This window comes from Streptomyces sp. NBC_01525, from assembly GCF_045040405.1.
Lineage (GTDB): Bacteria > Actinomycetota > Actinomycetes > Streptomycetales > Streptomycetaceae > Streptomyces > Streptomyces benahoarensis.
Genome location: NZ_CP109397.1, coordinates 3,162,672 through 3,220,342, shown reverse-complemented (window position 1 = coordinate 3,220,342; position 57,671 = coordinate 3,162,672). Strand labels below are relative to the sequence as shown.

At 73.0% G+C, this 57,671-nt stretch carries 45 protein-coding genes and 3 pseudogenes (1 of these 48 only partly in view); 35 read left to right on the top strand and 13 right to left on the bottom strand.

The annotated features are described in order from the left end of the window. A protein-coding gene (locus OG422_RS14305) for a gas vesicle protein (RefSeq protein WP_405743163.1) crosses the window boundary here: on the bottom strand, nucleotides 1-318 show its 5' portion. It extends 6 nt beyond the left edge of the window; the window shows 318 of its 324 coding nt (coding positions 1-318); it begins with the start codon at nucleotides 316-318; its stop codon lies off the left edge, out of view. Nucleotides 319-542: 224 nt separating this feature from the next. Between OG422_RS14305 and OG422_RS14300 the strand changes: the two genes are divergently transcribed. From OG422_RS14300 to OG422_RS14280, 5 genes and pseudogenes are all read left to right on the top strand, one after another. Continuing rightward, on the top strand, nucleotides 543-1,001 hold the full coding sequence (locus tag OG422_RS14300; RefSeq protein ID WP_405743161.1) for an Asp23/Gls24 family envelope stress response protein: 459 nt from the start codon (nucleotides 543-545) through the stop codon (nucleotides 999-1,001). Between the two features lie 349 nt (nucleotides 1,002-1,350). Continuing rightward, entirely contained in the window at nucleotides 1,351-1,968 is a 618-nt protein-coding gene (locus OG422_RS14295; RefSeq protein ID WP_405743159.1) for a hypothetical protein, read from the top strand. A 5-nt stretch (nucleotides 1,969-1,973) separates the two neighbouring features. Beyond that, nucleotides 1,974-2,927 (top strand): SRPBCC family protein, encoded by a 954-nt coding sequence (locus OG422_RS14290; RefSeq protein ID WP_405743157.1) that lies wholly within the window; start codon nucleotides 1,974-1,976, stop codon nucleotides 2,925-2,927. Between the two features lie 14 nt (nucleotides 2,928-2,941). Beyond that, a pseudogene (locus OG422_RS14285) lies at nucleotides 2,942-3,218 on the top strand (transposase family protein); the annotation flags it as partial. Then, a pseudogene (locus OG422_RS14280) lies at nucleotides 3,172-4,167 on the top strand (ricin-type beta-trefoil lectin domain protein); the annotation flags it as partial. The pseudogenes OG422_RS14285 and OG422_RS14280, both read left to right, overlap by 47 nt. Nucleotides 4,168-4,358: 191 nt before the next feature. On the opposite strand, the gene OG422_RS14275 reads toward OG422_RS14280, so the two are convergent. The 3 genes from OG422_RS14275 to OG422_RS14265 form a co-directional block, all read right to left on the bottom strand. After that, nucleotides 4,359-5,267, bottom strand: coding sequence for a Yip1 family protein (locus tag OG422_RS14275; RefSeq protein WP_143940866.1), 909 nt, complete (start codon nucleotides 5,265-5,267; stop codon nucleotides 4,359-4,361). A 167-nt stretch (nucleotides 5,268-5,434) separates the two neighbouring features. Further along, nucleotides 5,435-5,959, bottom strand: a complete 525-nt coding sequence (locus OG422_RS14270; RefSeq protein ID WP_405743155.1) for a GNAT family N-acetyltransferase — start codon at nucleotides 5,957-5,959, stop codon at nucleotides 5,435-5,437. A 312-nt stretch (nucleotides 5,960-6,271) separates the two neighbouring features. Further along, the gene (locus tag OG422_RS14265) at nucleotides 6,272-8,539 is read right to left on the bottom strand and encodes a heterodisulfide reductase-related iron-sulfur binding cluster (RefSeq protein ID WP_405743153.1); all 2,268 of its coding nucleotides are present in this window, start codon (nucleotides 8,537-8,539) and stop codon (nucleotides 6,272-6,274) included. Nucleotides 8,540-8,859: 320 nt separating this feature from the next. On the opposite strand from OG422_RS14265, the gene dnaK reads away from it, so the two are divergent. Genes dnaK through OG422_RS14245 form a run of 4 tightly spaced genes read left to right on the top strand, consistent with a single transcriptional unit; the run spans nucleotide 8,860 to nucleotide 13,074 of the window. Next, the gene (gene dnaK, locus OG422_RS14260) at nucleotides 8,860-10,728 is read left to right on the top strand and encodes a molecular chaperone DnaK (RefSeq protein ID WP_143942519.1); all 1,869 of its coding nucleotides are present in this window, start codon (nucleotides 8,860-8,862) and stop codon (nucleotides 10,726-10,728) included. Further along, nucleotides 10,725-11,396 carry a nucleotide exchange factor GrpE gene (gene grpE, locus OG422_RS14255; RefSeq protein ID WP_143942520.1) on the top strand — a complete coding sequence of 224 codons (672 nt, stop codon included), beginning with the start codon at nucleotides 10,725-10,727 and terminating at the stop codon, nucleotides 11,394-11,396. The genes dnaK and grpE overlap by 4 nt, the downstream gene beginning before the upstream one ends. Before the next feature lie 45 nt (nucleotides 11,397-11,441). After that, nucleotides 11,442-12,620: a molecular chaperone DnaJ gene (gene dnaJ / locus OG422_RS14250; RefSeq protein WP_143942521.1), complete on the top strand. Its 1,179-nt coding sequence runs from the start codon at nucleotides 11,442-11,444 to the stop codon at nucleotides 12,618-12,620. Nucleotide 12,621: 1 nt separating this feature from the next. Then, nucleotides 12,622-13,074, top strand: coding sequence for a heat shock protein transcriptional repressor HspR (locus tag OG422_RS14245; RefSeq protein WP_143942522.1), 453 nt, complete (start codon nucleotides 12,622-12,624; stop codon nucleotides 13,072-13,074). A gap of 141 nt (nucleotides 13,075-13,215) precedes the next feature. Here OG422_RS14245 and OG422_RS14240 read toward each other — a convergent pair whose 3' ends face one another. The 3 genes from OG422_RS14240 to OG422_RS14230 all read right to left on the bottom strand — a co-directional run bounded on the left by OG422_RS14240 (nucleotide 13,216) and on the right by OG422_RS14230 (nucleotide 14,790). Beyond that, entirely contained in the window at nucleotides 13,216-13,620 is a 405-nt protein-coding gene (locus OG422_RS14240; protein WP_405743150.1) for a hypothetical protein, read from the bottom strand. 99 nt (nucleotides 13,621-13,719) lie between these two features. Continuing rightward, nucleotides 13,720-14,124 carry a TIGR03618 family F420-dependent PPOX class oxidoreductase gene (locus OG422_RS14235; protein ID WP_405743148.1) on the bottom strand — a complete coding sequence of 135 codons (405 nt, stop codon included), beginning with the start codon at nucleotides 14,122-14,124 and terminating at the stop codon, nucleotides 13,720-13,722. A gap of 96 nt (nucleotides 14,125-14,220) precedes the next feature. Then, complete coding sequence (locus OG422_RS14230) at nucleotides 14,221-14,790, bottom strand: Uma2 family endonuclease (protein WP_405747785.1); 570 nt, start codon at nucleotides 14,788-14,790, stop codon at nucleotides 14,221-14,223. A gap of 373 nt (nucleotides 14,791-15,163) precedes the next feature. Between OG422_RS14230 and clpB the strand changes: the two genes are divergently transcribed. From clpB to OG422_RS14205, 5 genes and pseudogenes are all read left to right on the top strand, one after another. Further along, nucleotides 15,164-17,797: an ATP-dependent chaperone ClpB gene (gene clpB / locus OG422_RS14225; RefSeq protein ID WP_143942525.1), complete on the top strand. Its 2,634-nt coding sequence runs from the start codon at nucleotides 15,164-15,166 to the stop codon at nucleotides 17,795-17,797. Between the two features lie 86 nt (nucleotides 17,798-17,883). Beyond that, entirely contained in the window at nucleotides 17,884-18,417 is a 534-nt protein-coding gene (locus tag OG422_RS14220) for a YbjN domain-containing protein (protein ID WP_143942526.1), read from the top strand. A gap of 137 nt (nucleotides 18,418-18,554) precedes the next feature. Beyond that, nucleotides 18,555-20,050: pseudogene (locus OG422_RS14215) on the top strand (transposase). Nucleotides 20,051-20,341: 291 nt separating this feature from the next. After that, entirely contained in the window at nucleotides 20,342-22,477 is a 2,136-nt protein-coding gene (locus OG422_RS14210; protein ID WP_405743145.1) for a glycosyltransferase, read from the top strand. Beyond that, nucleotides 22,474-24,105, top strand: a complete 1,632-nt coding sequence (locus tag OG422_RS14205) for an LCP family protein (protein WP_405743143.1) — start codon at nucleotides 22,474-22,476, stop codon at nucleotides 24,103-24,105. The genes OG422_RS14210 and OG422_RS14205 overlap by 4 nt, the downstream gene beginning before the upstream one ends. Nucleotides 24,106-24,143: 38 nt before the next feature. On the opposite strand, the gene OG422_RS14200 is transcribed toward OG422_RS14205, so the two are convergent. Beyond that, the gene (locus tag OG422_RS14200; RefSeq protein ID WP_405743141.1) at nucleotides 24,144-25,328 is read right to left on the bottom strand and encodes a pyridoxal phosphate-dependent aminotransferase; all 1,185 of its coding nucleotides are present in this window, start codon (nucleotides 25,326-25,328) and stop codon (nucleotides 24,144-24,146) included. Between the two features lie 151 nt (nucleotides 25,329-25,479). Here OG422_RS14200 and OG422_RS14195 point away from each other — a divergent pair, with 151 nt between their 5' ends. The 14 genes from OG422_RS14195 to OG422_RS14130 all read left to right on the top strand — a co-directional run bounded on the left by OG422_RS14195 (nucleotide 25,480) and on the right by OG422_RS14130 (nucleotide 40,346). Continuing rightward, nucleotides 25,480-25,731 carry a hypothetical protein gene (locus tag OG422_RS14195; RefSeq protein ID WP_405743139.1) on the top strand — a complete coding sequence of 84 codons (252 nt, stop codon included), beginning with the start codon at nucleotides 25,480-25,482 and terminating at the stop codon, nucleotides 25,729-25,731. Nucleotides 25,732-26,215: 484 nt separating this feature from the next. Beyond that, nucleotides 26,216-26,734 (top strand): DUF2617 family protein, encoded by a 519-nt coding sequence (locus OG422_RS14190; RefSeq protein WP_405743137.1) that lies wholly within the window; start codon nucleotides 26,216-26,218, stop codon nucleotides 26,732-26,734. 236 nt (nucleotides 26,735-26,970) lie between these two features. Next, complete coding sequence (locus OG422_RS14185; protein ID WP_405743135.1) at nucleotides 26,971-28,653, top strand: polyamine aminopropyltransferase; 1,683 nt, start codon at nucleotides 26,971-26,973, stop codon at nucleotides 28,651-28,653. Nucleotides 28,654-28,798: 145 nt separating this feature from the next. Then, nucleotides 28,799-29,788, top strand: coding sequence for a carbon monoxide dehydrogenase subunit G (locus OG422_RS14180; protein WP_405743133.1), 990 nt, complete (start codon nucleotides 28,799-28,801; stop codon nucleotides 29,786-29,788). A gap of 70 nt (nucleotides 29,789-29,858) precedes the next feature. Then, nucleotides 29,859-30,695: an aldose 1-epimerase gene (locus tag OG422_RS14175; protein ID WP_405743131.1), complete on the top strand. Its 837-nt coding sequence runs from the start codon at nucleotides 29,859-29,861 to the stop codon at nucleotides 30,693-30,695. Between the two features lie 53 nt (nucleotides 30,696-30,748). Then, entirely contained in the window at nucleotides 30,749-31,291 is a 543-nt protein-coding gene (gene pyrE, locus OG422_RS14170) for an orotate phosphoribosyltransferase (protein WP_143944537.1), read from the top strand. 255 nt (nucleotides 31,292-31,546) lie between these two features. Beyond that, a complete protein-coding gene (gene fbaA, locus OG422_RS14165) occupies nucleotides 31,547-32,572 on the top strand; it encodes a class II fructose-bisphosphate aldolase (protein WP_143944536.1) in 1,026 nt (341 codons plus the stop codon). Between the two features lie 110 nt (nucleotides 32,573-32,682). Further along, entirely contained in the window at nucleotides 32,683-34,383 is a 1,701-nt protein-coding gene (locus OG422_RS14160; protein ID WP_405743128.1) for an MFS transporter, read from the top strand. A gap of 224 nt (nucleotides 34,384-34,607) precedes the next feature. After that, nucleotides 34,608-35,021, top strand: a complete 414-nt coding sequence (locus OG422_RS14155) for a DUF3151 domain-containing protein (protein WP_143944156.1) — start codon at nucleotides 34,608-34,610, stop codon at nucleotides 35,019-35,021. 214 nt (nucleotides 35,022-35,235) lie between these two features. Beyond that, entirely contained in the window at nucleotides 35,236-36,105 is an 870-nt protein-coding gene (locus OG422_RS14150; protein ID WP_405743126.1) for a tryptophan 2,3-dioxygenase family protein, read from the top strand. Beyond that, on the top strand, nucleotides 36,098-37,459 hold the full coding sequence (gene kynU, locus OG422_RS14145) for a kynureninase (protein WP_405743124.1): 1,362 nt from the start codon (nucleotides 36,098-36,100) through the stop codon (nucleotides 37,457-37,459). The genes OG422_RS14150 and kynU overlap by 8 nt, the downstream gene beginning before the upstream one ends. Further along, nucleotides 37,456-38,235 carry an alpha/beta hydrolase gene (locus tag OG422_RS14140; protein ID WP_405743122.1) on the top strand — a complete coding sequence of 260 codons (780 nt, stop codon included), beginning with the start codon at nucleotides 37,456-37,458 and terminating at the stop codon, nucleotides 38,233-38,235. The genes kynU and OG422_RS14140 overlap by 4 nt, the downstream gene beginning before the upstream one ends. A 96-nt stretch (nucleotides 38,236-38,331) precedes the next feature. Further along, on the top strand, nucleotides 38,332-39,693 hold the full coding sequence (locus OG422_RS14135; RefSeq protein WP_405743120.1) for a sensor histidine kinase: 1,362 nt from the start codon (nucleotides 38,332-38,334) through the stop codon (nucleotides 39,691-39,693). Then, nucleotides 39,690-40,346 (top strand): response regulator transcription factor, encoded by a 657-nt coding sequence (locus OG422_RS14130; RefSeq protein WP_143944160.1) that lies wholly within the window; start codon nucleotides 39,690-39,692, stop codon nucleotides 40,344-40,346. Before OG422_RS14135 ends, OG422_RS14130 begins: the two co-directional genes overlap by 4 nt. Nucleotides 40,347-40,528: 182 nt before the next feature. Here OG422_RS14130 and OG422_RS14125 read toward each other — a convergent pair whose 3' ends face one another. Next, a complete protein-coding gene (locus OG422_RS14125; RefSeq protein WP_405743118.1) occupies nucleotides 40,529-41,440 on the bottom strand; it encodes a hypothetical protein in 912 nt (303 codons plus the stop codon). A 236-nt stretch (nucleotides 41,441-41,676) separates the two neighbouring features. On the opposite strand from OG422_RS14125, the gene OG422_RS14120 reads away from it, so the two are divergent. Beyond that, a complete protein-coding gene (locus tag OG422_RS14120) occupies nucleotides 41,677-42,963 on the top strand; it encodes an adenylosuccinate synthase (protein ID WP_405743116.1) in 1,287 nt (428 codons plus the stop codon). A 157-nt stretch (nucleotides 42,964-43,120) separates the two neighbouring features. On the opposite strand, the gene OG422_RS14115 is transcribed toward OG422_RS14120, so the two are convergent. Both OG422_RS14115 and OG422_RS14110 read right to left on the bottom strand, forming a co-directional pair. Further along, nucleotides 43,121-45,043: a protein kinase domain-containing protein gene (locus tag OG422_RS14115; RefSeq protein WP_405743114.1), complete on the bottom strand. Its 1,923-nt coding sequence runs from the start codon at nucleotides 45,041-45,043 to the stop codon at nucleotides 43,121-43,123. Nucleotides 45,044-45,253: 210 nt separating this feature from the next. Beyond that, nucleotides 45,254-46,708, bottom strand: a complete 1,455-nt coding sequence (locus OG422_RS14110; RefSeq protein WP_405743112.1) for a serine/threonine-protein kinase — start codon at nucleotides 46,706-46,708, stop codon at nucleotides 45,254-45,256. Nucleotides 46,709-47,397: 689 nt separating this feature from the next. Between OG422_RS14110 and OG422_RS14105 the strand changes: the two genes are divergently transcribed. Then, the gene (locus OG422_RS14105) at nucleotides 47,398-48,192 is read left to right on the top strand and encodes a polyphosphate polymerase domain-containing protein (protein WP_405743110.1); all 795 of its coding nucleotides are present in this window, start codon (nucleotides 47,398-47,400) and stop codon (nucleotides 48,190-48,192) included. Between the two features lie 66 nt (nucleotides 48,193-48,258). Here the strand turns inward: OG422_RS14105 and OG422_RS14100 are convergent, their stop codons facing one another. Further along, complete coding sequence (locus OG422_RS14100) at nucleotides 48,259-48,645, bottom strand: ATP-binding protein (protein WP_405743108.1); 387 nt, start codon at nucleotides 48,643-48,645, stop codon at nucleotides 48,259-48,261. Nucleotides 48,646-48,840: 195 nt separating this feature from the next. Here OG422_RS14100 and OG422_RS14095 point away from each other — a divergent pair, with 195 nt between their 5' ends. From OG422_RS14095 to OG422_RS14085, 3 genes are all read left to right on the top strand, one after another. After that, nucleotides 48,841-50,205, top strand: a complete 1,365-nt coding sequence (locus OG422_RS14095) for an aspartate aminotransferase family protein (RefSeq protein WP_405743106.1) — start codon at nucleotides 48,841-48,843, stop codon at nucleotides 50,203-50,205. 274 nt (nucleotides 50,206-50,479) lie between these two features. Beyond that, nucleotides 50,480-51,154 carry a GntR family transcriptional regulator gene (locus OG422_RS14090; protein ID WP_405743104.1) on the top strand — a complete coding sequence of 225 codons (675 nt, stop codon included), beginning with the start codon at nucleotides 50,480-50,482 and terminating at the stop codon, nucleotides 51,152-51,154. Nucleotides 51,155-51,303: 149 nt separating this feature from the next. After that, nucleotides 51,304-51,954 (top strand): hypothetical protein, encoded by a 651-nt coding sequence (locus OG422_RS14085; protein ID WP_405743102.1) that lies wholly within the window; start codon nucleotides 51,304-51,306, stop codon nucleotides 51,952-51,954. A gap of 73 nt (nucleotides 51,955-52,027) precedes the next feature. Here the strand turns inward: OG422_RS14085 and OG422_RS14080 are convergent, their stop codons facing one another. Further along, nucleotides 52,028-52,831, bottom strand: a complete 804-nt coding sequence (locus tag OG422_RS14080; RefSeq protein ID WP_405743100.1) for an SLATT domain-containing protein — start codon at nucleotides 52,829-52,831, stop codon at nucleotides 52,028-52,030. A 323-nt stretch (nucleotides 52,832-53,154) separates the two neighbouring features. Here OG422_RS14080 and purD point away from each other — a divergent pair, with 323 nt between their 5' ends. Then, nucleotides 53,155-54,474 (top strand): phosphoribosylamine--glycine ligase, encoded by a 1,320-nt coding sequence (purD, locus tag OG422_RS14075; RefSeq protein WP_405743098.1) that lies wholly within the window; start codon nucleotides 53,155-53,157, stop codon nucleotides 54,472-54,474. Between the two features lie 611 nt (nucleotides 54,475-55,085). Then, complete coding sequence (locus tag OG422_RS14070) at nucleotides 55,086-57,230, top strand: hypothetical protein (protein WP_405743096.1); 2,145 nt, start codon at nucleotides 55,086-55,088, stop codon at nucleotides 57,228-57,230. Nucleotides 57,231-57,671: the final 441 nt, after the last annotated feature.

Below are 57,671 nucleotides of genomic sequence, written 5' to 3'. Positions count from 1 at the left end.
GTCAGCCTGGCCGCGCCGGTAGCGACGGACCCTGCGGTATTGCAGCAGTGAGCCGCCCTCGTCGAGGTCCACTTCGTAGATGGCCAGCAGGCTGGTGGTGTCAGGAATGCGAGCGAGTTCCAGCACTTCCACGTCGACGTGCCAGCCGTCGTCGTTCCGTATGACAGCGCAAACGCCTTCAGTCCTGTGAATGATCAGCTTGTTCAGGCTCCGGCATGCGCGTTCGGCCGCTTCCTCCGCTCCCTTTACGTGCTGTCCGCCCGCCGAGGAGCGGGTGGATCGAGAGGTCCGGGCCGGCCGGGCGCGTTGCTCTGACATGTTCGTAAGTCTGTTGACTGTCCGGCTGCCACGCATGCGGTGATGGACCGAATGATTGGTGACAGTCACCGCGGGTGGTTCTCGGAAACCACGCGAATGGCGGCTTGCCGAAGGCCGGAGGACATTGGATGGAGAGGCGCACGCCGCGATGCAGTTCAGCGCTCGTTGAAGCGTCCCGGCGCCCCCCCGCAGACACACTCTTCTCCACGACGGAGGGAACTCCAATGGCCGGCAACGACAGCGCCGACAGCGGCATTCCGGGCACGAGCCGCGGTGGCGGCGGGACGCGCGGCACGACCACCATCGCCGACACGGTCGTCGCAACCATCGCGGGCATCGCGGTACGTGAGACCGATGGAATTTACGCAGTGGGCGGCAGTGGCTCCCGGGCCTTGGGATCCGTCCGGGACAGGGTGTCGAAGTCGCCCGCACCCAGTAGGGGGATCAAGGTCGAAGTCGGTGAAACTCAGGCCGCGATCGATCTGGAAGTCATCGTGGAGTACGGCGAGCCCATCGCGGATACAGCGAAAGAGATACGCAACCGTGTGACGGACGCGGTGGAGACGATGACGGGCCTGGAAGTCGTCGAGATCAACATCAGGGTGCTCGATGTCCACCTGCCCGGATCGGGCGACGACAGCAATGACGAGGAAACCGGCGGCCGGAGCGACCGGGTCAGGTAGATAACTCCGGAATCGCTACCACCCAAGCCCTTCCCGCTCACGTGCGGCGACGAGAACACGCCTTGTTTCCACGAGGATGCGGACATGGCCTCGTTGGCGGAATGCCAAGTAGCTTGAAATCGCTTGCATTTCAGATATTTCTTGCCACCTGGAGGAGGTCCGGAACGGGTGGGCGGGCAAGGATGCGCAGGGGCGGCATTCGGGGGACAGTGGGGTAGTGGGGGCATCGCGGCCTCGCTCCGCGCCCTCCCGAACGGGAGGTGTGCCGAGGCTCAAGCGGTGAAGGAGGCACGCGCCCGCTTCACCGGGGTGTGCTTGGACCGTTTCTCTCCACCCCTGAGAGGCACTCATGGAAAACAGTACGAAGGTCTCTCTCGCCGCCGCTGTAGCGGCCGGCTATATCCTTGGCCGGACCAAGAAGGGGAAGCTGGCCATCGGCCTCGCATCCCTGGTGGCGGGCCAGCAACTGCCGCTGAACCCACGGGAACTCGTGAGCCTGGGCGCCCGCAAGCTGGCAGAGAACCCGCAGATAGCACCACTCATAGAGCAAGCGCGGGGCGAGATGCTGGAGGCCGGACGCACAGCCCTGTCGGCTACCGCGAACCGTCGCCTCGAAGCCGTCGCCGAGGCACTCCAGCAGCGCACCAACGCACTGCTGGAACCTCCGGACGAAAATGACGAAGACGAGGAAATTGACGAAGCGGAAGACGTCGAAGAGGAGGGCGAAGAAGAGCCCGACGCAGAGGAAGAGCCGGAAGAAGAGGAAGAGGAGGAAGAAGAGGAACCTCCTCGTCGTCGGCCGAAGAAGCGACCGGCCGGAGCGGCGAAGAAGGCTCCCGCGACGAAGGAACCGGCGACAAAGAAGCCCGCCAAGAAGGCAACGGCCAAGAAGGCAACGGCCAAGAAGCCGCCCCCGAAGAAGGCTGCCGCGAAGAAGTCTTCGAACCGCAACAGCCGTAGGAGGTAGCTCGCATGGCCAAGCAGGAGCCCAATCCCACGGACAAGAGCCCGTCCGGCCTGGACCAGGTCAAGGAGCAGCTGTCCGCCTATCTCGGGGCCCAGGGACAGCGGCTGGTGGAGTCGGCCACCGGAAAGCTCACCGACCTCGCGCAGGGACTTGGAGACACAGCTGGAGACGGCGGGGGCGGTCTCCTCGACGTCGGAAAGCGGGTACTCGGCGGCGAGAATCCAGTCAAGGCATTCGTGGGCGAGAAGGCCGGCGCGATGAAGGACAAGGTCGTGGATTCGGTCAAGAGTGCCTTCGGGGGCGGCAGCGGGAAATCCGGAAGCGCCAAGGTGACCAATATCGTCGAGGTCGTCGACATCGGCATGCCCTTGCGCACGGTGTATGACCGGTGGACCGAGATCGAGGAGTTCAGCTCCTTCACCAAGGGCGTCACCAGCGTCTCCCAGTCGGATGAGATCGAGAGCGACTGGAAGCTCAAAATCGCCTTCTCCAACCGTAGTTGGAAAGCAACCGTTCTGGAGCAAGTGCCCGATGACCGCATTGTGTGGACGTCCGAGGGGGCCAAAGGGACGACCCACGGTGCCGTCAGCTTCCACGAACTGGCGCCGAGCCTGACGCGCATCGTTGCTGTCGTCGAGTACACCCCTTCCGGATTCTTCGAGAAAACCGGCAACATCTGGCGTGCACAGGGGCGTCGACTGCGCCTGGATCTCAAGCACTTCCAGCGATACGTCACCCTTACCGATGACGAAGAAGTCGAAGGCTGGCGCGGCGAGATCCGTGACGGAGAAGTCGTCCGCAGCCATGAAGAGGGCCTCGAAGACGACGAGGACGAATCCGGTGGCGAAGAGGAAGGAGAAGAGGACGAAGAGCTGCCCGCCGAAAAAGACAACCACGAAGGTGAAGACGAGGACGAGCCGGAAGAGGACGAGGAGCCTGAGGACGAAGAGGAGGAGTGAGGCCGACAACCGCGGTGCACGCTCTCGCCGAGGCGGGCATCGCCTGCTGGGCCGACAAGGGCTGCCAGGGCACTGGCGGCACGATCCGTGTCCCCTACCGTGGCCGGTGGCAAAGGCTCGCCGCAGGCCAGCAGGCCAGCAGGCCAGCAGGCCGTCAACCGGTCCCACGCGAAGATTCGAGCCCTCGGCGAACAAGCCGTTGCCACGCTCAAGTCTTGGCGACTCCTGCGCCGGCTGCGGTGCGATGACGGACTGCGTGACGCGGTGGTTCACGCTCCAGGGGACCTGTGAGCCGAAGTGCCAGCCGGGCTGGCAGGCGCGGGTCGACGGGCTGGTGCCGAAGGTCGAGCGGACCGTCGGGGACCTGCGGACCGTGATGCGCGGCGCCGGGTACGGCGACGGCGACTACCGTCTCGTGCTCATGTCGTACCCGAGCCCGATCGGGCCGGACGTCACCGACAACCCGGACTTCCCCGGCAAGATCCCGGGCGGCTGCACCGGCTACACCTCCGACTCCGCGTGGGGGCGGAACACCGCGGTCCCGGCGTTCGAGCGCGGGGTGCGGAAGGCGGCGAACGGCGCGGGCGCGGCGTACCTCGACACCTCGCGGCTCTTCCACGGCCACGAGGTCTGCATGGAGGACGCCTGGGCGCGCGGCCTGTACGTGGACGTGTCGAACCCGTTCCCGCCGGACGCCAACTCGGTGCGGCAGTCCTTTCACCCGAACGCGAAGGGCCACGCCGCCTTCGCCGCCTGCCTGACGCAGTTCTACGACAGCGGGCTGCGCGAGGCGTCCTGCGCCGATCCGGCGAGCACCGGGAAGCCGCAGCTCTACCCGGGCGCCTGGGACGACGCGTTCCGGCCGCTGCGCAACGCGGCCACCGGCACCTGCGCGGACGTCACCGGCGGCGCCTCCGCCAACGGCACCGCGGTCGGCGGCTGGGACTGCCTCGGGCAGCGCAACCAGGGCTGGTGGTACGACTTCGGGGAGCGCTCGCTGCACACCGAACTGACCCATCACCGCTGCCTGGACGTGCCCGGCGGCCGCTACGAGCCGGGCACCGCGCTCGTGGTCCGGAACTGCTCCGGGGCGGAGAACCAGCGCTTCACCGAGGGCGACGGCGGCACCTACCGCCCGGCGTCCGCCGCGTCGCTCTGTCTGACGCTGCAGGCGGCCAAGGACCCGCTGCGGCTGGAGACCTGCGACGGGTCGGCGGCGCAGCGGTTCACCCGCGGCTGAGCGACGGGCCCGTACGGCGAAGGGCCCCGCCTCCGGGAGAAATCCGGAGCGGGGCCCTTCGGTCCGTTGCGGGGCGGGGCCGCGGCGCCTGTTTCACGTGAAACAGGCACGGGGCCGCCATACGGTCAGCGCGTGCGGCATTCCAAAATTTTGGAATGAACGGCACCGGCATGCACGGGCCCGCCGTACGGTCAGAGCGTGCCGAGCTTGACCAGGGCGAGCAGGGCGACCAGCTGGATCGCGGAGGCGCCCAGTGCCTTGGGCCACGGCAGGTCGTGCGACTTGCTGACCATCTGCGTCAGCAGGAAACCGGAGGCCAGCCAGGTCAGCCAGCCCAGGACCGTCACGAGCGGGCTGTCGCCGCCGAGGAACATCGCGAACAACAGCCGGGGCGCGTCCGTGAGGGCCGTGATCAGCATCGACAGGCCGATGGTGGGCGCCCAGGCGCCGTCGCCGCCGAGCTGGCGGGCGAGGGTGTGGGTGACCGCGCCGAGGATCAGCCCGCCGACGATGAACATCACGGCGGTGATCAGCACCCACGGGATGCTCTGCGACAGCGTGGCGTTGAGGACGTCCTCGCGCGCCTTGTCGAAGCCGAAGACGGCGAGCAGCCCGTAGAGGAACGAGACGATCAGCGCGGGCGCCCAGACCTGGTGGTCGCGCATCTGCCAGAACGTCGGCACCGGCCGCAGCACGATCCCGGGCAGCAGCTGCTTCCAGTGCAGCCGGGGACCGGACGGCGCGGTGTTCTGCCCGGCCCGGTAGACGCCGTCGTCGTACTGCCCGTCGTCACCGTAGGGCTGCTGCCCGTACGCGTCCGGGGCGTCGCCGAGGCTGAACTGCTGGGTGTGGCCGGGGGCGTCGGCGGTGGAGTAGGGGGCGTGCCCCTGCTGGTAGCCGCCGTCGCCGAAGTACTCCGGCTCGCCGGGGCGGTCCGGCTGCGTGGCGCCCGGCCCGCCTCCGTACTGCCCGGGCTGCGGCTGCTGCCACTGGCCGTGCGGGGGCGGGGGCTGCTGCCCGTAGGGGCCCTGCCCGTACGGCGCCTGCTGCCCCTGCTGCTGCCTGTCCTGCGCGGCGCGGGGATCTTGTCCGCTACCCATCCTGAATCCAGCCACGTCCTCGAACGTACCTGCTCCGCACCGGCCCCGTTGCGGCCCGGGGACGGCGGGGGGCGTTTGCTGCCGAGCTGTGACATCCCCTAGGGGGAACCGGACACCGCTACCTGCGCAAACCGGCCATGGCTCCTAGGGGATGCGGGGCCTCGCCCCTACGGGGCCGGGGCCGGTCCCCGGTGGAGGGTCAGCTCGGGCAGGCCCTCCATGTTGTCGGAGCCGCTGGCGACGGTGGTGAAGCCGTGGCGGGCGTAGAAGGCGCGGGCGCCGGTGTTGGCCTCGAAGACGTGCAGGGTGAGGCCGTCCGGACGGTGGGCGAGGGCCGCTGCGAGGAGCCGGGTGCCGAGGCCGCGGCGCAGCTCGTCCGGGTGGAGGTAGAGGTCTTCGAGCACGTCGTCGCGGACGGCGGCGTAGCCGATGACGTCGGTGCCGCGTTCGGCCACCCAGGTGGTGCAGCCGGGCAGCAGATGGTCGCGGATCCAGGTGATGACGCCGTCGAGGTCGTGCCGCTGCGGCGGGAGGTAGGGCATGGTGACCCGCCGGGACTCGCGGTGGACACGGGCGATGGCGGGGGCGTCCGCCGTGGTGGCGCGGCGGATGCGGACGCCGTCGGCGGCGTCGGTGTCCGCGGGGGCGGCGCCGCCGCCGGGGCGCGCGTCGGGTGCCGGGGCTGAGGTCATGGCCGTCATCGTGCCGGACGGCGGGGCGGACGTCGCGTGGATTTCTGCCCGGGGCCGCGGCGGACGGGCGCCGTAGGGGGAGCCCGGAGACGGCGGCGCGCGACATCCGGGGCGCGCCGCCCCGCCCCGGACGCGCCGCCCGGCCCCGGCCCCGGACGCCGCGCGCCCCCCCCCGGACGCGGCGCGCCGCCCGGCCCCGGAGACGGCGACGGCCGGTCCGCGTCGACATCGTCATCGCGACATCGATACGGACCGGCCGTCGGCGGCGGATCCTGCCCCTACGGGGCCGTCCGGAGCACCCGGGTCACGGAATCACTTGGCCGGTTCCGGCTCCGGCGCGTCCTCCGCCGGGGCGTCGTCGGCCGGGTCGGCGGGCGTCCTGACGGAGTCGAGGAGCAGCTGCGCCACGTCCACGACCTGGATCGACTCCTTCGCCTTGCCGTCGTTCTTCTTGCCGTTGACCGAGTCGGTCAGCATGACGAGGCAGAACGGGCAGGCGGTCGAGACGATGTCGGGGTTGAGGGACAGCGCCTCGTCGACGCGCTCGTTGTTGATGCGCTTGCCGATGCGCTCCTCCATCCACATGCGGGCGCCGCCGGCGCCGCAGCAGAAGCCGCGCTCCTTGTGGCGGTGCATCTCCTCGTTCCGCAGGCCCGGCACCTTGGCGATGATCTCGCGCGGCGGTGTGTAGACCTTGTTGTGACGGCCGAGGTAGCAGGGGTCGTGGTACGTGATCAGGCCCTCGACGGGCGTGACCGGCACCAGTTTGCCCTCGTCGACGAGGTGCTGGAGCAGCTGGGTGTGGTGGATGACCTCGTACTCGCCGCCGAGCTGCGGGTACTCGTTGGCGATCGTGTTGAAGCAGTGCGGGCAGGTCGCGACGATCTTCTTCGAGGACTTCGGCTTCTTGGTCTCCGGGTCCTCGTCATCCTCGCCGAACGCGGCGTTCAGCGTCGCGACGTTCTCCGCGCCGAGCTGCTGGAAGAGGAATTCGTTGCCCAGGCGGCGCGGGGAGTCACCGGTGCACTTCTCGTCGCCACCCATGATCGCGAAGTTCACGCCCGCGATGTGCAGCAGCTCGGCGAACGCCTTGGTGGTCTTCTTCGCGCGGTCCTCCAGGGCACCGGCGCAGCCGACCCAGTAGAGGTAGTCGACCTCGGTCAGGTCCTCGACGTCCTTGCCGACGACCGGGACCTCGAAGTCGACCTCCTTCGTCCACGCGAGGCGCTGCTTCTTGGCCAGGCCCCAGGGGTTGCCCTTCTTCTCCAGGTTCTTGAGCATCGTGCCCGCCTCGCTGGGGAAGCTGGACTCGATCATGACCTGGTAGCGGCGCATGTCGACGATGTGGTCGATGTGCTCGATGTCGACCGGGCACTGTTCGACGCAGGCGCCGCAGGTGGTGCAGGACCACAGGACGTCCGGGTCGATGACGCCGCCCTCTTCGAGGGTGCCGATCAGCGGGCGCTCGGCCTCGGCCAGCGCCGCCGCCGGGACGTCCGCCAGCTGCTCGGCGGTCGCCTTCTCCGCGCCCTCGGCGTCCTTACCGCCCCCGGCGAGCAGATACGGCGCCTTGGCGTGCGCATGGTCGCGCAGCGCCATGATCAGCAGCTTCGGGGAGAGCGGCTTACCGGTGTTCCAGGCGGGGCACTGCGACTGGCAGCGACCGCACTCGGTGCAGGTGGAGAAGTCGAGCAGGCCCTTCCAGGAGAAGTGCTCGATCTGCGAGACGCCGAACTGGTCGTCCTCGCCCGGGTCCTCGAAGTCGATCTCCTTGCCCTCGCTGGTCATCGGCTGGAGCGCGCCGAGCGTGACATCGCCGTCCGCCTCGCGCTTGAACCAGATGTTGGGGAAGGCGAGGAAGCGGTGCCAGGCGACGCCCATGTCGGTCTTGAGCGCGACGGTGATCATCCAGATGAAGGACGTCGCGATCTTCAGCCCGGCGAAGAAGTAGGTGAGGTTCTGGAGCGTCGCGACGTCCATCCCCTCCAGCCAGCTGGCGACCGGGTACGAGAGCAAGAACGACGCCTCGTAGCCGTCGACGTGGTGCTGGGCGCCCTCCAGCGCGTGCAGCATGAAGATGCAGACGCCGACGATGAGGATGACCGCCTCGACGAAGTACGCCTGGCCGAAGTTGGAGCCCGCGAAGCGGGACTTACGCCCCGGCTTCCCCGGCTTGCTCAGCTGACGGATCACGATCAGCACGAGGATGCCGAGCACCGTCATCGTGCCGATGAACTCGACGAAGACGTTGTACGGGGCCCAGTCGCCGATGACCGGCAGGAGCCAGTCGGCCTTGAAGAGCTGGCCGATGGCGTTGACGATCGTCAGCAGCAGCGAGAAGAAGCCCACCGCCACGAACCAGTGGGCCACGCCGACGACGCCCCAGCGGTTCATGCGGGTGTGGCCGAGGAACTCCTTGACCACGGTGAGGGTGCGCTGCTTCGGGTCGTCGGTCCGGGAGCCGGCGGGGACGTTCTGGCCGAGCCGTACGAAGCGGTAGATCTGTGCGATGGCACGGCCGAACAGCGCGACGCCGACCGCGATTAGGACCAGCGACACGATGATCGCGGCGAGTTGCATTGATGGCTCCTCGGGCCTGCGAGAGCGGGGACTACTGCGACTACTAAGCAGTAACTTTTCGGGTCTGCGCTGAGGTTACCCAGTATCCCGGGCCCCATGAAGCCGCCCGGCCGGTGATCTGCGTCGCGCGGGCACCCCCGCGCGAGGGCGGCGTACGCGTACCGGACGGGGGCGGCGCCCCGGCGCGCCCCTCTTGATCACGGCGCTGAGGATAAGGCCGGTATAAAACTTGAGCGGTCACGACTCAACTCTGTTGACAGGTTTCCGGGGCGTCATGCATGCTTGAGTCCGTTCCACTCAAGTCAGCTGGAGGAATCGACATGGCACGTGCGGTCGGCATCGACCTGGGCACGACGAACTCCGTCGTCAGTGTTCTCGAAGGCGGTGAGCCCACCGTCATCACCAACGCCGAGGGCGCCAGGACCACGCCGTCCGTCGTCGCCTTCGCCAAGAACGGCGAGGTGCTGGTCGGCGAGGTCGCGAAGCGTCAGGCGGTCACCAACGTCGACAGGACCATCCGGTCGGTCAAGCGCCACATGGGCACTGACTGGAAGGTCGACATCGACGGCAAGGGCTTCAACTCGCAGCAGATGAGCGCCTTCATCCTGCAGAAGCTCAAGCGTGACGCCGAGGCGTACCTGGGCGAGAAGGTGGTGGACGCGGTCATCACCGTCCCCGCCTACTTCAACGACTCCGAGCGTCAGGCCACCAAGGAGGCCGGTGAGATCGCGGGTCTGAACGTCCTGCGCATCGTCAACGAGCCCACCGCGGCCGCCCTCGCCTACGGCCTGGAGAAGGACGACCAGACCATTCTGGTCTTCGACCTCGGTGGCGGCACCTTCGACGTCTCGCTGCTGGAGATCGGCGACGGCGTCGTCGAGGTGAAGGCCACCAACGGTGACAACCACCTCGGTGGTGACGACTGGGACCAGCGCGTCGTCGACCACCTGGTCAAGCAGTTCCAGAACGGCCACGGCGTCGACCTGTCCAAGGACAAGATGGCGCTCCAGCGTCTGCGCGAGGCCGCCGAGAAGGCGAAGATCGAGCTGTCGTCCTCCACCGAGACGACGATCAACCTTCCCTACATCACCGCCTCCGCCGAGGGCCCGCTGCACCTGGACGAGAAGCTCACGCGCTCGCAGTTCCAGCAGCTGACCGCGGACCTCCTCGACCGCTGCAAGACCCCGTTCCACAACGTGATCAAGGACGCCGGCATCTCGCTGTCCGAGATCGACCACGTGGTCCTGGTCGGCGGTTCGACCCGTATGCCGGCCGTCGCCGAGCTCGTCAAGGAGCTGACCGGCGGCAAGGACGCCAACAAGGGCGTCAACCCGGACGAGGTCGTCGCCATGGGCGCCACCCTCCAGGCCGGTGTCCTCAAGGGCGAGGTCAAGGACGTTCTGCTCCTCGACGTCACCCCGCTGTCCCTCGGTATCGAGACCAAGGGCGGCATCATGACCAAGCTCATCGAGCGGAACACCACGATTCCGACGAAGCGCTCCGAGATCTTCACGACGGCCGAGGACAACCAGCCGTCCGTGCAGATCCAGGTCTACCAGGGCGAGCGCGAGATCGCGGCGTACAACAAGAAGCTCGGGATGTTCGAGCTGACGGGTCTGCCGCCGGCCCCGCGCGGTGTCCCGCAGATCGAGGTCTCCTTCGACATCGACGCCAACGGCATCATGCACGTGACCGCCAAGGACCTGGGCACGGGCAAGGAGCAGAAGATGACCGTCACCGGCGGCTCCTCGCTGCCGAAGGACGAGGTCGACCGCATGCGTGAGGAGGCCGAGCGCTACGCGGACGAGGACCACAAGCGCCGCGAGGCCGCCGAGACCCGTAACCAGGGCGAGCAGCTCGTCTACCAGACGGAGAAGTTCCTCAAGGACAACGAGGAGAAGGTCCCCGCCGAGGTGAAGACCGAGGTTGAGGCCGCCGTCGGTGAGCTGAAGGAGAAGCTCAAGGGCGAGTCCGCCGAGGGCGACAACACGGCCGAGATCCGTACCGCCACCGAGAAGGTCGCCGCCGTCTCGCAGAAGCTGGGCCAGGCCATGTACGCCGACGCCCAGGCCGCGGGCGCCGACGCCGGTGCCGCGGGTGCCGGTGCGGGCCAGGCCAAGGCCGAGGACGACGTCGTGGACGCCGAGATCGTCGACGACGAGAAGCCCAAGAAGGACGGTGCGGCGTGACGGAGGAGACCCCGGGCTTCGAGGAGAAGCCCGACGTCTCCGGCGCCGAGTCCGCAGGCAACGCTGACGACGCGGCGCGAGCCGAGTCCGCCGACAAGGCGGGCTCGGCCCCGGCCGGGGACGACAAGCAGGGCGCGCAGGACGTCGCGCTCACCGCGCAGCTGGACCAGGCCCGTTCGGCGCTCACCGAGCGCACCGCGGACCTCCAGCGGCTTCAGGCGGAGTACCAGAACTACCGGCGCCGGGTCGAGCGGGACCGCGTCGCGGTCAAGGAGATCGCCGCGGCGAACCTCCTGTCCGAGCTGCTTCCGGTCCTCGACGACGTGGGCCGCGCCCGCGATCACGGCGAGCTGGTCGGCGGCTTCAAGTCGGTGGCCGAATCGCTGGAGACCGTGGTCGCCAAGCTGGGCCTCCAGCAGTTCGGCAAGGAGGGCGAGCCCTTCGACCCGACGATCCACGAAGCCCTGATGCACTCGTACGCACCGGACGTCACGGAGACCACGTGCGTGGCCGTCCTGCAGCCCGGGTATCGCATCGGTGAGCGAACGATCCGCCCCGCGCGGGTCGCCGTCGCCGAGCCGCAGCCGGGCGCCCAGGGCGGCAAGTCCGCATCCGAGGACGGTGCCAAGGCTTCGGACGAGGAAAACGGTGGCCCGGACGAGGGCTGACGTGCGGACGGCAGAGAAGAAGACGCGGAAGGAGGGACGTCGGGGATGAGCACGAAGGACTTCGTCGAGAAGGACTACTACAAGGTCCTCGGCGTCCCGAAGGACGCCACCGACGCCGAGATCAAGAAGGCGTACCGCAAGCTCGCCCGGGAGAACCACCCGGACGCCAACACCGGTGACTCCGGCGCCGAGGCGCGCTTCAAGGAGATCTCCGAGGCGAACGACATCCTCGGCGACCCCAAGCGCCGCAAGGAGTACGACGAGGCGCGGGCGCTGTTCGGCAACGGCGGCTTCCGCCCCGGCCCCGGCGGGGGCGGCGGCAGCTTCAACTTCGACCTCGGTGACCTCTTCGGGGGCACGCAGGGGCAGCAGGGGAGCGGCGGCGGCTTCGGCGGGGGCCTCGGGGACGTCTTCGGCGGCCTGTTCAACCGCGGCGGCGCGACGGGTACCCGTACCCAGCCGCGGCGGGGGCACGACATCGAGTCCGAGGTGACGCTCAGCTTCACCGAGGCGGTGGACGGGGCCACGGTCCCGCTGCGGATGTCCAGCAAGGAGCCGTGCAAGGCGTGCTCGGGCACCGGCGACACGAACGGCACCCCGCGGGTCTGCCCGACCTGCGTGGGCACCGGCCAGGTCAGCCGGGGCGCGGGCGGCGGCTTCTCGCTCACCGATCCGTGCGCCGACTGCAAGGGCCGCGGCCTGATCGCGGAGAACCCCTGCGAGGTCTGCAAGGGCAGCGGCCGGGCGACCAGCGCCCGGACGATGCAGGTCCGCATCCCGGCGGGCGTCTCCGACGGGCAGCGCATCCGGCTGCGCGGCAAGGGCACGCCCGGCGAGCACGGCGGTCCGGCGGGCGATCTCTACGTCGTGGTGCACGTCCAGCCGCACCCGGTCTTCGGCCGCAAGGGCGACAACCTCACCGTCACGGTGCCGGTCACCTTCCCGGAGGCGGCGCTCGGCGGCGAGGTGCGGGTGCCGACGCTGGGCGGCCCGCCGGTCACGCTCAAGATCGCGCCGGGAACGCCCAACGGCCGCACCATGCGGGCGCGGGGCAAGGGCTCGACGCGTAAGGACGGCACCCGGGGTGACCTGCTGGTCACCGTCGAGGTGATCGTTCCCAAGGGCCTCGGCGACAAGGCGAAGGAGTCGCTGGAGTCCTATCGCGAGGCGACCGCGGATCAGGATCCGCGAGCGGAGCTGTTCCAGGCCGCGAAGGGAGCATGAGATGGACAGCCGGGGCGGACATCGTCGGAACCCGTACGAACTGACCGAAGATTCTCCGGTGTACGTCATCTCCGTCGCGGCTCAGCTCTCCGGCCTGCATCCGCAGACCCTGCGTCAGTACGACCGGCTTGGCCTGGTCTCGCCCGACCGCACGGCCGGGCGGGGCCGCCGGTACTCCGCCCGGGACATCGAACTGCTCCGCACGGTGCAGCAGTTGTCCCAGGACGAGGGCATCAACCTCGCCGGTATCAAGCGCATCATCGAGCTGGAGAACCAGGTCACGGCCCTCCAGCAGCGGGTCGCCGAACTCCAGGGCGCCCTGGAGGGCGCGGCCAGCGCGATGCAGCAGCGGGAGGCCGCGGTGCACGCGTCCTACCGCCGCGATCTGGTGCCGTATCAGGATGTCCAGCAGACCAGCGCGCTGGTGGTGTGGCGCCCCAAGCGGGGCGAGTGACCGCCGGAGAGCGTCGGTAACAGCGGAGAGGGCCGGGGCGACCCGGCCCTTTCGCATGTCCGGGGCGGTGCGGTGCAAGGCGGGTGCGGGGACCGGCCTCGGCGCGTCCTCGTGGGGTGCGGTCGCCCGGCCTCCGGCGGCTCAATGCCCGCTGTACCCCGCCGTCGGCATCGACAGGCGGCGGTGGACGTCCGAGGTCAGTGCGCGGTCGTAGACCGGTTCGGCGAGGTCGGCGGTGGCCAGGCGGACCCCGGCGGCGGCGCAGCGCGCGGCGAACGCGTCGGCGTCGTCCACGGCGTGCTCCAGCGCCCGGCGGTGCGGCGCCACGAAGACATCGACCAGGCCGCGTTCCACCTCGCGCCAGAGCGTGGGGTGCCCGGCGGGCAGCCGGTGCAGGCTCAGCCGGCAGGTGAGGTCGTAGCCGCGGTCCGCCGCCCACCGCTCGCACATGGCGTGCTGACCGCGGTCGTCGACGAGGAAGGGCTCGTCGCCCAGCTCGGACAGCGGCATCAGACAGGCGAGGGCGGTGGCGCGGACCGGGTTCATCGTGCCCTCCGGGCGTGGTCGGTGTGCGGGCGACGATACCGGCGGACGGCGCCCGCGGTATCGGTGCGTTCACCCGCCGCGCACCCGTGCTCCGGGGGCTCAGGCCCGGCCGAGCGCCCGGGTCACGGCGATCTCGATCGCCACCCGCTCCGGGTTGGGCGTCGGCGTCCGGCCGTAGCGCGCGGCGTACCGGCGTTCGGCGTCCGCGACCGCCGCCGCGTCCGTCCGCACCCGGGCGATCCCCTCCAGCGTCGCCCAGCGCCGCCCCGCGACCTGGCAGACCGCGGCCCGCGCACCGTCCGCCCCGGCGGCCAGCACGTTCCGCGCCTTGGTGCTGCCGCCGCGCGTGATGATCCGCGCGATCCGCTGCTCCGCGTCGTACGTCACGCCGACCGGCACGACGTGCGGGGAGCCGTCGGCCCGCAGCGTGGTCAGCGTCGACATGACGTGCTCGTCCCAGAAGGCGAGGTAGGTGGGGCTGAGGGCGGCGAGATCGTGAGCCATGGGGGAAGCGTAACGACGGGGCGCCGGGCCGCCTGTTCCGCGTACGGCGAGGGGCCGGGCCCCGTACGGGCGGCCCGGCCCCTGGTGGCAGCCGGCTCAGAGGAAGTCGCCGGTCTCCAGCGTGAACGAGAACGGCGCGGGCAGCGGCAGCGGCTTGCCGAAGGCGACGGAGTGGGACTCGCGGTAGTCGTCCCCCTCGGGCTCGCTGAACAGCGTGACCATGGAGGTCTCGCGGTCGACGAGGAGGTAAAGGGGGAGGGCGCCGCGGGCGTAGCAGTGGCGTTCGGCGATGCGGTTTTTCGGCTTCGTGCCCGTCACCTCGGCGACCAGGGCGATGCCGTCCGGTGGCATCCAGGGTTCGGCGCCCCGGAAGCGGCGGAGGCGGCGCGGTGCAACCGTGGCGTCGGGGATGACGTGATTCCTGGTGCACCGCCCTCCGCTCGGCAGGACCAGGCCCTTGTTCCCTGATACGTCCATCTCGGTCGCCGAGGACCGGATGAGCTGCCGGACCAGCGTGCTCAGGTAGTCCTCGTGATCCCCGTCGGTCGGCGGTGACACAACAATCTCCCCCTCGATGAACTCGGCCCGGAACCCGTGGGGGTTGTCCATGCCGAGGAAGAAGTCCAGGAGGGTCTGCTGGTCGGTCGCCGTCGGCTCGTATGCCATAGCCGTCACGCTGCACCTCCATTGCGTTCCAGGCCAGTGTTGACCGTGGGCGGCGAGTGGCGTTGGCATATGCCCGCCGTTCACCCGCAGGTGTGGCGGCGTGCGCGCCCGCCGGAGCGGCCGCCCCGGTCACGCGGCAGGCTCGGCATCAAGGGCGACGGCGGCAGGCTCGGCACCGAGTTGCCGCGCCCCCGATCCGCCCCCGCCCTTTCCCCAATCTTGAGCCGACTCCACTCAACTCCCCCCTTGAGTGAAGTAGACTCAATTTACTGGACGTCGACCAGAGCATGTACGGAAGTGCCGTACGCGCCCGCCGTCGGGCGGACCGGCAGTACAGGACGAGAACGCCGAGCATGAGGAGGACCCCGCGACCGTGGACGCCGAGCTGACCAACAAGAGCCGGGAGGCGCTGAGCGCCGCCAACGAGCGGGCGATCACCGCCGGGCACGCGGACATGACGTCCGCCCATCTGCTGCTCGCGCTGCTGGCCGGACCGGCCGACAGCAACGCGAACATCATCGACCTGCTGGCCGCCGTCGGCGCGGACGCCGCCGTGCTGCGGGGCGGCGCCGAGCGGCGCCTCGCCGCGCTGCCCAGCGTGCAGGGGTCGACGGTCGCACCGCCGCAGCCCGACCGCGAGCTGCTGGCCGTCCTCGCGGACGCCGCCCGGCGTGCCAAGGAGCTGGGCGATGCCTATGTCTCCACCGAGCATCTGCTCATCGGCATCGCGGCCAAGGGCGGCGCCACCGGCGCGCTGCTCGACGAACAGGGCGCGTCCGCCAAGAAGCTGCTCGCCGCGTTCGAGGAGTCCCGGGGCGATCGCCGGGTCACCAACGCCGACCCGGAGGGCACGTACAAGGCGCTGGAGAAGTTCGGTACGGACTTCACCGCGGCGGCGCGTGAGGGCAAGCTCGACCCGGTCATCGGCCGGGACCACGAGATCCGCCGCGTGGTGCAGGTCCTCTCCCGCCGGACGAAGAACAACCCGGTGCTGATCGGCGAGCCCGGCGTCGGCAAGACCGCCGTCGTCGAGGGGCTGGCCCAGCGCATCGTCAAGGGCGATGTGCCCGAGTCGCTGCGGAACAAGCGGCTGGTCGCGCTCGACCTGGGGGCGATGGTCGCGGGCGCGAAGTACCGCGGCGAGTTCGAGGAGCGGCTGAAGACCGTCCTCGCGGAGATCAAGTCCAGCGACGGCCAGATCATCACCTTCATCGACGAGCTGCACACCGTCGTCGGCGCGGGCGCGGGCGGCGACTCCGCCATGGACGCGGGCAACATGCTCAAGCCGATGCTGGCCCGCGGCGAACTGCGGATGGTCGGCGCGACCACCCTCGACGAGTACCGTGAGCGGATCGAGAAGGACCCGGCGCTGGAGCGCCGCTTCCAGCAGGTGCTGGTCGCCGAGCCGACCGTCGAGGACACCGTCGCGATCCTGCGCGGTCTCAAGGGACGCTACGAGGCGCACCACAAGGTCGCCATCGCCGACTCCGCGCTGGTCGCCGCCGCCACCCTCTCCGACCGCTACATCACCTCCCGCTTCCTGCCCGACAAGGCCATCGACCTCGTCGACGAGGCCGCGTCCCGGCTCCGGATGGAGATCGACTCCTCGCCCGTCGAGATCGACGAACTCCAGCGGTCCGTGGACCGGCTGAAGATGGAGGAGCTGGCGCTGCGGAACGAGACCGACGCCGGTTCCGTGGCGCGGCTGGAGAAGCTGCGCCGCGACCTCGCCGACAAGGAGGAGGAGCTGCGCGGGCTGACCGCCCGCTGGGAGAAGGAGAAGCAGAGTCTCAACCGCGTCGGCGAGCTGAAGGAACGCCTCGACGACCTGCGCGGACAGGCCGAGCGCGCCCAGCGCGACGGCGACTTCGACACCGCCTCCAAGCTGCTCTACGGCGAGATCCCGAAGCTGGAGCAGGAGCTGGAGGCGGCCGCGGCCGCCGAGGCGGAGCAGGAGGCGTCCGCCGAGTCGATGGTGAAGGAGGAGGTCGGCCCGGACGACATCGCCGATGTCGTCGGCGCCTGGACCGGCATCCCCGCCGGCCGCCTCCTCGAAGGCGAGACGCAGAAGCTGCTGCGCATGGAGGACGAGCTGGGCAAGCGGCTGATCGGCCAGGGCGAGGCGGTGCGCGCCGTCTCCGACGCGGTGCGCCGCACCCGCGCCGGGATCGCCGACCCGGACCGGCCCACCGGCTCGTTCCTCTTCCTCGGCCCCACCGGCGTCGGCAAGACCGAGCTGGCGAAGGCGCTCGCCGACTTCCTCTTCGACGACGAGCGGGCCATGGTCCGCATCGACATGTCGGAGTACGGCGAGAAGCACTCCGTCGCCCGCCTCGTCGGCGCGCCCCCCGGCTACGTCGGCTACGAGGAGGGCGGCCAGCTGACCGAGGCGATCCGCCGCCGCCCGTACAGCGTCGTCCTGCTGGACGAGGTGGAGAAGGCCCACCACGAGGTCTTCGACGTGCTGCTCCAGGTCCTCGACGACGGCCGCCTCACCGACGGCCAGGGCCGCACCGTCGACTTCCGCAACACCATCCTCATCCTCACCTCCAACCTCGGCTCGAACTTCCTCATGGACCCGCTGCTCAAGGAGGAACAGAAGAAGGAGAAGGTGCTGGAGACCGTCCGGGCGTCCTTCCGGCCGGAGTTCCTCAACCGCCTCGACGACCTCGTCGTCTTCCACCCGCTGGGCACCGACCAGCTCCAGCGGATCGCCCGGATCCAGATCGACCACCTCCAGAAGCGCCTCGCCGACCGCCGCCTTACCCTCGACATCAGTGACGCGGCCCTGACCTGGCTCGCCTGGCTCGGCCAGGAGCCGGTGGTGGACGCCCCGGCGCCGGACCTCTCGTACGGTGCCCGGCCGCTGCGCCGCCTGGTGCAGACCGCCATCGGCGATCAGCTGGCGCGTGCCATCCTGGCGGGCGACGTACTGGACGGCGACACCGTCCGCGTGGACGTCGACGGCGATCACCTCGCCGTGACGTCCGCCCGCGCCGCCGCCTGACGCGCCACGCTCCGCCCCGTCCGGGGTTGCCAGGACGGGGCGGGCATGGTGGAGGATGGCGCAGACCATACGAAGGGAATTCCACGGTGAGCATCGACCCGTCCTCGATTCCGAATTTCGGGGGCCAGCCCGAACAGCAGCCGACCGGGCCTGAGGGTCCCGTCGTGCCTGACCAGGATCTGGTCAAGCAGCTCCTCGACCAGATGGAGCTGAAGTACGTCATCGACGAGGAAGGCGACCTCGCCGCCCCGTGGGAGCAGTTCCGTACGTACTTCATGTTCCGCGGCGAGGAGGAGCAGCAGATCTTCTCCGTCCGCACCTTCTACGACCGCCCGCACGGCCTGGACGACAAGGCCAAGCTGCTGGAGGCGATCGACGACTGGAACCGCCGCACCCTGTGGCCCAAGGCGTACACCCACACCCACGACGACGGCACCGTCCGGCTGATCGGTGAGGCGTCGATGCTGGTCGGCACGGGTGTCGCGCTTGAGCACTTCGTGTCGAGCACGGTCAGCTGGGTCCGTGCCTCCATCGAGTTCGACAAGTGGATCGTCGAGCAGCTCGGCCTGGAGTCCGAGATCGACGAGTCCGGCGACGACAAGCCGGACGACGAGGGCTGACCCTCCCGCGGACGTCCGCCGCGGGCCCCCGGAACGCTTCCGGACGCTGTTGGTTAATTCGGGGGCTCGCGTGACGTCGGCCTTCAAGACCCGGTTGTGGTCTTGAAGGCCGACGTTGTCGTGTGGGGTGGGTGCGGGTGTCGATGCAGCCGAGCGGGCCGAGCGAGGTCCCGGCGGAGACGGTGAGGGTGGCGCGGGCCGCGTTCCCCAAGGGCAGCCTGGCGATCCGGGTCAGGGACGCATTAGGGCCGTTGTTCCGTGACGAGGAGTTCGCGGACCTGTTCCCGGCGCGGGGGAAGCCTGCCTGGTCACCGGGGCGGTTGGCGCTCGTGCTGGTGTTGCAGTTCGTGGAGGGGCTCACCGACCGGCAGGCAGCGGAGGCGGTCCGGGCGAGGACCGACTCCACCCACGTGCTGACGGCAGCCCGGGATGTTGTCTGGCTGGAGCGGGTCGCAGAGACATTACGGTCGGCGTTGAACGCGCTGGCCTCAGGCCGCCCCCGACTGGCTGGTCGAGGTCGCCGAGCCGGACTGGTTCAAGCACTACGCCACCAGGGCCGAGGACTCCCGGTTCCCCAAGGCCCGCACCACGCGGGACGAGATGGGACTGCGGATCGGCCGGGACGGGACACGGCTGCTTCAGGCCGTCTGGTCCCGGCAGGCACCGCAAGAGCTGCGGACGCTTGGGCAGGTGGAGCACCTGCGCCAGATGTGGGTGCAGAACTTCCACCAGGCTGAGGGCGAGGTGAGGCGGCGGGACCCAAAAGACCGACCGCCGGGCGCAACCTGCCTGGTCAACCCCTACGACATTGAGGCACGCAACAGCGTCAAGCGGGACACCGCCTGGGCCGGATACAAGGTCCACCTCACCGAGACCTGCGAAGAGGACGCCCCGAACCTGATCACGAACGTGGCCACCACCGACGCGACGGTGCCCGACGTGTCGATGACCGAACCCGTGCATGCCCGGCTCGCCGAAGCGGGCCGTCTGCCCGACGAACACCTGGTCGACGCCGGATACGTCGACGCCCACGTGCTCGTTCACGCCCGCCGCCAGTACGGCCTCACGCTCACCGGCCCAGCCGCCCTGGCCGTCAGCCCTCAGACCGCCGCGGGCGGCGGATTCACCGGCGACGATTTCACCATCGACTGGGAAAGCGAGCAGGTCACCTGCCCCGGAGGCAGGACTACGACCCGCTGGAATCCCGACCGCTCGTCCGAGGGCACCCCCGTGATCCGGGTGCGCTTCAACAAGAGCGACTGCCAGCCCTGCCCGGTCCGCGAGCAGTGCACCACCTCCAGCGTCGGCCGGCGGCTGACCCTGCGGCCCCCGCGAGGAACATGAAGCCCTCCGTCAGGCCCGCGCCGACCAGGACACCGACACCTGGAAGGAGCGCTACAAAACCCGCGCCGGCGTCGAGGGCGCCATCTCCCAGGCCGTCCAGCGTTGCGGCCTGCGCAGATCCCGCTACCGCGGCCTCGCAAAGACCGCCCTGCAGCACCAGCTCACCGGCGCCGCGATCAACCTCGCCCGCATCGATGCCCACCTCACCGACACACCCCGAGCCCACACCCGCACCAGCCACTTCGCAGCACTTCGCTCCGCCGAGCAACAGCTCGGCGGAGCGAAGTGATCAGGCCCCCGAATTAACCAACAGCGTCCGCTTCCGTTCCGGGGGCCCGCGGCGTGTCCGGCAGGCGCCGAACGCCCGCTTTTCCCGCCGTATGGGAGCGGGTGCCCGTTCCGGAACGACCCTCTCACCATGGCGGGAACCGGATCTCCAACTCGCCGGTAGGGCCCGGATACACTCCCCTGCCATGCGTGAACGGACAGTGGAGACCAGGTGGCGAATACGGGCGCCGCGGCAGGACCGGAACAGATCGGACGGCGCCGGTGAACCGCACAGTCCCGATGTCCGCCGCTGATGGCGGCCCGCTCCAAAGCGACCGGTAACGGCGCCGCCCGGCACAAACAGGCGAGAGATCCCCGGGCGCACTGGCTTCTCCTCGCCCTGACCCTGCCCGTCCTCTTCGGCGCCCTGCTCTTCCAGGGCTGGACCGAGAACGAGGTCGATGGCTCCAAGACCAAACAGGACTGCACCCGCCCGGTGCCCGCCGCCGCGGCGGACGCCGGGCCCGTCCTCACCGTCAACGGCGACGGTGCCCGCTCCACCTCGATGCCCGCCGGTACCGTCGCCCTCACCTATGACGGCGGCCCCGACCCCTACTGGACCCCGCGGCTGCTTGCCCTGCTGAAGAAGCATCATGCGCACGCCACCTTCTTCCTCGAAGGCGCGGACGCCGCGCAGTACCCCGACCTCGTCCGGCAGATCCGGGCCGAGGGCCACGAGATCGGCTCCCACTCCTACACCGGCGCCGACCTCGGCAACGCCTCCGGAGTACGACGCGCCCTCGAACTCCGGCTCACCCAGGGCGCGTTCGCCGGAGCCGACGGTTTCCGGACGAAGCTGCTGCGGATGCCGATGACCACCACCGTCGCCACCCTGTGCGGCGCCGAGTGGTCCGCCGCGCAGCGCGCCTCCGGCCACGGCTATCTGCTGGTCGCCGCGGACCGCTCCGGCCGCAAGCCCGCCCAGGGCCTGGTGCGGCAGTTCAGCCTGACCTCCCTCGCCTACCGCGAGACCCAGCAGCTGCTCGCCGACCCGGGCGCCCGCCGCTTCACCACGATCTCGGCGGGCACCGGCGCCGCCGCGCCCGCCATGACCGAGGCGGGCGCACCGCAGCGCTGGGCGGGCACCGCGCTGATCTGGTTCCAGCAGCTGGGCCGCAGCTCCGTCTCCGCCCTGACCTGGGTGCTGACGATCGCCGCCGCGCTCGGCCTGATCCGGCTGTTCACGCTGGTGCTCTTCGCCCGCGCGCACGTCAGACGGTTGGAGCGGGAGCGGCCCGGCGCGCCCCGGCTGCGCCGGATCACCGATCCGGTGACCGTCCTCGTCCCCGCGTACAACGAGGAGGCGGGCATCGGCACCACGCTGCGCTCGCTGCTCGCCTCCACCCACCAGCGGCTCCGGATCATCGTCATCGACGACGGGTCGAGCGACCGCACCGTGGAGATCGCGGAGGGGTACGCGGAGCGCGACCCGCGGGTGCAGGTGCTGTGCCAGCCCAACACCGGCAAGGCGGCCGCCCTCAACCATGGGCTGGCGTACACCCGCTCGCCGTACGTGGTGATGGTCGACGCGGACACCGTCTTCGAGGCGGACGCGATCGAGCGCCTGATCCAGCCACTGGCGCATCCGGCGGTCGGCGCGGTGAGCGGCAACACCAAGGTCGGCAACCGCACCCGCCTCCTGGGGCGCTGGCAGCACCTGGAGTACGTCTTCGGGTTCAACCTCGACCGCCGGATGTTCGAGGTCCTGGAGTGCATGCCGACGGTGCCCGGCGCCATCGGCGCGTTCCGGATCGACGCGCTCATGGGCGTCGGCGGCCTGAGCGAGGACACCCTCGCCGAGGACACCGACCTGACCATGGCGCTGTGGCGGGCCGGCTGGCGGGTGGTCTACGAGGAGAACGCCATCGCCTGGACCGAGGTGCCCACCTCGCTGCGGCAGCTGTGGCGCCAGCGCTACCGCTGGTGCTACGGCACCCTCCAGGCGATGTGGAAGCACCGCCGGGCCGTCCGGGAGGTCGGCCATGCCGGTCGCTTCGGGCGCCGCGGGCTCTCGTATCTCCTTCTCTTCCAGGTACTGCTGCCTCTGCTCGCACCCGTCATCGACGTCTTCATGCTCTACAGCGTGCTGTTCACCGACAGCCCGGTGAAGTCGGTCGTGACGTGGTTCGGGTTCCTGGCAGTGCAGATCGCCGTGGCGGCGTACGCGCTACGGCTGGACGGGGAGTCCCGGCGTCCGCTGTGGGTCCTCCCCTTCCAACTGCTGGTCTACCGGCAGCTGATGTACCTCGTCGTCCTCCAGTCGGTGGTCGCCTTCGTGACCGGCAGCCGGCTGAAGTGGCAGCGCATGCACCGCTCCGGTACGGCCGCCGCGGCGGCCCAGCACATCGGCGGACCCCACGACCGCCGCAGTCTGACCGTTACGAGGTGACGACCCTGTATCCCCCCACACCCCCCACACCCCCCACCACCCCACTGTCCCCCACAGACCCCATCACTCCCACGACTCCCCTGCCCCCCACCACCGGATACGCCCAGTGGCCCGCGGACCCCCACATCGCGGGGCACCAGGAGTACGGCCAGAGGTACGGCCACGCCGCCGCCCCCCTGCGCTCCGGCCCGTTCCCGGACGGGGCCGCGTACGCCCCGCAGCCCGTGGCGCCCCACCGCCCCGAGCACAACGGCTACGCGTCCGAACCGCTGACGGCCTACGCACCCGAGCACGACGGCTACGTCTCCGGCGCCTGGCCACCCCGCGGCCCGGACCGGAACGGCTACGCCGCCCCCGACGCCCTGCTGCCCCGCGGCCCGGACCACGCCGTGTACGCGCCGGAGCCACCGGCGCCGTACGCGCCGGAGCACGAGGCATACGTCTCCGACGCCCTGGTGCCGCGCGGCCCGGACCACGGGGGGTACGCGCCCGAACCGCTGGCGCCGCACGACGGTGAGGTCGCGGAGCTCCCCGAGCCGCACCCCCTCGACCCGGCGGACGCGGACGCCGTGCTGCCGGACGCGCCGCCGGTCGCCGGGCTGCCCCGGCGCGGGCGCCGCCCGTCGCGCCGCCGCCGGAGCCGCGCCGGGCGCGCCGTACGGGCGTGCGGTGTGCTGCTCGTCCTGGTGCTGGGCGGCGGCGCCGGGGCCTACGCCTGGGCGGACTCCCGGCTGGACAGCACGGTCGACCTGGCCGCGCTGCCCGGCCGCCCCGCCCCCGGCAAGGGCACCAACTACCTGATCGTCGGTTCCGACAGCCGCGCCGGACTCACCGCACGGCAGGCGGAGGACCTGCACACCGGCTCCGGTATCGACGCCGAGGGCCGCCGCACCGACTCGATGATGGTGCTCCACACCGGCGCCCACGGCACCACGATCACCAGCCTCCCGCGCGACTCCTGGGTGGTGATCCCCGCCTACGTCGACCCGCGGACCGGCATCCACCACCGGGCCGCCCGGAACAAGCTCAACGCGGCGTTCTCCCTGGGCGGACCCGAACTCCTCGTCCGCACCATCGAGTCCAACACCGGCCTCCGCCTCGACCACTACACCGAGATCGGATTCGCCGGATTCGTCGGCATCGTCGACGCGGTCGGCGGGGTGCGGATGTGCGTGGACCGCCATGTCGTGGACGAGAAGTCCGGCCTCGACCTGACCCGCGGCTGCCACACCCTCTCCGGCCGTCAGGCGCTCGCCTTCGTACGCCAGCGCCACCAGGAGAAACAGGGCGACCTCGGGCGCTCCCGCAACCAGCGGAAGTTCCTGGCCGCCCTCGCCGCGAAGGCGGCCTCCCGGGATGTCCTGCTCAATCCGTCCGCCCTCGTCGGTACGGCCGGTGCGGGCCTGAGCACCCTGATCGTCGACTCGTCCACCGGGCTGCCCCGGCTGACCCGCCTCTTCGAGGCGCTGCAGGACGCGTCCTCGGGCCGCGGCAAGCAGCTCAACGTGCCCATCTCCGGCTTCGGCGTGGGCACCTCGAAGGGCAGCGTCGTCGTCTGGGACAAGGCGAAGTCCCGCCGCCTGTTCGCCGAACTCCGCGCGGACCGGCCGGTCACCGTCACCGGCTGACCCTCACCCCTGACGGGGCCCGCCCCGTGCGGACCCCGTCAGGCGGCCAGCCCCTTGAGCCGGTCCACCGCCTCCTGAAGGACCTCCGTCTTCTTGCAGAACGCGAAGCGGACGAAGGGCGCGCCCTGCTCCTGGTGGTCGTAGAAGACGGCGTTGGGGATGGCGACGACACCGGCGCGCTCCGGCAGCGCCCGGCAGAACGCATGGCCGTCGGTGTGGCCCAGCGGCCGGATGTCGGTGGTGACGAAGTAGGTGCCCTGCGGCTGGTAGACCTCGAACCCGGCCGCGCGCAGCCCGTCGCCGAGCAGATCGCGCTTGGCCCGCAGGTCGTTCAGGAACCCTGCGTAATAGCTGTCCGGCAGCGCCAGCGCCTCGGCGAGCGCGTACTGGAACGGCCCGCCCGAGGTGAAGGTGAGGAACTGCTTCGCCGAACGAACGGCGGCCACCAGCTCCGGCGCGGCGGTGACCCAGCCGATCTTCCAGCCGGTGAACGAGAACGTCTTCCCCGCCGAGCCGATCGTCACCGTCCGCTCCCGCATCCCCGGGAACGACGCGAGCGGCAGATGCGCGCCCTCGAAGACCAGATGCTCGTAGACCTCGTCGGTGACGACCAGCAGATCGCGCTCGCAGGCGAGCCGCGCGATCTCGGCGAGCTCATCGCGGGTCAGGACGGTGCCGGTGGGGTTGTGCGGGGAGTTGAGAAGAAGGAGACGGGTGCGGTCGGTGACCGCGTCACGCAGCTCATCCAGATCGAGGGCGTACGTCCCGGACTCCGGCCGCGGGCGCAGCGTCACCGGGACGCGCCGGCCCCCGGCCATCGCGATGCACGCGGCGTACGAGTCGTAGTACGGCTCCAGCGCGATGACCTCGTCGCCGGGCTCCAGCAGCGCGAGCAACGAGGCGGCGATGGCCTCGGTGGCCCCGGTGGTGACCAGGACCTCGGCGTCGGGGTCGCAGGTCAGGCCGAGGTGGCCGTAGAAGCGCTCCTGGTGGGCGGCGATGGCGGCGCGCAGTTCGGGGATGCCGGGGCCGGGCGGGTACTGGTTGCCGCGGCCGTCCCGCAGGGCGCGCACCGCAGCCTCGCGGACCTCCTCCGGGCCGTCGGTGTCGGGAAAGCCCTGCCCGAGGTTGATGGCGCCGGTCCGTACGGCGAGCGCGGACATCTCGGCGAAGATCGTCGTACCGAATTCGGCCAGGCGGCGGTTGAGCAGCGGTCGGTCCATGCGCGCCATCCTCCGCCGAACCTCTGGACTTCCTCAACTGCGCTTTGCGTCAGCAAGACCCCGGGCATCAGCCCCGCACGAAAGGATCACCGGCGCGCGGGACACCGGCGCCGGACGCCTCGCTCGGGGGAGCGGAAGGAGTGTGAGGCAGATGGGTGTCGTGCTGTTCCTGCTGATCGTGATGGCGGTGATCGGCATGGTCTCCGCCGCATCCCGCGGTTCCGGCGGCGGCCGGAGGAGATCGGGGGGCTCCAGTTGGTGGGTCGCGGGCGGCGACTCCGGATCCGGCGGCGGCCACCACGGCCACCACGGCCACCACGGCTGCGGCGGTGGCTCCTCCTGCGGCGGCTCGTCGTGTGGTGGCGGGGGCGGCTCGTCCTGCGGGGGTGGCGGCGGCTCCTGAGACGGTTCCCGAACCGGGTGCTCCGGCCGGGGCGCGGGAGCGGCCCCGCGGGGCACCGGCGTGCGCCGGGGAGTGCCCCAGGGGGCGCCGGACCTCCGCCGGACGACGGCCGCGGCGCCGCTCTTCCCGCCGGGCCGCCGGGCCGCGTACGGTCCGGAGGCCCGCGTACGCACCGTGGCCACCGCCTTCGCCCCACCCGCCGTACGGCCCTTCCTCCTCTGCACGTACCGACGGCTCGTGCGGTGGACGAAGGGCCCTTGTGTGCTTGGCGGTTGAACAAATGATCTGATGGGCCCTCTGTGGGATGGAAACCCGGCGAACATGGGTAATTCCGCTGTGGGCGCCTGGCATTCGTGGTTCCCTCTTCAGTGAGAATCCCCCAGTTCTCGGATCCCGCGTGGGCGCGAGCCGGCACAGAATTTCCCCGACGTTCTCCGGGGCGGACCGGCCCACCCATCCACTGCGTGCTTGCGGAGCCGAACCCATGCTCACGACCCTGACAACTACCTATACCGATACCCGTGCATCAGATCTCGCCTGGGCGCTCGGCAGGGGACCCCTGCCGGCCCTGGCGGAGCTCGACCTCCACCTGGGCGACGCCCAGGTGCAGTTGAGGCTGCTGGGGGCCTCCCATCAGGTGCTGCTGGAAGAGGAGCGCGGCACGTGCTCCGAAACCGTCGCCTGCATGCCGGGCAGTAGCACCCCGCTTCCCCTGGGCGTGGCCAAGCGCCTGGGGGAGTGGGAGTACGAATTCGCCGCCCATGTCGAGACGCTGTCGCGCGGCTCGTTCGCCGGGCGCGCCCAGGAACTGCTCGCGCTGGTCTCCGACCATCCGCACGGTCTGGCCGGGACCTTCCCCGGCTCACCACACGCCTTCACCGCGATGCTCGCCCAGCGCCGCCACGGCGAGGTCCGCTGGCGTACCTGGCACTCCTACCCCCAGGAGGGGCGCCTGGTCACCACCCGGACCAGGGTGGGCGTACGCATCCCCGCCGGGGTGTGAAACCGGCGGTCGCGCGCGGCGGTTCGCCGGGTGGCCGGGGTGCGTCCCCGGTCCCGCCCGGTGTCCGGCGCGCGGGACCGCGGGGCGGGCGTACGGCGCCGGCGTGAGCCACCCCGCGCACGGCGGCGGACGAGCGCCCCCTATGCACCACAATCACCCAACTCCCAGGTGTAGCAGGCGTACTGCACTCTTGTGGGTGACGAATGCGCACGGAACCGTCACGTAGCGTTCATTTCATGATCGATCCGCAGGAGCCCGTCCCAACCGCCGCCTTCGGGCCACCGGAGGTCATGCGACCGGCGCGGCTGCCGGTGCGGTCCGGGCCCGGCCGACTGCTCGTCCTCGCCGCGGTCTTCGTCTGCGCCGCCTGCGGTCTGGTCTACGAACTCGAACTGGTCGCCCTGGCCTCCTACTTGACCGGCGACTCCGTCACCCAGTCCTCCGTCGTGCTGTCGGTGATGGTCTTCGCGATGGGCATCGGGGCGCTGCTCGCCAAGCAGCTGCGCTGCCGGGCGGCGGTCGGCTTCGGCGCGATCGAGGCGGGGCTCGCGCTGGTCGGCGGCTGCTCGGCGATGGCGCTGTACGCCTGCTTCGCGTGGTGCGGCCAGTCCCGCCCGGCGCTCGTCGGATTCTCGCTGGTCATCGGGGTGCTGATCGGTGCCGAGGTGCCGCTGCTGATGACGTTGATCCAGCGGGTGCGGCGGCAGGACGCGGGCGGCGCGGTCGCCGATCTCTTCGCCGCCGACTACGTGGGCGCCCTCGTCGGCGGGCTGGCGTTCCCGTTCCTGCTGCTGCCGGTGCTCGGCCAGCTCACCGGGGCGCTGGTCACCGGCACGGTCAACGCCGTCGCGGGCGGGGCGCTGGTGCTGTGGCTCTTCCGCCGCGATCTGACGCCGCGCGCCCGCCGCCGCCTGCTGGCCGTCAACGCGCTGGTGCTGGTCCTGCTCGCGGTGGGCGTCCTGCTGGTCGCGCCGTTCGAACGCGCCGCCCGCCGCGCGGTGTACGGGTCCGCCGCCCGGGTCGTGGTGCAGACCGGCGTCCAGGAGGTGGTGATGACCGGCGACGCGGGGCGCGCGGGCGGTACGGGACACGGGAGGAAAGGTTCCGGCGGGCCGCTCGCGCTCTATCTGGACGGGCGGCTGGAGGTCAGCGCGGACAACGAGTTCCCTTACCACCAGGCCCTGGTGCACCCCGCGGTCGCCGACGGTCCGCACGGCCGCGTCCTGGTCCTCGGCGGCGGCGACGGGCTGGCCGTCCGCGAGGTGCTGCGCCACCGCGCGGTCCGCTCGGTGACCGTCGTCGAAATCGACCCGGGCGTGATTGACCTGGCGCGTACCGACCCCGGGCTCTCCGCCCTCAACCACCACGCCCTGGACGACCCGCGCGTCCATGTCGTCACCGCCGACGCCTTCGACCGGCTGCGCGCGGAGAGTGCCCGCTGCGGACGCCGGTGCCGCGGCCCGTACGACGTCATCGTCTCCGATCTGCCCGACCCCCGGGTGACCGCCGGGACGAAGCTCTACTCCCAGGAGTTCTACGGCCTGGTGGCGCGGCTGCTGGCGCCGGGCGGGCGGCTTGCGGTGCACGCCGGGCCGCCCGAGGCGCGGCCCCGGGTGTTCTGGACGGTCGAGTCGACGCTGCGGTCGGCGGGGCTGGCGACCGTGCCGTACGAGGTCCCCGGGCGGCGCGGCGGTGAGAGCGCCCGCCCGGTGTCCGGCTCCGGGCCGACCGGCTCCGGGGCGCGGCATTGGGGTTTCCTCCTGGCCGGGCACCACGCCCGCGACCTGGACGCGGCGGCGCCCGCGCCCCAGCTCCCGTCCGCCGTCCGCGCCACGCTGCGCGACGGCGCGCGGGCGCTGTCGGCCGCCCGGATCGACGGGCTGCCGCCGTCGACGCTGATGCACCCGCGCTACGGCTGACCGCGGCGTCCCGGGCGGCCGGGAAATCGCACCGAGGCGGATACGGGCCCTGGGCGCCGGGTGGACGTGACGGACCCGACGCGAACACCACGGGCACCCGCCAAGGGATCCCCACAGCGCTGGAGAAGGAATTAGGCTCCCTGCCATGGAGCATGAGATGTACGTTCCGTTTCCCGTCGGGACGGTCCGGCGGGTGCTCGGCGATGCGGCGCGGGTCGCGCGCTGCGTCCCCGGCGCCCAGCTCGACGCCGGGGCCGACGCCGCGCGCCCCGAAGGCCGGTTGCGGCTGCGTATCGGCGGCTCCACCATCACCTACCGCGGTGCGCTGACGGTCGCCACCTCGGGCGAGGCGGGTGTGGACGTCACGGTCGAGGCACGGGGCACGGAGGCACGCGGCGCCGGGACCGCCGCCCTCACCCTGACCGTGCGACTGTCGCCCGCCGACGGGTCCGGTACGACGCTGTCCTGCATCGGCACGGTACGCAGCGAGGGGCGGCTCGCCGAGGCCGAGGCGCAGACGGCGCTGACGGCCGGTCGGCGTCTGCTGGATCGCTTCGCGGCGAACCTTGCGGCGGAATTGGAGCGGGAGCCGGGGGCGGGCTCGGGCGGGCCGGACGCCTCCGGGTCCGCCGCGGACGGCTCCGACGCCTCCGGCCCGGACGCCCCTGCCCCCGCCGGTGACCGTCCGCACGGCGGCATCTTCGACACCGAGGTGCCGCCGCCGTCCCTCGGGCCGGAGACGGAGGACGCCCCGGAGACGGACGCGGGAGCCGGGCCGGACGCGGGCGGTGCGGCCCGTCCGGGCTCCGCCGACGGCGAAGCGCTCCCCGATTACGGCCCCGACCCCGTTGTCGACGGCGAGAACTACGACGGCCAGACGTACGACGGGCAGGACTTCGGCGACGAGGACGAGGACGAGGACGAGGTGCCCGCCGAGGCGGCGCATGCCCGGCGGACGATGATCGGCCGTAGCGCCGAGGAGGTCGACCACGCCCCGCCGCGCGGCCGGTACGCGCCGGTGCCCGCGCCCGAGCCCCACGCCGCCTCGGCGACGCTGCGCTGGGCCGCACCGGCCGCCGCCGTGGTGCTGGCGGGCGCGGTCGTCGTCGGCCGGGCGCTGCGCCGCCGTCGCTGACACCGGGCCGCCCTGGGGTGGCGGCGCCGCGGCGAGCGGGGCGGCATGGCATCGCCTAGGGTCGGGTGGTGTGAATACGGACAACACCCCACAGGCGCGGCGGAACGTCGTACGGCTGACCGCGGGCGCTGCCGAGGTCGACGTCGAGCCGGAGAACGGCTGCCGCCTCTCCGGGCTGCGCGTCGGCGGCACCGAACTGCTGCGGCAGGGCGCGAAGTACGGCTGCTTCCCGATGGTCCCCTGGTGCGGGCGGATCGACCACGGGGAGTTCCGCAACGGCGCCGAACTGCACCGGATGCCGGTCAACGCCCCGCCGCACGCCCTCCACGGCACCGGCCGCGACCTGCGCTGGCGCACCGCCCGCCGCGACGCCCGCGCCGCCGTCTTCACCTACGACCTCGCCGACCCGGCCGCCCCCTGGCCGTACCCGGGCACCGTCACGCAGGTCGTGGAGCTGGCCGAGGACGGCCGGTCGCTCACTCTGACGCTGGGGGTGGAGGCGGCGGCCGACTCGTTCCCCGCGCAGGCGGGCTGGCACCCGTGGTTCGTGCGGCAGCTCGACGGCGGCGGTGCGCCCGTGGAGCTCTCCTTCGACGCGGCGTGGCAGGAGGAGCGCGGCGACGATCATCTGCCGACCGGCCGCCGCATCGACCCGCTGCCCGGCCCCTGGGACGACTGCTTCGGCATGCCGGAGGGCGTCGAGGCCACCGTGACCTGGCCCGGCCGTCTGGAGCTGACCGTTGCCAGCCGCGCCGAGTGGGTCGTGGTCTACGACGAGCAGGAGGCGGCGGTCTGCGTCGAGCCGCAGTCCGGCCCGCCCAACGGCCTCAACACGCTGCCGCGGCTGGTCACCCCGATCGACCCGCTGGAGATCTCCACCACCTTCAGCTGGCGGACGCTGGGCTGACCGCCGCAGTGGCCCGGCATCTGCCCCATGAACGACCTCGTAAGCTCGTGGGCATGACCGAGGACGTACGCGGCGCGCTGCTGCAGCAGATCAAGGACAAGGCCGTGGTGCACGGCAAGGTGACGCTCTCCTCCGGCAAGGAGGCCGATTACTACATCGACCTGCGCCGGATCACCCTGGACGGTGCGGCGTCGCCGCTGGTCGGGCAGATGATGCTGGACCTGACCGCGGAGCTGGAGTACGACGCGGTCGGCGGTCTGACGCTGGGCGCCGATCCCGTCGCCGCGTCGATGCTGCACGCCGCCGCCGCGCGCGGCCGCCGGCTGGACGCGTTCGTCGTCCGCAAGGCGCAGAAGACCCACGGCATGCAGCGCCGTATCGAGGGCCCGGACATCAAGGGCCGCCGGGTGCTGGTGGTCGAGGACACCTCGACCACCGGCGGTTCGCCGCTGACCGCCGTCGAGGCGGCCCGGGAGGCGGGCGCCGAGGTCGTCGCGGTCGCGACGATCGTCGACCGCGGCGCCGCCGACGCCCTTGCCGACGCCGGTCTGCCGTACCTCACCGGCTACCGTCTCGGCGACCTCGGACTGGCCTGATCCGAGGCCGCCTGGCCCGCCGCGCGGGCGGCCCGAATCCGGCGGGTGGCGCCGGGCTCTTCCGTACGCCACCGTGCTGACCTGTGCTTTTCTTCGAGAGGTCGGCTGTTTCACGTGAAACAGCCGACCTTCGGCGTGTCCGGACCGGCGGGCGATGCGGAGCAATCCGGGGCGTCTGGGAAGATGAGGACGGCGAGGTCGTCGCCCCCTGGTCAGGGCCGCAACGCATACCCGTACTTCACAAGGAGCGGACAGATGCCCATCGCAACTCCCGAGATCTACAACGAGATGCTCGACCGGGCGAAGGCGGGCAAGTTCGCCTACCCCGCCATCAATGTGACCTCGACGCAGACGCTGCACGCGGCGCTGCGCGGCTTCGCCGAGGCGGAGAGCGACGGCATCATCCAGATCTCCACCGGCGGTGCGGAGTTCCTGGGTGGCCAGTACAGCAAGGACATGGTCAGCGGCGCGGTGGCGCTCGCCGAGTTCGCGCACGTCGTGGCCGGGAAGTACGGCATCAACGTCGCGCTCCACACCGACCACTGCCCCAAGGACAAGCTGGACGGCTATGTCCGCCCGCTGATCGACATCTCCGCCGAGCGGGTCGCCAAGGGGCAGCACCCGCTGTTCCAGTCCCACATGTGGGACGGCTCGGCCGAGACGCTGGCGGACAACCTGGCCATCGGCCAGGAGCTGCTCGCCAAGGCCGCCGCCGCCAAGATCATCCTTGAGGTCGAGATCACCCCGACCGGCGGCGAGGAGGACGGCGTCAGCCACGAGATCAACGACGAGCTGTACACCACCGTCGACGACGCGCTGCGCACCGCCGAGGCGCTGGGCCTGGGCGAGAAGGGCCGCTACCTGCTGGCCGCCTCCTTCGGCAACGTCCACGGCGTCTACAAGCCGGGCAACGTCGTGCTCCGCCCCGAGCTGCTGAAGGACCTCCAGGAGGGCGTCGGCGCCACGTACGGCAAGCAGGCGCCGTTCGACTTCGTCTTCCACGGCGGCTCCGGCTCCACCGAGCAGGAGATCACCACCGCGCTGGAGAACGGTGTGGTCAAGATGAACCTCGACACCGACACCCAGTACGCGTTCAGCCGCCCGATCGCGGACCACATGTTCCGCAACTACGACGGTGTGCTGAAGGTCGACGGCGAGGTCGGCAACAAGAAGGTCTACGACCCCCGCAGCTGGGGCAAGCTCGCCGAGGCCGGTATGGCGAAGCGGGTCACCGAGGCGTGCGCGAACCTGCGCTCCACGGGCACCACGCTGCGGAAGTGAGCTGACACCGCGCCCGACGCGGTGACGAGGGCCTCGTACCACCCGGGTGGTACGAGGCCCTCGTGCATGTCCGACGGGAATCCGGGGCCGATCGCGGGCATGCTCGCCGTATGACGATGCCGAGTCCGCCCGGGGGTGTCCGCCTGGTCTCGCCGCAGGGCCGGTGGGTGCTGCTGACCGCCGTCCTGGGGTCGGGCATGGCGATGCTCGACAGCACGGTCGTGAACGTCGCGCTGCCCCGCATCGGCGCCGATCTCCACGCCGACCTGGGCGTTCTCCAGTGGACCATCACCGCGTACATGCTCACGCTCGCCTCGCTGATCCTGTTGGGCGGGGCGTTGGGGGACCGCTTCGGGCGGCGGCGGGTGTTTCTCGTAGGGGTGGTGTGGTTCGCGGTGGCGTCGCTGCTGTGCGGGCTGGCGCCGACGCCGGGCGGGCTGATCGCCGCCCGGGCGCTCCAGGGCATCGGCGGGGCGCTGCTCACGCCGGGGTCGCTGGCGCTGATCCAGGCGGTGTTCCGGCCGGACGGCCGGGCGCGGGCGGTCGGCGCCTGGTCCGGGCTCGGCGGCGTCGCCACGGCGATCGGCCCGTTCGTCGGCGGCTGGCTGGTGGACGGCGCGGGCTGGCGCTGGGTGTTCTTCCTCAATGTGCCGCTGGCCCTGGTCTGTGTGCCCGTCGCGCTGCGGTACGTACCGGAGACCCGGGAGCGGGCGGCGGCGCGCGGCGGGTTCGACGTGGCGGGGGCGGTGCTGGGGGCGCTGGCGCTCGCCGGGGTGACGTACGCGCTGATCGCGGCACCGGAGCGGGGGCTGTCGGCGGGGGTGGTGGTGCCGGGCGTCGCGGGGCTGCTGCTGGGGGCGGCGTTCGTCGCGGTGGAGCGGCGGCGGGCGGAGCCGATGCTGCCGCCGGAGCTGTTCGCCATCCGGCAGTTCAGCGCGGTCAACGCGGTGACGGTGTGCGTCTACGCCGCCTTCAGCGGGTTCTTCTTCCTGGCGGTGGTGCAGCTCCAGGTGGTGGCCGGGTACTCGGCGCTGGCGGCGGGGACGGCGCTGCTGCCGACGACGGTGCTGATGCTGCTGCTCTCCGCCCGCTCGGGCGAACTGGGGCAGCGGATCGGGCCGCGCATCCCGCTGACCGTGGGGCCGCTGCTGTGCGCGGTCGGGATGCTGCTGATGACGCGGGTGGGCGCCGGGGCGTCGTACGTGGTGGACGTGCTCCCGGCGCTGGTGGTGCTGGGCGCCGGGATGGTGACGCTGGTCGCGCCGCTGACCGCGACGGTGCTGGCCTCGGTCGACGTGGACCGCGCCGGGCTGGCCAGCGGCATCAACAACGCGGCGGCGCGGGCGGCGGGCCTGGTGGCCATCGCGGCGCTGCCGCTGCTGGCCGGGATGGGCCCGCAGGCGTACCGCTCGGCCGACGCCTTCGCCGTGGCGTTCCGCCGGGCCATGCCGTGGTGCGCCGGGGTGCTGCTGGTCGGCGCGGTGATCGCGTGCGTGGCGGTCCGGACGGTGCCCGCGGTGCCGGAGGAGCAGGAGGAACAGGAGGAGGCCGGGGCTCCGGAAGCAGTCGCGGCCCCGGAAGCGGTCGGGGCGGCGGAGGCGGCCGGGGGTGCGAGCGCGGCGCACGAGGGGGCGCGGCACGGGGCACCGTGCCACCCGGAGTGCACGTATCACTGCGGGGTGGGGGCGCCGCCGCTCGATCCGGGGGATGTGGAGGTGGGACGGCCGTCGGGTGCGGGGGCGCCGCCGGGGCCGGGTGCGCCGTCCGGGCCCGGCGCGGAAGCGGGCGGCCCGGAGAGGCCCGGCCCGTAGGGCGACCGGGGAGCGTAGAGCGCCCGGGGCGCCGTGCGGCCCGCCACGTCCGGCCTGCCACGTCCGGCCCGGCCGTGCGCCCGGAAGCACGGGCCGCCCCGCCAACCGCACCCCGCCGTGGACGCGCCCCCGCTCCCGGCCCCGCCACGCCCCTTTTCAGCCACCCGCCCATCCCCCCTCCGGCCCCCCGCCAAGCCGCTCCCGCGACCAGGCAGACTTGGGGCATGGCCATTCACGAGAACCTTCTGGGGGGACCGCCCCCGACCCATCTTCCCGACGACCCGGGCCCGCGCGAGCTGCTCGCCGCCGGTACGGCCCCGGCCGATGTCGCGGCCAAGTTCCCGACCTCTTCGCTGGCCTGGGCACAGCTCGCCGACGACGCGTTCCAGGGCGGCCGGACCGTCGAGTCGTACGCGTACGCCCGGACCGGCTACCACCGTGGGCTCGACGCGCTGCGGCGGGCGGGCTGGAAGGGGCACGGCCCGGTGCCGTTCGAGCACGAGCCGAACCGCGGCTTCCTGCGGGCGCTGCACGCGCTGGCCCGCGCCGCCCGCGCGATCGGCGAGGACGCGGAGTGCGAGCGCTGCACCACCTTCCTGCGCGACTCCTCCCCCACCGCGGCGGACACCCTGTCCTGACCCACCCGGGGCCGGCCGTGCGGACGGCCGGCCCTCGGGCGCCCGCGACACCGCGCCCGGTACCGGTCACGCGGAATGTCGGCCCTTGCGCCGCCCGGGACCAGCACCGATGATGCGAGTGGGGCGGCTGATCCGTCCCGAGGGGACCGGGGCTCCCGAGCCGATCAGGAAGGGGCGGACCGCTACCCGGAGTTCGCAGCCTGAGGAGTCCCTCATGTCGCACCCTTCGCCGTCCGCGCACAGTTCGCCCGTCGCCCCCGGCGACGCGCCGCTCGCCCCGGATCTCACCATCGGCGCCGCCACCACCACCCCGTACGAGGACTACGTCCGCGCCGACGTCCTCACGCATCTGCAGCACCCGCTCTCCGACGACCCCGGCGAGATGGTGTTCCTGGTGACCACCCAGGTGATGGAGCTGTGGTTCACCGTCATCGTCCACGAGTGGGGTACCGCCTGTGAGGCGCTGCGCCGCGACGACCTGCCGGTGGCGCTGGACGCGCTGGAGCGCTCCACCCATGAGCTGACGGCGCTGAACGCCGCCTGGCAGCCGCTGGCCCGGCTGACCCCGGCGCAGTTCAACGCGTACCGCGGGGCGCTGGGCGAGGGTTCCGGTTTCCAGTCCGCGATGTACCGGCGGCTGGAGTTCCTGCTCGGCGAGAAGTCCGCGTCGATGCTGGTGCCGCACCGCGGTGCGGCGCGCGAGTACGCCGAGCTGGAGAAGGCGCTGCACGAGCCGAGCCTGTGGGACGAGGTGCTGCGGCTGCTGGCCCGCCGCGGCCATGCGGTGCCCGCCGCCGTGCTGGAGCGCGATCCGGCCGAACGGTACGAGCCCGATCCGGCGGTCGAGGCGGTCTGGGCCGAGGTGTACGCCGGGGAGCAGGACTCCGATCTCGTCACCCTGGGCGAGGCGCTGACCGATGTCGCCGAGTTGGTCTGGCGGTGGCGCAACGATCATTTGGTCGCGACCCGGCGGGCGATGGGCGCCAAGATGGGTACCGGCGGTTCCGCGGGCGTGGCCTGGCTGGAGAAGCGGGCCCGCAAGAACGTCTTCCCCGAGCTCTGGACGGCACGCAGCCATGTCTGATCACCGCGAGAACCACGAGCCCCAGGCGCCCCGCGACCACCGCGCGGAGGCCGCCACCCTGGACGCCTCCGACCCGTTGGCCGGTGTCCGCGACCGCTTCGTCCTCGACGACACCGTCTACCTCGACGGCAACTCCCTGGGCGCGCTGCCCCGCTCCGTACCGGACAAGGTCGCCGATGTCGTCGCCCGGCAGTGGGGCGAGATGCGCATCCGGTCCTGGACCGAGGGCGGCTGGTGGGAGGCGCCGGAGCGGATCGGCGACCGTATCGCACCGCTCATCGGGGCGGCCCCGGGGCGCGTCGTCGTCTCCGACTCCACCAGCGTCAACGTCTTCAAGGCGGTCATCGCGGGCGTCCGGATGGCCGGTCCCGGCTGTACGGAGATCCTGGTCGACGCCACGACGTTCCCCACCGACGGCTACATCGCTCGCTCCGCGGCGCGGATGACGGGCCTCGCGGTGCGCCCGGTGGAGCCCGCGCGGATCGCCGACGAGGTCACCGAACGGACCGCGCTGGCGCTGGTCAACCACGTCGACTACCGCACCGGACGCCTCCACGACCTGCCCGGCATCACCGCCGCGCTGCACTCCGCGGGCGCCCTCGCGGTCTGGGACCTCTGCCACAGCGCGGGCGCGCTGCCGGTCGGTCTGGATGCGCACGGCGTCGACCTCGCGGTGGGCTGCACGTACAAGTACCTCAACGGCGGGCCCGGTTCGCCCGCGTATCTGTACATCCGCGAGAGCCTCCAGGAGCGGTTCGACTCGCCGCTGCCGGGCTGGAACTCGCATGTGGAACCGTTCGGGATGATCTCGCGGTACGAGCCGGCCGACGGCATCACCCGGGGGCGCGTCGGCACCCCCGACATCCTCTCGCTGCTCGCGCTGGACGCGGCGCTGGACGCCTGGGACGGCGTCACCGTCGAGGCGGTCCGCACCAAGAGCCTGGCGTTGAGCGACTTCTTCCTCGACTCCGTGGCCGCGTACGTACCGCCCGGCGAGGTCCGCTCGGTGACGCCGTACGACCACGCACGGCGCGGCAGCCAGGTGTCGCTGGAGTGCGCCGGGGCGGGCGAGGTGATGGCGGAGCTGATCCGGCGCGGCGTGGTCGGCGACTTCCGCGAACCGGACGTGCTGCGCTTCGGGCTGACCCCGCTGTACACCTCCTTCGGCGACGTGGAGCGCGCCGCCCGGGTGCTGGGGGAGGTGCTGCGGGAGCGGTCGGCGGAGGACGGCGCGGGCGCGGCTGGTTCCGGGGAGGCCGGTGGCCCGGCCGGTTCCGGTCCGGCCGCCGGTCCCGGCGTTTCCGGTCCGGCCGCGGGCGCCGACGGCCCCGCCCCCGGCGGCCCCGCCGCATGAGCGTTCCCGATGAGGAGGCGGCGCTGCTGGGGCTCGCCCCGGTGGCGCCGCACCGCTCGGTGGCGTACGGGCCGCACCCGGACCAGTGCGTCGACCTGTACGACCCGGCCCCCGGCACCGCCCGCGGCCCGCGCGTCGTCCTGGTGCACGGCGGCTTCTGGCGCGCCGCGTACGACCGGACGCATCTCTCCCCGGCCGCCGCCGAGCTGGCCCGGCAGGGGCTGCCCGTCGCCCTCGTCGAGTACCGCAGGGTCGGTGGGGGCGGCGGCGGGGACCGTACTTTCGACGACGCGGCGGCGGCGGTCGCGGCGGCCACCGCGGCGTGGCGGGCGGACGGTCCGGGGCCCGCGCCCGTGCTCGTCGGGCACTCGGCGGGCGGGCAGCTGGCGCTGCTGACCGCGGTGCGGGCGGCGGCCGGGCGGATCGGGCGGGTGGTCGCGGTCGCACCGGTCGCCGACCTCGCGGCGGCGCACCGGCTCGGGCTGAGCGACCACGCCGTCGCCGCCCTGCTCGGCGACGGCCCGGGCTTCGCGGAACGCCTCGCCGCCGCCGACCCCGTACGCCATCCCCCGGCGGGCGTTCCGGTCACCGTGCTGCACGGTACGGACGACCCGGAGGTGCCGCCGCGGCTCTCGCGGAGCTTCGCCGACGCCGCGCGGGCCGCCGGGGTGCCGGTGACGCTGCGCGAACTGCCCGGGGTGGGCCACTACGCGCCGTTCGTCCCGTCCGCCGCGGCGTTCCGCACGCTGCTGGACGAGCTGCGCGGCTCCGCCTGAGACCGGCTCCGCACACCGCGTAGTACTTGAGGCGGACCTCGGCAGATCCCCATTGGTGGGGACGATTCGGCGGGGCGTCCTGCTTACCGTGGTGGGGTGAAAGAGACCCAGTCGCAGGACGCCCTGCGCTCCGAGGCCCGGATCGCCCGTGGCGCGCTGCACCTGCTGCGCAAGGACCTCTTCGAGGACGCCTTCGCCTTCCGCCCGATGCTGCCGCTCGACGACCCCGGCGTACCGGGCTGGCGGCAGCGGCTGCCGCGGCGGATCCGGCGCTACGTCCGGTGGGCGCCGCACATCGTGGTGGCGCTCGCCGCGGTCGCCAACTTCCTGCTGGGGGTCACCGCCACGCTCGACCTGGGCAGCTCCTACCACTACGGCATCCTCCACACCCCGCTCTCCCTCGTCTTCTCCCTGCTCGTCGCGGCCCCGGTGGCGCTCACGCTGTTCCGGCCGGTCGGCGCGTTCTGGGTGTCGTTCGCCGGGTTCGTCCTCGCGATGCTGGACGCCGCGAACGGCTCCTACGACGCGACGTGGCCGATGGTGTCGCTGCCCACCCATGTCGTGGTGATGGCGCTGGTCGTGCTGCGTACCCGGCCGCGGCTCGCGCTGGAGATGTGGGTGGTGACGATCGTCGCCGGCGGGATGCTGTCGATGGCGTCGGGTTTCGGCTACCGCGAACTGCTCGCGCTCGCGGTGCCCTCGGCCTTCATCCTCACCGCCGCCGCCGCGGTCCGCGCCTGGCGCGAGGAGCGGCGGCACGTCGTCGAGACGCAGACGGCCACCGCGGAGGAACGCTCCCGCCGCACCCTGCTGGAGGAGCGGGCCACCATCGCCCGGGAGCTGCACGACGTCGTCGCGCACCACATGTCGGTCATCGCCATCCAGGCCGAGGCCGCGCCGTACCGCGTCGAGCACACCCCGCCGGAGCTGGCCACCTCGTTCGCCACCATCCGGGAGAACGCCGTCGCCGCGCTCGCCGAACTCCGCCGCATCCTGGGCGTCGTCCGCTCCGAGGACCCGGACGCGTTCGCCGAGCACGACCCCGAGGCGCCCCAGCCGAGCCTCGCCCGGCTCGACGGGCTGCTGAACAGCGTGCGCGGCGCCGGGCTGACCGTCGAGGCGGTCGTCACCGGCGCGGCGCGCCCGCTGCCGCAGGGCGTGGAGCTGTCCGCGTACCGCATCGTCCAGGAGGCGCTGAGCAACACGCTGCGCCACGCGCCGGGCGCCGAGGCGCGGGTGGAGATCTCGTATGTGCTCGGCGGGATCGGGCTGCGTATCGTCAACGGGAAGCCCAGCCGGCTCGCCACCCCGTCACCGGGCGCGGGCCACGGCGTGCTCGGGATGCGTGAGCGCGTGCAGATGCTGGGCGGGGAGATGACCGCCGACCACACCGAGGACGGCGGGTTCGAGGTCGCGGCGTTCCTTCCGGTTTCCGCCGCGGGGGAGGCGAAGCCATGATCCGGGTGCTGATCGTCGACGACCAGGTGATGGTCCGCGAGGGCTTTTCGGTACTGCTCAACGCGATGCCGGACATCGAGGTGGTCGGCGAGGCGGTGGACGGGCGGCAGGCCGTCGCGAAGGTCGGGGAGCTGCGGCCGGACGTCGTCCTGATGGACATCCGGATGCCGGAGATGAACGGTCTGGACGCGACCCGCGAGATCGTCGCGGCCGACGCGGACGCGAAGGTGCTGGTGCTGACCACCTTCGACCTCGACGAGTACGTCTACCAGGCGCTCCGTTCCGGGGCGAGCGGCTTCCTGCTCAAGGACGCCTCGGCCGGGCAGCTCGCCGACGGCGTCCGGGTCGTCGCCTCCGGCGAGGCGCTGCTCGCGCCGACCGTCACCAAGCGGCTGATCTCGGAGTTCTCCCGGCTCGGCGCTCCGCGGGCGCCCGCCCAGGAGCGCATCGGCGAGCTGACCGAACGGGAGACGGAGGTGCTGGTCCTCGTCGCCCAGGGCCTGTCGAACGGCGAGATCGCCGAGCATCTGGTGGTGGCCGAGTCGACGGTGAAGACGCACGTCAGCCGCATCCTCGTGAAGCTCGGCCTGCGGGACCGCACACAGGCGGCGGTCTTCGCGTACGAGGCGCGGTTGGTGACGCCGGGGGGTTGAGAGGGGCGGGGGCCGGGGCTTCGCGGCCGGGCCGGGTCGGCTTCTCGCGTGATGTTGTCCACAGCCTGTGGACAGCGAGGCGTGCCGCTGCGGCGGGTCGCCCGGCCTCGTTCGCCTGCTCCAGTGGGCAGCCCGGCCTCGTCCGCCGCTCCGGTGCGCCGACCCCGCGTGTGCTGCCCGCCTCACCCCCGCGGCAGCGTCAGCCGCCACGCCCCCGGCTGCACCGTCCAGGTCCGCGTCCGGACCGGGCCGCCGACCAGCGCATCGGCGCGGTAGCGGAAGTCCGGGCCGGAGACCGTCACCGCCCGCGCGCGGGCCCGCAGCGGGCGGTCGGAGCCGGGTCGGTCAACCACCACCTCGGCCAGGCCGTCGCCCGCGCCGGGCGCCGTGGTGTCCGGCGCCCCGTCGTCCCCGGCGCGGGCGCCCGGCACCACACAGACCCGCCGCACCGGCCGGTCCAGGTCCGCCAGCAGCACGCCGTCCGCCTCGATCCGCAGCCGCTGCCCCGGTACGGCGTGCCGCTCCCGCCCGGCGGCCTGCGCGGCGAGCGCCGACAGCGCCGCCCGCGCGGTGCGCGCCGCCGGACGCCACCAGGGCCGCCGCCCGCCGCCGTCGGACGTGGCGGGCGCGGTGGGCGCGGTGGGCGCACCTGCCGCCGGATACGCCCCGGGGGCCGCGGCGCCGTCCCCGTACGGGATGCGCAGCCCGCCCAGGACGATGCCGTCGCTGTCGTCGGTGAGCAGATCGAGGGCGCGGGCGTCGCCGTCCAGGACGGTGCGGGCCGCGGCCACCGTGCCCGCGGGCACGCCCAGCGTCCGGCTCAGCGCCACCGCGTCCGCCGCGCCGACCGGCACCACCGACACGGCGACCCGCGCCAGCTCCCGTTCCTTGTGCAGCACGCCGACGGCGAACAGCAGCGCGCGGTCGTCGCCGATCACCACCGGGCGCCTCCGGCCCCGCCGGGAGAGCGCGCGGGCGAACTCCTCGGGGCTGTCCGGAAGGCAGATTTTCGCCCCCGCGCCCGCGCACAGCACGTCCTTGGCGATGCGGACGGACTCGCCGTCCGCGGTGCGGGCTGCGGGGTCGATGACCACGAGCAGAGGGGTCCCCCGGACGGAGTCCGATGAAGAGTGCCCAGAAGGCTGCGCCGACACCTCGGTCCTTCCTCAGGTAGCATCTCGGTGCAAGAGCCCCTTGCGCTATTGCGCCAGGGGCTTCGTCTATTCCGGGGCACCGGTTCGACGGCTGCAGTGATGACATCCGCGTGCGACCGCATGCTCACGCCATCCACGCACGTTGGACATGCCCCGCCCGGAAGGGGTGTACGCCTGTGCCCGCACTTGTGCTGCTCGGTGCTCAGTGGGGTGATGAGGGCAAGGGAAAGGCCACCGATCTGCTCGGTGGGTCCGTTGACTACGTGGTGCGTTACCAGGGCGGCAACAACGCCGGTCACACGGTCGTCGTGGGCGACCAGAAATACGCACTGCACCTCCTCCCTTCCGGAATCCTCTCGCCGGGGTGTACCCCGGTCATCGGCAACGGCGTCGTCGTCGACCCGGCGGTCCTGCTCTCCGAGCTGAGCGGACTCAACGAGCGTGGCGTCGACACGTCCAAGCTGCTGATCAGCGGCAACGCGCACCTGATCACGCCGTACAACATCACGGTCGACAAGGTCACCGAGCGCTTCCTCGGAAAGCGCAAGATCGGCACGACGGGCCGCGGCATCGGCCCGACCTACGCCGACAAGATCAACCGCACCGGCATCCGGGTGCAGGACCTCTTCGACGAGTCCATCCTGCACCAGAAGGTCGAGGCGGCCCTCGACGTCAAGAACCAGGTGCTCGCCAAGCTCTACAACCACCGCGCCATCGCCGCGGAGCAGGTCGTGGAGGAGATGCTCGGCTACGCCGACCAGCTCCGGGGCTTCGTCGCCGACACCACGCTGCTGCTGAACAACGCGATCGACGACGGCAAGGTCGTCCTCTTCGAGGGCGGTCAGGGCACCCTCCTCGATGTCGACCACGGCACGTACCCCTTCGTCACCTCGTCGAACCCGACCGCGGGCGGCGCCTGCACGGGCGCGGGCGTCGGACCGACGAAGATCAACCGCGTCATCGGCATCCTCAAGGCGTACACCACCCGCGTCGGCGCCGGTCCGTTCCCGACCGAGCTGTTCGACAAGGACGGCGAGGCGCTGCGCATCATCGGCGGCGAGCGGGGCGTCACCACCGGCCGCGACCGCCGCTGCGGCTGGTTCGACGCGGTCATCGCCCGCTACGCCACCCGCGTCAACGGCCTGACCGACTTCTTCCTCACCAAGCTGGACGTGCTGACCGGCTGGGAGCAGATCCCGGTCTGCGTCGCGTACGAGATCGACGGCAAGCGGGTCGAGGAACTGCCCTACAGCCAGAGCGACTTCCACCACGCGAAGCCGGTCTACGAGATGCTGCCGGGCTGGTCCGAGGACATCACCAAGGCCAAGACCTTCTCCGACCTGCCGAAGAACGCGCAGGCGTACGTGAAGGCGCTGGAGGAGATGTCGGGCGCCCCGATCTCCGCGATCGGCGTCGGCCCGGGCCGCGACGAGACGATCGAGATCAACTCCTTCCTCTCCTGAGCCCCGCGGGGCCGCCCGCGGGCCGCCCCGACGACCCGGACGGCCGGGCCGGTGGACGCACCACGTCCACCGGCCCGGCCGTTTCACGTGAAACGGCAACCGTCGCGCCCTGGTTGCCGTTTCACGTGAAACGACGACCGCCGCGACCGGAATCCGCTCAGCTCGCACGGGAGTAGTTCCTCGGGCGCAGATCGCGGCCGAGGAAGTCACGGCGCAGATCGCCGGTGCCGGTGAGCCGCAGCACGGAGGAGTGGCCCGGACGGCACTCCGGCCCGGGGTGGTCGACCACCGTGGGGCCGATGACCAGCTCGTTTCCTCCGGCGTAGAGGTCGGCGTGGGCGGTGCAGCTGCCCTCGGGACCGGTGGCGACGAGCGTGGCGACCCGGCTGCCCACCGGCGACCGGGTGAGCGTCAGCCGCTGGGTCGAGCCGCCGCCGGTCGACCGCTCCCAGGCGCCGAGGAACCCGTCCGGCACCCGCTCCGCCGCCGGCGCGACGCGGCGCAGCGTCGCGGTGCGGCCCGCCGCCGTCCACCGGAGCGTGCCCTCGGGCCCGGGCCGCAGCGTGTGCTCGCCGAGCGCGGCGCACCGGCCGGGCGGCAGGGACCGGACGACCTTGGTGTCCAGCCGCAGCGCGGGCCGGTCCTCCTCGTCCCGGACGGAGACCAGCTTGGCGTCGCTGCGGCACTCGTACGTCCCACCGAGGCTGGTGCTGTTGGCGACCACCTCGCCGACCTTGCCGTGGCTGATCACGAACCGGCGCCGCTGCCCGGTGGGGACGCCGTCGCGCAGCACCGGCCCCGCCCAGACGCCGACGTAGCGGCCGGTGATGTCCGAGGAGTCGTCGTCGTCCGCGCTGTCGCCGCCGCGCAGCGCCGGAAGCGCGAACGTCCCCGCGGCCAGCGCGCACACGGCCGCGGCGATCAGCAGCACGCGCCGCCGCCGACGGCGCGGGGCGCCGGAGCCCGCGCCCGCCGGGTGCGGAACGGACGTGGCGCCCGGGACGGCGGTCGGCGCGCCCGCGACGGGGACGGGCGGCGGCCCGGCGGGCGCCTGCTGCCCGGGCCGTACGGTCGCGTCCGCGTCCGCCGCGGTGACGGGGTGCCGGGGCGGCAACGGCACCGTGCGCTGCGGATCGCCGGGCGGGGTGTCCGTGTCGAGGAGGCGCACCGCATGGCGGCCCAGGTGGGCGATGAGCCCGGCGGGCAGCCAGGGCGCGGCCGGGTCGCCGTCGCGCAGCGGATCTATCCGGGCGGCGATCTCCTCCGGCGTCGGACGGTCCTGCGGCTCCTTGGCCAGACAGGCGCGGATCAGCTCCTGCACCGGGCCCTCGGGCGCCGCCGCCAGATCCGGCTGCTCCTGCGCGATCTTGAACATCACGGCGTGCACACCGGAGTCCATGCTGCCGAACGGCGCCCGGCCGGTCGCCGCGTACGCCAGCACCGAGCCGAGGCAGAAGAGGTCGCTCGCCGGGCCGACGCGGTGCCCCTGGACCTGCTCGGGCGACATGAAGCTCGGCGAGCCGACGACCGTGCCGGTCCCCGGCTGGGTCTGCTCGCCGACCGCGTCCAGCGCCCGGGCGATGCCGAAGTCGATGACGCGGGGGCCGTCGATGGTCAGCAGGACGTTGGACGGTTTGAGGTCGCGGTGGACCAGGCCCACGCCGTGGATGTCGATCAGCGCGCAGGCCAGTCCGTAGGCGAGGCGGCGCAGCGCGTACTCCGGGAGCGGGCCGTGCAGTCCGGGCCCGCCGAAGCCGCGGCCGACCACCTCGCTCAGCGTGGGCCCGGCGATGTAGCCGGTGGCGACCCACGGCACCGCGGCCTCGGTGTCGGCGTCCAGGACCGGCGCGGTCCAGCGGCCGCCGACCTTCCGGGCGGCCGCCACCTCGGCCCGGAAGCGGTCCCGGAACTCCTGCTCGGCCGCCAGCTCCGTCCGGATCAGCTTCACCGCGACGGTTCTGCCGCCTTCCGAACGCGCGAGGTAGACCCGGCCCATGCCGCCGCTGCCGAGCCGGCTGAGCAGCCGGTAGTCCCCGATCCACGCCGGATCGCCGGCCATCAGCCCGCGCAGGCCCTCCATCCGGGCGCCTCCCGTGTCGTTGCCGTGCCCGCCGCCGTCGTCGGCGCCGCGCCGTCACCGTCCGGCGCCCCTCCCGACCCTAGGTGCACCCGGACCGCACACCGGCCGCCAAGTCGTTACGACGGGAGAACGATCGGTGGCGGCACGGGTGTCGGGGCACCCGCGCTGACCGGCGGGGTTCCCCCACCGTGCGCGAATCGGGCGCCCGGCTCACCGCACCTTGCGGTACGTCAGCGCCGACGCCCCGCCGTCGCCGTCGAAGGAGCGGCGCAGCCCCTCGTCGGTCTTCTCCAGCGTGCTCGGCGCACCCGGACGGCAGCTGGTGGCCGGGCCGGAGACGACCCGGGAGGGGCCCAGCCGGACCGGCGGGCCCGCGGAGCGCAGTGCGGCGGAGAAGGTGCAGCTGTAGGCGGCGCCGGACGCGGTCATCGTCAGGACGGTGTCCCCGGCCGCGCCCTGGGCGAGGGTGAACCGGCGCACGTCCGCCGAGCCGTCGGCCGACGCCTCCCAGGTGCCGAGGAACGCCGCCGGGATCCGGCCGGCCGGCGTCCCGCCCGAACCGCCGCCGCCCGTCGCGCCGTTGTCCTCCGTCGTCGCGTGGTCGTTGCGCAGCAGGAAGTACGCGCCGCCGGCGCCGGCCCCGGCCAGCGCCAGCGCGGACGCGATGATCAACGCGGTGGTGGCGCCCCGGCGGCGCCGCGGCGCCGGGGCGGGTGCCGGGGCCGTCGCCGGGTCACCACCGGTCTCGGGGTGCTCGGCCTCCAGCAGCTCCACGGCACCGCGGCCGAGCCGGGCGACCAGCGCGCCGGGCAGCCACGGTTCGTCGTCCGCCGTCGTCCCGGCGAGCGCCGCCGCGTCCCGTTCGGCCCAGGCGACCAGCTGTGCCGGGGAGGGCCGCGCGGCCGGGTCCTTCGCCAGGCAGGCGGAGATCAGCGGGCGCAGCCCCTCGGGCACCGCGGCGAGATCCGGCTCCGCCTCGGCGATGCGGTACATCACGGCGTGCACCTGGCTCTCCGGCGTGCCGAACGGGGAGCGCCCGGTCGCCGCGTACGCCAGCACCGAGCCGAGGCAGAACACATCGCAGGCCGGGGTGAGATCGTCGCCGCGGACCTGCTCGGGCGCCATGAAGCCGGGCGAGCCGACGGCCTCGCCGGTGCGCGTCACGCCGTGGTCGGTCACCGCCTCCAGGGCCCGGGCGATGCCGAAGTCGATGACGCGGGGGCCGTCGAGGGTCAGCAGGACGTTGGACGGTTTGAGGTCGCGGTGGATGATGCCCGCGGCGTGCACGGATTCCAGCGCGCGGGCCAGCCCCGCCGCCAGGATGCGGACGGTCCGCTCGGGCAGCTTGGTGCCGCCGCCGACGGTCTGCTGGAGGGACGGCCCGGCGATGTAACCGGTGGCCACCCAGGGCGTCTCGGCCTCGGTGTCGGCGTCCAGGACCGGGGCGGTCCACTCGCCACCGACCCGCCGCGCGGCCCGCACCTCGCGCCGGAAACGGGTCCGGAACGCGTCCTGACCCGCCAGTTCGGCGCGGACCAGCTTCACCGCGACCGTACGGCCGCGGTCCGAGCGGGCCAGATAGACATGGCCCATGCCGCCTTCCCCGAGGCGCCCGATCAGGCGGTAGTCGCCGATCCGGCGGGGGTCCTGGTCCCTGAGCGGCACCGGCCCACCGGTGCGTACCGGCCGTCCCGCGCGTCCTGGGTGCAGTTCCACGATCGCCGCCCTTTCCCCCGAAGCCACCCCCGGAGCCGCCCCGAGGATATCGACCACCCGGCGGTGCCCGGAGGGGCGCACCCGGCGGAGTGCGCCCCTCCGGTCCGCGACGCCCGGTAGGGGGGTGCGCTCAACCCGGGGAGGGGGTGCGCTCAACCCGCGGGTCCCTAGCGTGCGGGGGGTACCGGAGAGCGGCCGACGGGGTCCGCCGCAGTGCCGTACGGACAGCCCGCACGGACGGACCGCACCAACGGAGAGGGGGACGGGATGGAGCGCCAGGGACATCGGCCGATGCGACCGGCACCGGCACCGGTCCGCGCGGGCCGAACCGGCCCCGGCCCCGGTCCACGCGGTCGTGGCCGTTCCCGACCCGGCCCCGTACGGGACGGGACCGTCCCGGCGCCGTCCCGATATCCGGACGGTCGGTCGGGTGCCCGGTGCCGGAAAGCGGGTATGCGGCCTCCTGCGCGGCGCCTTCTCCAGGGCGGGCCGGTCCGGGTGAGGCACCGGAAGGGCCCCGCCCGGCGGACCGTCCGCCCCGGAACGGCACCGCATCCCCCGTCCTCCCCGACCCGGTATCCGCCTTCCGGTTCCGCCCCGCCGCAGGCCGCCGCCGCACGAACGCCAAGGAGACCCGCGTGATCCCCGCCGTACGCGCCATCGCCCGCGCCGCCATGGGCGCCCGCCCCGTTCCGCTCGCCGACGTCCAGGCGCGCGCCGAACTCCTCGCCCGGTACGACAACCGCTACCTGGTGCCGGTCGACGTCTTCGCCGAGTTCGCCGCCGAGCTGACCGACCGGCGCCGCCCCGGCGGTCCGTTCGCCTCGCTGTGCATCAACGGCCGCCGCTGGTTCCGTTACCGCTCCGTCTACTACGACACCCCTGACCTGCGCTCCTTCCACGACCACCAGCAGGACCGCGGGCGCCGCTTCAAGATCCGCGAGCGGCTCTACCAGGACACCGGTGAGCGGCAGTTCGAGGTCAAGCTCAACGGCACCGGCGGCCGGACCGTCACGCACCGCCGCCCGCTGCTGCCGGACGACGCGGCGCTCGGCACCGGCCAGCGCGACTTCCTCGCCGACGTCCTCGACCGCGCCTACGGCATCGACGCCCCCGCCGATCTGGACCCCTCCCTGACCACCGACTACCAGCGCGCCACCTTCGTCGCCGACGGACAGCGCATCACCTGCGACGCGGCCCTGGTCGGCAAGGACGCCCGCACCGGCCGCAGCGTCCGCGCCGACGGCGGGCTGGTCCTCGTCGAGACGAAGACCACCGCCCCGCTGTCGGAGGCCGACCGCCTGCTGCACGGCTACGGCCTCCGCGCCGCCCCGTTCACCAAGTACTGCGGCGCCCTCTCGGCCCTCCGCCCGGACCTGGCCGCCCACCACTGGCAGCGCACGGCGGGGACGGCGTTTCCGGCCCGGGGGTGAGGGGACGGACGGGGCGGTGCCCGGGGACTGCCGGGCCCGTTGACCCGGGACGGTCGCCCGGCCGGTTCAGTCGGCCCGCCCCGGGTGGCGCACCCCGCGTTCCCCGGTGCCGCCGGGTTCCGTACCCGTAGGGGATCCCGTACGGGCACCGGGCCCGGTACGCGCCCCCTCCCCGCCGAACACCGCCGTCACCCGGGCGCCGCCGCCGGGGGCGCGGGTGAACTCGACCGCGCCGCCCGCCTCCTGGGCGGCGCGGCGGACGATGTCCAGGCCGAGCCCGGTGGAGCCGCCGCCGCTGCGGCCGCGTTCGGGGACATGGCCCCCGGGGAAGCCGGGGCCGTCGTCCTCGACGACGAGCCGCCCGCCGTCGCCGTCCGGGGTGCGGACCACCGCGAGCCGTACGCCGGTGCCCTCCGGGGCGCCGGGCCCCCGGCGCCGGCGCGCGCCCGACATCCGCACCCCCCGGCGCCGGCGCGCGCCCCCGGCTCACCCGCCGCCCCGGCCGCCCCCACGTCGACACACTGTCCGCGCCCACCGCGCCTGCCGTACAGACTGTCGGTACCGGCGGATGGCCGGTGATCCCTAGGGTGAAGAGGTTCGCCACGTCTGTCCCCGGCGGACCCGAGCGACCGATCCGAGGTACTGACCGTGACCACGACGCCCCCCGCCCCCTCCGCCGCCACCGGCGCGGCCGTGAAGGCCGCCGACCGCGCGCACGTCTTCCACTCCTGGTCCGCACAGGGCCTGATCGACCCGCTGCCCGTCGCCGGCGCCGAAGGCTCGTACTTCTGGGACTACGACGGCAACCGCTACCTCGACTTCTCCTCGCAGCTGGTCAACACCAACATCGGCCACCAGCACCCGAAGGTCGTCGCGGCGGTCCAGGAGCAGGCCGCGAAGCTCTGCACGATCGCCCCGGGCTTCGCCGTCGACGTCCGGTCCGAGGCCGCCCGGCTGATCGCCGAGCGCACCCCCGGCGACCTCGACAAGATCTTCTTCACCAACGGTGGCGCGGAGGCCGTGGAGAACGCGGTCCGCATGGCGCGGCTGCACACCGGCCGCCCCAAGGTCCTCTCCGCCTACCGCTCGTACCACGGTGCCACCGCCGCCGCGATCAACCTCACCGGCGACCCGCGCCGCTGGCCCTCGGACACCGCATCGGCCGGTGTCGTCCACTTCTGGGGCCCGTTCCTCTACCGCTCGCCGTTCCACGCCGAGAACGAGGCTCAGGAGTGCGAGCGCGCCCTCGCCCACCTGGAACAGACCATCGCCTTCGAGGGCCCGCAGTCGATCGCCGCGATCGTCCTGGAGACCATCCCCGGCACCGCGGGCATCATGGTCCCGCCGCCCGGCTACCTCGCCGGTGTCCGCGAGATCTGCGACCGCCACGGCATCGTCTTCGTCCTCGACGAGGTGATGGCCGGGTTCGGCCGTACCGGCCACTGGTTCGCCGCCGACCACTTCGGCGTCACCCCCGACCTGCTGACCTTCGCCAAGGGCGTCAACTCCGGTTACGTCCCGCTCGGCGGCGTCGCGATCAGCGCCGAGATCGCCGCGACCTTCGAGACCCGCCCCTACCCGGGCGGCCTCACCTACTCCGGCCACCCGCTGGCCTGCGCCTCCGCCGTGGCCACCATCCATGCGATGGCCGAGGAGCGGATCGTGGAGAACGCCGCGGAGATCGGCGAGACGGTCATCGGCCCCGCGCTGCGCGCCATGGCCGAACGCCACCCGTCCGTCGGCGAGGTCCGCGGCCTGGGCGCCTTCTGGGCCCTCGACCTGGTCCGCGACAAGGAGACCCGCGAGCCGCTGGTGCCGTACAACGCGTCGGGCGCCGAGAACGCCCCGATGGCGGAGTTCGCCGCCGCCTGCAAGCGGGGCGGCCTGTGGCCGTTCGTCAACATGAACCGCACCCACGTCGTTCCGGCCTGCACCATCACCGCCGCCGAGGCCGAGAAGGGCCTGGCCCTCCTCGACACCGCCCTCGATACGGCGGACGCGCACACGGTCTGACGGGACCTCCGCCGGTAGCGGCCCGCGTACGCTCCGCCGCCTCCCGGCGCACACCCCGCGTCGGGAGGCGCGCGCCCGGACCGTACGCGCCCCGTGCGACGCGCACCCCGGACCGGCACCGGGAGCGTCCCACCCCGGCCCCCGGGCAGGTCAGGGCGGCCCTCGCCTATCGTGGGCGGGGCCGCCCGCCTGTCGTGCGGCCCCCGTCCGTGACGCCCCGTCAGCGACGCGACTTCGCGGACGGCCCAGTTGTCGAAGGGGACGGACGGACACCATGGCCGCTGACTGGCCCGGCGGAGTCGTACGGCGCAACACCCTGCGCCGGCAGATCGCCGACGCGCTGCGCGACGAGGTGCTGGCCGGGCGGCTGCCGTGCGGCCACCGCTTCACGGTGAAGGAGATCGCCGAACAGTACGGCGTCTCCGCCACCCCGGTCCGCGAGGCGCTGCTCGACCTCTGCGCCCAAGGGCTGCTCGACATCGAGGAACACCGCGGCTTCAAGGTGCGCGCCTTCACCGCCGACGACTACCGCGCAATGGTCGAGGCCCGCACCCTCGTCGTCGAGGGCATCTTCCGCGGCCCCGGCGCCCATCTGCCGCGCCCGCCCGCCGAGGACCTGCTCTCCCTGCGCCGCCGCGCCGAGGAGGCCGAACGTGCCGCGCGCGCCGGTGACCTGGACGTGCTCATCGGCTACGACCTGCGCTTCTGGCGGGAGCTGGGCGGCCTGGTCGGCAACGCGTACATCAGGGAGTTCCTGGACCGCCTCCGGGTGCAGACCTGGATGTTCGCCGTCCCGCTGCTGCGCGACCGGCAGGAGCTGCGCGGCCTCCTCTGGCAGGGCCACCGTGCCCTAGCCGACGCCATCGCCCGGCACGATCCGGCCGAGGCACAACGGCTGATCGCGGAGTACAACGCGCACGCCCTCACCCTCGTGGGAACGCCCGGGTAGCACTACGCTGTCCCGACCGTCGGCCGAAGCCTCCGCCACCGCGGACCGCCCACCCGCACCCGACCCCGTAAGCTCCCTCCCCTTCGTCCGTCCTCTCCGCAACACGCGCGCCCATGCCAGTGGCCCCGACCGGAAGCGAGCACTCACTCGTGGCATGTGACCTGTGGCTGGTACCCCTCGTCGATGTGCTGTGCCACAGCCCCGACAACCCGTTCTCCGAAGAGATCGCCACCTACGACAAGGCCCTGACGGACGCCGGACTGCCACCGGTCCCCGTCTTCAGCTACATGCCGGGGCTCTCCGGCGACGTGGCGCCGGTCGCCGGTTTCGACTACGACGCGCTGCACTTCCTGCGCCGCGCCTACCTGCTGCACCTGTGCGGCCTGGAGGTGACCCCGGTCGACGAACTGGGCGGCGACTACGAGCAGTTGCTGGAGATGTTCGAGCAGGCGGCCCAGCAGTCGCACCTCGTCTGGCACTACGACCACGCCGGGGCGTACGTTCCGGTCGACTTCCCGCACCCGCTGTCCGACGAGGAACTTCTCGACGGCGGCGGCCCGTTGGGCTCCTCCCACGGGCTGCTGCGCGATCTCGAACTGGTCGCCCCGGCCCTCGGCATCGACCCGGCCAACCCGCCCGCCCCGCCCGCGCCGCCGTCCGGACCCACCGGCCTGGAGGAGCCGTCGGTGAGCCCGCCGTCCGACGACGGCCCGTTCGCCCGCGAACGCCACGTCTGGCTCGGCCTGCACGCGGCCGCGACCCGGAGCCTCGGCCAGGGCTCCATGATCGTCTTCAGCTGACGCGCAACCACCCCGGACACACCGGCCCCGGTGCGTGCCCCGCCCGGCGACGGACGGGCACGCACCGGGGCCGTCAGCGCGGCGGCTCCGGCGGACGCTGCCGCGGCATGTTCGGCCGGGCGCCCGGCGGCAGCGTGAACCGCCCGCCGCCCGGCTGCCCCGGGGCCTCCGCCCGCGGCCCGGACCACGGCAGCACCGGCCGGTCCGTCCGCGGCACCGGACCGGCCCGGAACTGCATCATCCAGTCACCGGTCTCGGACCGCACCAGCTCCCCGATGTCCTCGTGGAACCGGCGCAACACCCCCAGACACCGCTCCGCCGCCTCGCTCGCCGTGCCCTCCGCCGGGCCCAGCACCTCGCGCACGCTCTCCGACGCCCAGTCGAACTGGAGCGCCTCCAGCCGCCGCTGAATCGCCTGCGCCGTCGCGACGTCCCGCATCCAGCCCGCTGTCACCCCGAGGTACCGGTCGCAGCCCACGCAGACGGCGGCTATCAGCAGCGTCAGATACCCCCAGGGCGCCCCGCCGTGCCATGCGCCCGCCAGATCGACCAGCGGCAGCGCGGCGCCCACCGAGACCCCGGTGGCGGCACCGGCGCGCAGCGCCCGCGCCGCGCGCCGCTTGCCGCGCCGGTCGTGCAGATACCAGTCGGCGGCGCGCAGCGCGCTCTCCTCCGTCCACGCGTAGAGCGTGTCCAGCCGGTCGGCGGGCTCGCCCCAGTCGCCGTGCGGGAAGGCCCGGCCGGTCAGGTCGCCGGGCCCGCGCCCCTGGGAGCCGACCCCGAGCAGGGCGGCGGCCCGCTCCCAGGCGCGCCGCGGCTCCCGGCCCCGTCCGCCGTCCCCGGGCGGTCCCTCCGGCTGCATCTCCGGCTGACTCAACCGTGGACTCCCTCGTTGCGGCTACGTACGGTGCGCCCGGTGCGTAGGAAAAGCGGATGTGCGAACACCTCTTCCTACCGCCGAACGGTGGGGCTTGCCCCCACGATCACGGGATTCCCGACCGGAAGTGGCCTCCCATCGGGTATAGGCCAACCCGGCCTCTCACCCGAAAGAGGTGCCGCACCCGTGGGCGCGGAGTTGCCGGGGACCGTGCCCGTAGGGGGTGTCTTCCCGATCTTCGTGGGTCTGCGGCGGTCGAAAAGGCACCCCCCCCCTAGGGGCGCCGGGCCGGGCCGGAACCCCGGGCGGCTAGGCTGCCACCTGTGAAGGTCCTCGTCATCGGCGGCGGCGCCCGCGAACACGCCCTGTGCCGCTCTCTGTCCCTCGACCCCGACGTCACCGCGCTGTACTGCGCTCCCGGCAACGCCGGTATCGCCGAGGTGGCCGAACTCCGCTCCGTCGACGCCCTCGACGGCGCCGCCGTCGCCGCGCTCGCCGCCGACCTGGGGGCCGGGCTCGTCGTCGTCGGCCCCGAGGCGCCCCTGGTGGCGGGCGTCGCCGACGCGGTCCGCGCGCGCGGCATCCCGGTCTTCGGCCCCTCGGCGCAGGCCGCCCGGCTGGAGGGCTCCAAGGCGTTCGCCAAGGACGTGATGGCCGCCGCGGGCGTCCCGACCGCCCGCAGCTACGTCTGCACCACTGCGGAGGAGATCGACGCGGCGCTGGACGCCTTCGGCGCCCCGTACGTCGTCAAGGACGACGGGCTGGCCGCGGGCAAGGGCGTCGTCGTCACCGAGGACGTCGCGACGGCCCGCGCGCACGCCCTGGCCTGCGTGGAGCGCGGCGGCGAGGGCGGCGGGCAGACCGTCATCGAGGAGTTCCTCGACGGCCCCGAGGTGTCGCTCTTCGCGGTCACCGACGGCGAGACGGTGCTGCCGCTCCAGCCCGCCCAGGACTTCAAGCGCGCCCTCGACGGCGACGCCGGTCCCAACACCGGTGGCATGGGCGCCTACAGCCCGCTGCCCTGGGCCGACCCGCAGCTCGTCGACGAGGTCCTGGCCACGGTCCTGCAGCCCACCGTCGACGAACTGCGCCGCCGCGGCACGCCCTTCTCCGGCCTGCTCTACGCAGGTCTGGCGATCACCTCGCGCGGCGTGCGGGTCATCGAGTTCAACGCCCGCTTCGGCGACCCGGAGACCCAGGTGGTCCTGGCCCGCCTGAAGACGCCGCTGGCCGGGCTGCTGCACGCCGCCGCGACCGGCACGCTGGCCGCCGTCCCGCCGCTGCGCTGGAGCGACGGCGCCGCGGTCACCGTCGTCATCGCCTCGCACAACTACCCGGGCACCCCGCGCACCGGCGACCCCATCGAGGGCCTCGCCGCCGTCGCCGAGCAGGACGGCCCCAAGGCGTACGTGCTGCACGCCGGGACCGAGCAGGACGCGTCCGGCGCGGTCCTCAGCGCGGGTGGCCGGGTCCTGTCGGTGACCGCGACCGGCGCCGACCTCACTGTCGCCCGCGACCGTGCTTACCGTGCCGTGGGCCGGATCTCCCTGGACGGCGCCCAGCACCGCACGGACATCGCCCGGAAGGCCGCGGAGGACGCGGCGGAGGCGGCGGAGGCGGCGAACGCGGGGGCGCAGGCGTAACGCCGCTCCCTCTCGTCGCACCCGGCATCGCCGGTCGGCCCCGGTGCCCCGCCTGTTACGGCGGCGGCGCCGGGGTCGCTGGCATGTTCGGGGGGCCGTTCGGCCCGTTCGGCCCTTCCGCGCCCGTCGGCCACGGCCGTCGGTGTCCGGGTATGGGGCGGATACGGCGGCGGGGGAGCGGGCGCGGGGCGCGCCTGGCGTGCGCTGGTGCGGGGACGGGCGCGGGCCGAAGCGGCGCCGGGGCGTCGCCGGTCTCCGGGTCCCGGGGCCGTGCGGGAGACAGTTCCCGGCTCTGCCCAAAGCCATACCATCGAGTGACCGATCCGGCGACCTGCTGACGGGAGCCGGGCCCCCAACTAGGGTGCCGCGCAAGCGTTCTGTGCGCGCCGTGCTGCTCTCCGGTACGGCGACCACGGTGACGTCCGGCAAGTGGCTCACCGGCATTGCGATGTCAGTGGCCGGTGCCACAGTGGTGGGGAGCGCGCGATGGCTCGGGCACGGTGCCCGTGCGGGCCGGAGCCGCCGGGCGCTCCCGATGTTCGGCTCGATACGCGTGATCTCTCCGATGTCTCCGTCCGTCTCCACGAGGACAGCAGGGGGTGTGCAGGCCCATGGCTGGTCCGGAAACAGGCGTCCTCGCGGCGCGCTCCCGTGCCCTGGCCGTGCTGCGGATCCGCGGTGCGGCGCTCGCCGTGGCGCTGCTCCCCGCCGCCGTCGCCGTGGTGCTGCTCGTCGGCGGCGCCACCGGCCGCCTCGGCGCGCCGGACGCCGCCGCGGGCTCCGGCTGGGGCCTGGCCCGGCTGCTCGTGAGCGGCGTCGCGGTGCTGACGCTGGCGCTTGCCGCGCTGGTCGGCGCGGTCGTCGCCGGGGCCAGGCCGGCGCTCAGCCCCTCCGTCCCGGTGCCCGAGGGTGCCGCACCCGACCTCTACCGCCTCGTCCGAGAGCTGGCCGACCGCCTCGGCGTCCCGGCGCCGTCCGCGCTGGCCCTCACCCCGGACTGCGACAGCTGGCTGGAGGACCGTACGCACCGCACGCACGGCCCGCCCCGGGCCGCCCGCCGCGCCGACCGGAGGGCGACGGCCCCGGTGCTGGTCATCGGCTCCCCGTTCCTGTGGTGGATGCGCGTCGGCGAGCTCCGCGCCCTCCTTGCCCCCGTCGTCGCCGGCACGGGCCCCGCGGCGGACCCGGACATAGCCGCGGCCCGCCGGTTCATCCGCGGGCTGGACGCCGCGGTCGCCGTCGCCGACCGTGCCCGGGGCGTGCGGGCCCCAGCGCTCCGCTTCGTCGGCCTGGCGTCGCGCCGGATGCTGCACGCCTGCCGCGATCACGCCACGCTCATGGAGCGGGCCGTGGCGGCCGCCGCGTCCGAGCGCGCCCAGGACGTCGACCACCGCCTTCGGACCGTCGCCCAGGAGCAGGTCGGTCTGGCGTACGCGGGCTGGGACCGGCTGCTGACCCGCGTCGCGCTGCCCGCGTGGCGGCTGGGCCGCTGGCCCGCGCACCTGGACTCCGGCGTGGTCTCCGCGCTCACCGAGCTGTCCCGCCGCGACCGTCTGGCCGACGGCTTCACCGCCCGGCTCGGCGAGCGGCCCGCCTGCGATCTCCTGGAGGAGCCCGGCGCCATCGACGGCGCCGCGTCCCTGCTGGCCGCGCGGCTCTTCCACGGCGGCCCGGCGGCGGCCGGACCGGGCTGGTCGCCCGTCGGCTGGGGCGAGTATCCGGACGAGGTCGTGGACCGCACCTGGCGCCTGGAGGCCGCCCGTCTGCACCGCGTCCTGGACGACCTGCCCGCCGCGCCCCCGCCCGGCCCCGGCGACCGCCGCCCGGCCCGCACCCCGGAAGCGCCCGCGACCCGTACGGGCCCGGACACCACCGCCCTGCCCGCGGAGCCCGGCCCCGCGCCCCTGGCCACCCCGGTGGCGGGCCCCGCCGCGGCCACCGAGACCGGCAGCACGGCCGTCGACGGCCCGGCCCGCCGCCCGTCCGCCGTCGCCACCGCCCCGCCGCCCGCCGCCCCGTCCCTGGGCCCGACGCTGGAGCGGGTGATCGACCACCTCTCCGGCGACACCGCGGCCGGTGACCTCGTCGCCGCCCGCCTGGACGCGGAAATGGCCCGCGAGGCCCGCCCCGCCGCCGGTGGGCATGCCGCTGCCGGGGGCTCGGATCGCCCGGAGCCGGACACGGCCGGTTTGCCGGATCCGGCGGACGGGCTCGGCTTCCCGGAGACGACGGACGTACCTGGTTTCCCGGACGCGACGGATGTGCCCGGCTTTCCGGCGGCGACGGGCCGGCCCGGCCTCCTCGGGGCGACGGACCAGCCCGGCTTCCCGGAGACGGCTGACCGCCCCGGCTCCCCGGGAGCGACGGGTCGTACGGACGCGCCCGGCCTCCCGGAGCCGACGGACCGTACGGAGCTGCCCGAGCTCCAGGACTTCCCGGACCTGCCGGACCTGCACGGCGCGGACGGCCTCGCCGACGGGGGCCTGCCGCTCTTCCCGCTCCAGCCGCCCCGCACCGGCCGCGACCTGCTCGCCGACCATGTCACGGCAATGGTCTGCTGCGCCGCGGTGGACACCGCGGGCGCCGCCCCCGGCCTCGACTGGCTGGACGGCCCCGCCCTGCTGATCGACGGCGCCCGCCGCACCGACCTCGGTACCCCCGTCCGCAGCCTCGTCGAGGACGGCGACGCCGCCCCCCTCCGCGCCTGGCTCGCGACCATAGGCGCCCGCCCGGAAAAACCGGTTCGCCTGCCGTGAGCCCTGCCCCTCCCGTCTGACGCCCCGGACCCGCACGCGCGGCGCCTTCCGGCCGTACGCGCGGCGCCTTCCGGCCGTACGCGCGGCGCCCTCCGGACGCACGTCGGGGCCGTCCGGCCCCTCGCGGTACGCGGCACGGCGCCCTCCGCCCCGGTGACGGCCGGCCAACTCGGGCACCCCGCCCGCCACCCGGGCCACGGCTTCCGGGCCACGGCCCCCGGGCCACGGGCCCCCGGGACTGCCCCCGGGCCACGGCCCCAGGCCACGACCCCCAGGTCACGGCCCCCGGGCGCGCCCTCGTACCCGAACGCCCTTTCCTCTCCACCCCCCTGAGGCCCCGTTCCGTATACCTGTCGGGTTGTTTCTCTCGTCAAGTCCGTTGAATTCGCGACGAAGGGTGACGAACCGAGTGCTTAATGTGATGTGCTGGGAGTGGCCGCG

Excerpts from the sequence above, each read along its gene's own strand:
- OG422_RS14300 (WP_405743161.1), top strand. The coding sequence starts at position 543 with ATGGCCGGCAACGACAGCGCCGACAGCGGCATTCCGGGCACGAGCCGC.
- OG422_RS14295 (WP_405743159.1), top strand. The coding sequence starts at position 1,351 with ATGGAAAACAGTACGAAGGTCTCTCTCGCCGCCGCTGTAGCGGCCGGC.
- OG422_RS14290 (WP_405743157.1), top strand. The coding sequence starts at position 1,974 with ATGGCCAAGCAGGAGCCCAATCCCACGGACAAGAGCCCGTCCGGCCTG.
- OG422_RS14275 (WP_143940866.1), bottom strand. The coding sequence starts at position 5,267 with ATGGGTAGCGGACAAGATCCCCGCGCCGCGCAGGACAGGCAGCAGCAG.
- OG422_RS14270 (WP_405743155.1), bottom strand. The coding sequence starts at position 5,959 with ATGACCTCAGCCCCGGCACCCGACGCGCGCCCCGGCGGCGGCGCCGCC.
- OG422_RS14265 (WP_405743153.1), bottom strand. The coding sequence starts at position 8,539 with ATGCAACTCGCCGCGATCATCGTGTCGCTGGTCCTAATCGCGGTCGGC.
- dnaK (WP_143942519.1), top strand. The coding sequence starts at position 8,860 with ATGGCACGTGCGGTCGGCATCGACCTGGGCACGACGAACTCCGTCGTC.
- dnaJ (WP_143942521.1), top strand. The coding sequence starts at position 11,442 with ATGAGCACGAAGGACTTCGTCGAGAAGGACTACTACAAGGTCCTCGGC.
- OG422_RS14245 (WP_143942522.1), top strand. The coding sequence starts at position 12,622 with ATGGACAGCCGGGGCGGACATCGTCGGAACCCGTACGAACTGACCGAA.
- OG422_RS14240 (WP_405743150.1), bottom strand. The coding sequence starts at position 13,620 with ATGAACCCGGTCCGCGCCACCGCCCTCGCCTGTCTGATGCCGCTGTCC.
- OG422_RS14235 (WP_405743148.1), bottom strand. The coding sequence starts at position 14,124 with ATGGCTCACGATCTCGCCGCCCTCAGCCCCACCTACCTCGCCTTCTGG.
- OG422_RS14230 (WP_405747785.1), bottom strand. The coding sequence starts at position 14,790 with ATGGCATACGAGCCGACGGCGACCGACCAGCAGACCCTCCTGGACTTC.
- OG422_RS14210 (WP_405743145.1), top strand. The coding sequence starts at position 20,342 with ATGGCGGCCCGCTCCAAAGCGACCGGTAACGGCGCCGCCCGGCACAAA.
- OG422_RS14200 (WP_405743141.1), bottom strand. The coding sequence starts at position 25,328 with ATGGACCGACCGCTGCTCAACCGCCGCCTGGCCGAATTCGGTACGACG.
- OG422_RS14195 (WP_405743139.1), top strand. The coding sequence starts at position 25,480 with ATGGGTGTCGTGCTGTTCCTGCTGATCGTGATGGCGGTGATCGGCATG.
- OG422_RS14190 (WP_405743137.1), top strand. The coding sequence starts at position 26,216 with ATGCTCACGACCCTGACAACTACCTATACCGATACCCGTGCATCAGAT.
- OG422_RS14185 (WP_405743135.1), top strand. The coding sequence starts at position 26,971 with ATGATCGATCCGCAGGAGCCCGTCCCAACCGCCGCCTTCGGGCCACCG.
- OG422_RS14180 (WP_405743133.1), top strand. The coding sequence starts at position 28,799 with ATGGAGCATGAGATGTACGTTCCGTTTCCCGTCGGGACGGTCCGGCGG.
- pyrE (WP_143944537.1), top strand. The coding sequence starts at position 30,749 with ATGACCGAGGACGTACGCGGCGCGCTGCTGCAGCAGATCAAGGACAAG.
- fbaA (WP_143944536.1), top strand. The coding sequence starts at position 31,547 with ATGCCCATCGCAACTCCCGAGATCTACAACGAGATGCTCGACCGGGCG.
- OG422_RS14160 (WP_405743128.1), top strand. The coding sequence starts at position 32,683 with ATGACGATGCCGAGTCCGCCCGGGGGTGTCCGCCTGGTCTCGCCGCAG.
- OG422_RS14155 (WP_143944156.1), top strand. The coding sequence starts at position 34,608 with ATGGCCATTCACGAGAACCTTCTGGGGGGACCGCCCCCGACCCATCTT.
- OG422_RS14150 (WP_405743126.1), top strand. The coding sequence starts at position 35,236 with ATGTCGCACCCTTCGCCGTCCGCGCACAGTTCGCCCGTCGCCCCCGGC.
- kynU (WP_405743124.1), top strand. The coding sequence starts at position 36,098 with ATGTCTGATCACCGCGAGAACCACGAGCCCCAGGCGCCCCGCGACCAC.
- OG422_RS14140 (WP_405743122.1), top strand. The coding sequence starts at position 37,456 with ATGAGCGTTCCCGATGAGGAGGCGGCGCTGCTGGGGCTCGCCCCGGTG.
- OG422_RS14130 (WP_143944160.1), top strand. The coding sequence starts at position 39,690 with ATGATCCGGGTGCTGATCGTCGACGACCAGGTGATGGTCCGCGAGGGC.
- OG422_RS14115 (WP_405743114.1), bottom strand. The coding sequence starts at position 45,043 with ATGGAGGGCCTGCGCGGGCTGATGGCCGGCGATCCGGCGTGGATCGGG.
- OG422_RS14100 (WP_405743108.1), bottom strand. The coding sequence starts at position 48,645 with ATGTCGGGCGCGCGCCGGCGCCGGGGGCCCGGCGCCCCGGAGGGCACC.
- OG422_RS14090 (WP_405743104.1), top strand. The coding sequence starts at position 50,480 with ATGGCCGCTGACTGGCCCGGCGGAGTCGTACGGCGCAACACCCTGCGC.
- OG422_RS14070 (WP_405743096.1), top strand. The coding sequence starts at position 55,086 with ATGGCTGGTCCGGAAACAGGCGTCCTCGCGGCGCGCTCCCGTGCCCTG.